The sequence below is a fragment of the Zhenhengia sp. genome (genome assembly GCF_046966505.1).
GTDB classification, from domain to species: domain Bacteria; phylum Bacillota; class Clostridia; order Lachnospirales; family Cellulosilyticaceae; genus Zhenhengia; species Zhenhengia yiwuensis.
In genome coordinates this window covers 57,672-115,342 of sequence record NZ_JBKVCH010000010.1, presented here as the reverse complement: position 1 = coordinate 115,342, position 57,671 = coordinate 57,672, and the positions used below count along the sequence as shown (strand labels likewise).

Annotated in this window: 47 protein-coding genes and 1 riboswitch (2 of these 48 cut by a window edge); of the genes, 3 read left to right on the top strand and 44 right to left on the bottom strand. The window is 33.5% G+C overall.

Annotated features, from left to right (window positions below; genetic code table 11):
- From ACLTBU_RS12030 to ACLTBU_RS11910, 25 genes are all read right to left on the bottom strand, one after another.
- Window positions 1–1,806: the 5' portion of an aryl-sulfate sulfotransferase gene (locus ACLTBU_RS12030; protein WP_412219083.1), read on the bottom strand. The gene continues 51 nt to the left of window position 1, outside the view; only the first 1,806 of its 1,857 coding nucleotides appear in the window; the start codon lies at window positions 1,804–1,806; the stop codon falls past the left edge of the window.
- A 67-nt stretch (window positions 1,807–1,873) separates the two neighbouring features.
- Window positions 1,874–3,343: an SLC13 family permease gene (locus ACLTBU_RS12025; RefSeq protein WP_412219082.1), complete on the bottom strand. Its 1,470-nt coding sequence runs from the start codon at window positions 3,341–3,343 to the stop codon at window positions 1,874–1,876.
- 156 nt (window positions 3,344–3,499) lie between these two features.
- Window positions 3,500–4,819 (bottom strand): helix-turn-helix domain-containing protein, encoded by a 1,320-nt coding sequence (locus ACLTBU_RS12020; protein ID WP_412219081.1) that lies wholly within the window; start codon window positions 4,817–4,819, stop codon window positions 3,500–3,502.
- Between the two features lie 453 nt (window positions 4,820–5,272).
- Window positions 5,273–6,541, bottom strand: coding sequence for an HD domain-containing phosphohydrolase (locus tag ACLTBU_RS12015; RefSeq protein WP_412219079.1), 1,269 nt, complete (start codon window positions 6,539–6,541; stop codon window positions 5,273–5,275).
- 749 nt (window positions 6,542–7,290) lie between these two features.
- Complete coding sequence (locus ACLTBU_RS12010; protein WP_412219078.1) at window positions 7,291–8,415, bottom strand: M20 family metallopeptidase; 1,125 nt, start codon at window positions 8,413–8,415, stop codon at window positions 7,291–7,293.
- Window positions 8,416–8,436: 21 nt separating this feature from the next.
- Window positions 8,437–9,864, bottom strand: a complete 1,428-nt coding sequence (locus ACLTBU_RS12005) for a YfcC family protein (protein WP_412219076.1) — start codon at window positions 9,862–9,864, stop codon at window positions 8,437–8,439.
- 135 nt (window positions 9,865–9,999) lie between these two features.
- Window positions 10,000–10,179, bottom strand: a riboswitch (Lysine riboswitch).
- 95 nt (window positions 10,180–10,274) lie between these two features.
- Window positions 10,275–10,691, bottom strand: coding sequence for an arsenate reductase ArsC (locus ACLTBU_RS12000; protein ID WP_337528916.1), 417 nt, complete (start codon window positions 10,689–10,691; stop codon window positions 10,275–10,277).
- Between the two features lie 86 nt (window positions 10,692–10,777).
- Window positions 10,778–12,133, bottom strand: coding sequence for an MATE family efflux transporter (locus ACLTBU_RS11995; RefSeq protein WP_412219075.1), 1,356 nt, complete (start codon window positions 12,131–12,133; stop codon window positions 10,778–10,780).
- A 213-nt stretch (window positions 12,134–12,346) separates the two neighbouring features.
- The gene (locus ACLTBU_RS11990; RefSeq protein ID WP_249332227.1) at window positions 12,347–12,628 is read right to left on the bottom strand and encodes an ArsR/SmtB family transcription factor; all 282 of its coding nucleotides are present in this window, start codon (window positions 12,626–12,628) and stop codon (window positions 12,347–12,349) included.
- Between the two features lie 32 nt (window positions 12,629–12,660).
- A complete protein-coding gene (locus tag ACLTBU_RS11985) occupies window positions 12,661–13,830 on the bottom strand; it encodes an MFS transporter (RefSeq protein ID WP_412219074.1) in 1,170 nt (389 codons plus the stop codon).
- 166 nt (window positions 13,831–13,996) lie between these two features.
- A complete protein-coding gene (locus ACLTBU_RS11980) occupies window positions 13,997–14,449 on the bottom strand; it encodes a helix-turn-helix domain-containing protein (RefSeq protein WP_412219072.1) in 453 nt (150 codons plus the stop codon).
- A 431-nt stretch (window positions 14,450–14,880) separates the two neighbouring features.
- Window positions 14,881–15,246 carry a DUF5412 domain-containing protein gene (locus ACLTBU_RS11975; protein WP_249332230.1) on the bottom strand — a complete coding sequence of 122 codons (366 nt, stop codon included), beginning with the start codon at window positions 15,244–15,246 and terminating at the stop codon, window positions 14,881–14,883.
- A 199-nt stretch (window positions 15,247–15,445) separates the two neighbouring features.
- Window positions 15,446–16,492 carry a hypothetical protein gene (locus ACLTBU_RS11970; protein ID WP_412219070.1) on the bottom strand — a complete coding sequence of 349 codons (1,047 nt, stop codon included), beginning with the start codon at window positions 16,490–16,492 and terminating at the stop codon, window positions 15,446–15,448.
- A gap of 12 nt (window positions 16,493–16,504) precedes the next feature.
- The gene (locus ACLTBU_RS11965; RefSeq protein WP_412219069.1) at window positions 16,505–17,560 is read right to left on the bottom strand and encodes a hypothetical protein; all 1,056 of its coding nucleotides are present in this window, start codon (window positions 17,558–17,560) and stop codon (window positions 16,505–16,507) included.
- Window positions 17,553–18,446, bottom strand: a complete 894-nt coding sequence (locus ACLTBU_RS11960; protein ID WP_249332233.1) for an ABC transporter ATP-binding protein — start codon at window positions 18,444–18,446, stop codon at window positions 17,553–17,555. The genes ACLTBU_RS11965 and ACLTBU_RS11960 overlap by 8 nt, the downstream gene beginning before the upstream one ends.
- The gene (locus ACLTBU_RS11955; RefSeq protein ID WP_249332234.1) at window positions 18,436–18,828 is read right to left on the bottom strand and encodes a GntR family transcriptional regulator; all 393 of its coding nucleotides are present in this window, start codon (window positions 18,826–18,828) and stop codon (window positions 18,436–18,438) included. The genes ACLTBU_RS11960 and ACLTBU_RS11955 overlap by 11 nt, the downstream gene beginning before the upstream one ends.
- 286 nt (window positions 18,829–19,114) lie before the next feature.
- Entirely contained in the window at window positions 19,115–19,984 is an 870-nt protein-coding gene (locus tag ACLTBU_RS11950; RefSeq protein ID WP_412219067.1) for a copper amine oxidase N-terminal domain-containing protein, read from the bottom strand.
- 119 nt (window positions 19,985–20,103) lie between these two features.
- Window positions 20,104–20,496 carry a hypothetical protein gene (locus tag ACLTBU_RS11945; RefSeq protein WP_249332236.1) on the bottom strand — a complete coding sequence of 131 codons (393 nt, stop codon included), beginning with the start codon at window positions 20,494–20,496 and terminating at the stop codon, window positions 20,104–20,106.
- A complete protein-coding gene (locus ACLTBU_RS11940; protein ID WP_249332237.1) occupies window positions 20,496–21,404 on the bottom strand; it encodes a ParA family protein in 909 nt (302 codons plus the stop codon). The genes ACLTBU_RS11945 and ACLTBU_RS11940 overlap by 1 nt, the downstream gene beginning before the upstream one ends.
- Window positions 21,405–21,479: 75 nt before the next feature.
- Window positions 21,480–21,770 (bottom strand): copper amine oxidase N-terminal domain-containing protein, encoded by a 291-nt coding sequence (locus ACLTBU_RS11935; protein WP_412219087.1) that lies wholly within the window; start codon window positions 21,768–21,770, stop codon window positions 21,480–21,482.
- A 57-nt stretch (window positions 21,771–21,827) separates the two neighbouring features.
- The gene (gene mcrC / locus ACLTBU_RS11930; protein ID WP_320649737.1) at window positions 21,828–22,877 is read right to left on the bottom strand and encodes a 5-methylcytosine-specific restriction endonuclease system specificity protein McrC; all 1,050 of its coding nucleotides are present in this window, start codon (window positions 22,875–22,877) and stop codon (window positions 21,828–21,830) included.
- Entirely contained in the window at window positions 22,870–25,008 is a 2,139-nt protein-coding gene (locus ACLTBU_RS11925; RefSeq protein ID WP_412219065.1) for an AAA family ATPase, read from the bottom strand. Before ACLTBU_RS11925 ends, mcrC begins: the two co-directional genes overlap by 8 nt.
- Before the next feature lie 123 nt (window positions 25,009–25,131).
- Window positions 25,132–26,004 carry a sugar phosphate isomerase/epimerase family protein gene (locus ACLTBU_RS11920; protein ID WP_249334337.1) on the bottom strand — a complete coding sequence of 291 codons (873 nt, stop codon included), beginning with the start codon at window positions 26,002–26,004 and terminating at the stop codon, window positions 25,132–25,134.
- A gap of 11 nt (window positions 26,005–26,015) precedes the next feature.
- Window positions 26,016–27,077: a Gfo/Idh/MocA family protein gene (locus ACLTBU_RS11915; RefSeq protein ID WP_249334335.1), complete on the bottom strand. Its 1,062-nt coding sequence runs from the start codon at window positions 27,075–27,077 to the stop codon at window positions 26,016–26,018.
- A 12-nt stretch (window positions 27,078–27,089) separates the two neighbouring features.
- The gene (locus tag ACLTBU_RS11910) at window positions 27,090–27,935 is read right to left on the bottom strand and encodes a sugar phosphate isomerase/epimerase family protein (protein ID WP_249334333.1); all 846 of its coding nucleotides are present in this window, start codon (window positions 27,933–27,935) and stop codon (window positions 27,090–27,092) included.
- A gap of 142 nt (window positions 27,936–28,077) precedes the next feature.
- On the opposite strand from ACLTBU_RS11910, the gene ACLTBU_RS11905 reads away from it, so the two are divergent.
- Window positions 28,078–28,896 (top strand): AraC family transcriptional regulator, encoded by an 819-nt coding sequence (locus tag ACLTBU_RS11905; protein WP_412219062.1) that lies wholly within the window; start codon window positions 28,078–28,080, stop codon window positions 28,894–28,896.
- A gap of 76 nt (window positions 28,897–28,972) precedes the next feature.
- A complete protein-coding gene (locus tag ACLTBU_RS11900) occupies window positions 28,973–30,226 on the top strand; it encodes a DUF4041 domain-containing protein (protein WP_249334329.1) in 1,254 nt (417 codons plus the stop codon).
- 107 nt (window positions 30,227–30,333) lie between these two features.
- Here ACLTBU_RS11900 and ACLTBU_RS11895 read toward each other — a convergent pair whose 3' ends face one another.
- The 18 genes from ACLTBU_RS11895 to ACLTBU_RS11810 form a co-directional block, all read right to left on the bottom strand.
- Window positions 30,334–30,807, bottom strand: coding sequence for a GNAT family N-acetyltransferase (locus ACLTBU_RS11895; RefSeq protein ID WP_412219061.1), 474 nt, complete (start codon window positions 30,805–30,807; stop codon window positions 30,334–30,336).
- A 719-nt stretch (window positions 30,808–31,526) separates the two neighbouring features.
- Window positions 31,527–32,210 (bottom strand): endonuclease/exonuclease/phosphatase family protein, encoded by a 684-nt coding sequence (locus ACLTBU_RS11890; protein WP_249334326.1) that lies wholly within the window; start codon window positions 32,208–32,210, stop codon window positions 31,527–31,529.
- A gap of 176 nt (window positions 32,211–32,386) precedes the next feature.
- Window positions 32,387–33,061, bottom strand: coding sequence for a response regulator transcription factor (locus ACLTBU_RS11885; protein WP_249334324.1), 675 nt, complete (start codon window positions 33,059–33,061; stop codon window positions 32,387–32,389).
- 12 nt (window positions 33,062–33,073) lie between these two features.
- On the bottom strand, window positions 33,074–34,573 hold the full coding sequence (locus tag ACLTBU_RS11880) for an ATP-binding protein (protein WP_412219060.1): 1,500 nt from the start codon (window positions 34,571–34,573) through the stop codon (window positions 33,074–33,076).
- 106 nt (window positions 34,574–34,679) lie between these two features.
- Window positions 34,680–35,708: an ABC transporter substrate-binding protein gene (locus ACLTBU_RS11875; RefSeq protein ID WP_412219059.1), complete on the bottom strand. Its 1,029-nt coding sequence runs from the start codon at window positions 35,706–35,708 to the stop codon at window positions 34,680–34,682.
- Window positions 35,709–35,729: 21 nt separating this feature from the next.
- Window positions 35,730–36,521, bottom strand: coding sequence for an ABC transporter ATP-binding protein (locus tag ACLTBU_RS11870; protein ID WP_249334316.1), 792 nt, complete (start codon window positions 36,519–36,521; stop codon window positions 35,730–35,732).
- Window positions 36,497–37,255, bottom strand: a complete 759-nt coding sequence (locus ACLTBU_RS11865; protein ID WP_249334314.1) for an ABC transporter permease — start codon at window positions 37,253–37,255, stop codon at window positions 36,497–36,499. Before ACLTBU_RS11865 ends, ACLTBU_RS11870 begins: the two co-directional genes overlap by 25 nt.
- Window positions 37,256–37,444: 189 nt before the next feature.
- A complete protein-coding gene (locus tag ACLTBU_RS11860; RefSeq protein WP_249334312.1) occupies window positions 37,445–38,749 on the bottom strand; it encodes a sialidase family protein in 1,305 nt (434 codons plus the stop codon).
- Between the two features lie 341 nt (window positions 38,750–39,090).
- On the bottom strand, window positions 39,091–39,921 hold the full coding sequence (locus ACLTBU_RS11855; protein WP_412219058.1) for an alpha/beta hydrolase: 831 nt from the start codon (window positions 39,919–39,921) through the stop codon (window positions 39,091–39,093).
- Between the two features lie 120 nt (window positions 39,922–40,041).
- Window positions 40,042–40,578 carry a helix-turn-helix domain-containing protein gene (locus ACLTBU_RS11850; protein ID WP_412219056.1) on the bottom strand — a complete coding sequence of 179 codons (537 nt, stop codon included), beginning with the start codon at window positions 40,576–40,578 and terminating at the stop codon, window positions 40,042–40,044.
- Window positions 40,579–41,346: 768 nt separating this feature from the next.
- Window positions 41,347–42,939, bottom strand: coding sequence for a hypothetical protein (locus ACLTBU_RS11845; protein ID WP_412219055.1), 1,593 nt, complete (start codon window positions 42,937–42,939; stop codon window positions 41,347–41,349).
- 118 nt (window positions 42,940–43,057) lie between these two features.
- Window positions 43,058–44,626, bottom strand: coding sequence for an extracellular solute-binding protein (locus ACLTBU_RS11840; RefSeq protein ID WP_412219054.1), 1,569 nt, complete (start codon window positions 44,624–44,626; stop codon window positions 43,058–43,060).
- A 31-nt stretch (window positions 44,627–44,657) separates the two neighbouring features.
- Entirely contained in the window at window positions 44,658–45,566 is a 909-nt protein-coding gene (locus ACLTBU_RS11835) for a carbohydrate ABC transporter permease (protein ID WP_249334528.1), read from the bottom strand.
- 11 nt (window positions 45,567–45,577) lie between these two features.
- Window positions 45,578–46,549 carry an ABC transporter permease gene (locus tag ACLTBU_RS11830; protein ID WP_249334530.1) on the bottom strand — a complete coding sequence of 324 codons (972 nt, stop codon included), beginning with the start codon at window positions 46,547–46,549 and terminating at the stop codon, window positions 45,578–45,580.
- A gap of 575 nt (window positions 46,550–47,124) precedes the next feature.
- Window positions 47,125–48,777 carry a hypothetical protein gene (locus ACLTBU_RS11825; RefSeq protein ID WP_412219053.1) on the bottom strand — a complete coding sequence of 551 codons (1,653 nt, stop codon included), beginning with the start codon at window positions 48,775–48,777 and terminating at the stop codon, window positions 47,125–47,127.
- 53 nt (window positions 48,778–48,830) lie between these two features.
- Entirely contained in the window at window positions 48,831–49,754 is a 924-nt protein-coding gene (locus ACLTBU_RS11820) for a carbohydrate ABC transporter permease (RefSeq protein WP_249334534.1), read from the bottom strand.
- Window positions 49,755–49,771: 17 nt separating this feature from the next.
- Window positions 49,772–50,728 (bottom strand): ABC transporter permease, encoded by a 957-nt coding sequence (locus tag ACLTBU_RS11815; protein WP_412219052.1) that lies wholly within the window; start codon window positions 50,726–50,728, stop codon window positions 49,772–49,774.
- A 447-nt stretch (window positions 50,729–51,175) separates the two neighbouring features.
- Window positions 51,176–51,928 (bottom strand): EAL domain-containing protein, encoded by a 753-nt coding sequence (locus ACLTBU_RS11810; RefSeq protein ID WP_412219051.1) that lies wholly within the window; start codon window positions 51,926–51,928, stop codon window positions 51,176–51,178.
- Window positions 51,929–52,432: 504 nt separating this feature from the next.
- Here ACLTBU_RS11810 and ACLTBU_RS11805 point away from each other — a divergent pair.
- A complete protein-coding gene (locus ACLTBU_RS11805; protein ID WP_412219049.1) occupies window positions 52,433–53,353 on the top strand; it encodes a LysR family transcriptional regulator in 921 nt (306 codons plus the stop codon).
- A gap of 46 nt (window positions 53,354–53,399) precedes the next feature.
- On the opposite strand, the gene ACLTBU_RS11800 is transcribed toward ACLTBU_RS11805, so the two are convergent.
- Window positions 53,400–57,671 carry the 3' portion of a hypothetical protein gene (locus tag ACLTBU_RS11800; protein WP_412219048.1) on the bottom strand. Its footprint extends 150 nt past the window's final position, so only the last 4,272 of its 4,422 coding nucleotides appear in the window; its start codon lies beyond the right edge, outside the window — the gene reads right to left on this strand; the stop codon is at window positions 53,400–53,402.

The following is a 57,671-nucleotide window of genomic DNA, read 5'->3' as shown; positions in this document are numbered from 1 at the left end:
ACGAATATCATAAGTACCTTTTAAACCTGTTTTGGTTACACAAGTTCTAGTATTTCTATCATCTGTATCTAAGAAAGAACCACAGCACATTGCTTTAGATGGAACAGCAGTTGTAGAAATGTAATATCGATGTACTTCATCTCCTTGTTCTAAGAGCATCATAGCAAGGTCCCCTTTCATAAAGCGGCAGAAGAATGTAAATTTGTCAAATTCCTCTTCAACTCTTGCATTACATGTTTCTGGTAAGAGCTGTCCACAAGCTTCTGCTGGAATGCCTGTCTCAAACTCTTTGGTTTCACTTAAATAACCTAGAATAGTACCTTCACCCATTTCTAAATTGTTGCCCTCACTGTATAATTTCATTTTTTCAGCACGATAGAAATTACCATGTACTTTCATTTCATACATCTTTGTATCATTAACGAGTTCAACTGTAACGGAAGATTGAGAGCCACCTGCCATTATAGCAAACGCGCCTAGTGCTTCTGACGGCTTACCATCTTTATCATAAGCAATTCCTCCAGAATGCACCATATAGTGTCCTTCATTATAATATTCCACATTACAGATATAAGGTGAGAAGAATTCTGCTCCTCTTTCTTTACCATATTGCCATACTTGCTCAATGGTCATATCTTCAGTATTAATTCTATATCTTACCCCTCTAGAGTAGTTATTATATGCAGGTACTTTTCTTTCTTCCACTTTAGTCGCATTATGATGATTATCAAAGCACATTACATCTCCATTTGGAGTAATAACACAAGCGTGCTGCTCATATTGCCATTCAAAGTTATTGCCAATTGGTTTAAAGAAATATTTTTGCATATGTTCTGGCCAAGTTTCTGGGTCACCTATAATCCAGTTAAGTTCACCACTCTCATAATCTATATTAATCATGGCATCAACATGACGGCCTGAAAATGTTAAAGAGTGAGTTTTTTCATCATACCAAACTGCATTGTTATGGAACCAGTCTTCATCTGTATAGGATAAACCTTTTCCTTCTCCAGGTGTTAAGCATTTGCTGTAATCCCAAGTTTTTAAGATTTCACCTGTTTGTCTATCTACTAACACACACATATCTTCTACTGTTTCACTTGTTAAATCTTCAGTTAAGCATAATAGGTTACCATCTGGCATTTCAAATTGATCATGGTGGTACGCTCCAGGAATACGGTACTCTTTATAAATTTTTCCTGTTGGAGACATTTCATATAAGCCAGACATATAGTATGGCATTTTAATAAGGCGATCTGTTCCAAATAATAAATTACCATTTTTTAAACGTTTTAAGTCAAAGACACAAAGAGTTGTTAAGTGCCAACGAATATCTCCAGCATAGTCAACACCTACTGTTTTGTCAGTACTTGCTGGGCAAAGAATCATGATATTATCTTGGAAATATTCTGGTGTAGTTTGTACGTATTCAATAATACTTTGATCAACAACATTTTCTACTTTAATGTGAATCGTTGTTGTCTTACCTCTATAAGGTGTGATTTCTACTGTATTATTATAATTGCTATAGAGCCCTAGTACTGGTAAAATATGTGTTTTTGCTTTTGGAAAAGTATGTACAATATCAGCTGCCTTTGTTTTTCCTTTAACACAAACTGTTACAGCTACTTCTTCTTCTGTACGGAATAATACTACTGCTGATAATGGGTTAATAAGATATGCATTATATTTTACAAGTGGGTTTTCTACTGTATAGTTCCCAGCTTCAAATTCTGCTAACATTTCTTTTTCTGCTTTTGTTTGAAGTGGAATCCAGTGTTCAATTTTTTTGTATTCTACTGCCATTACAATCGCTCCTCTACTATTAGAAATTATTTTTTTATCGCTTTAACTCTTATTGCATTTTTTATTATTAGAAGAATAGATTTGCAAAAGGTACACCTATTACCAAAATAACGATTATTTCTACAACAAGGATTACCCCTGTATACTTATACACATCTCCAGAAGTTAGATAGTCTTTATTTCCAAATAACATAGCTGCGAGTGGAGATGCTGATGGTGTACAAGCTGCTGTTGAGAGTACAGCAAAGATAAGTAACGTAATAATAGGCGCTGGACTAACACCCGAATTTGCACAATAAGTTAATATAACTGGCTGTAAAATCATTCCGATTACTAAAGAGTTACATACATTCGTTAATATAATTGCTAGCATTAATAAAACAATTGTAAACATAACACCTGACATTCCATTAAAGATTGGTGTTAAAACAGTATTTAAGAATGGTGTTACACCTGTTGCTTCATTCGTTAATACACCACCAATCAAGATTGCAGATGTACATAAGAAGTATGTAGGCCAAGCAAAATCTTTACCCATTACTTCATTAAAACGTAACACAGGTCCATCTTCAAATTGAATCAAACTTAAAATGCCTACTAACACGATAGGTACAACTAAAGAATTTTTATTAATAAATCCTAAAATAGGTGCATTTGGCAATAAACTTGGGATTAACATACAGAAAATGAAAACGCCTAGGAAAATACCATATACTTTTTGTGCTTTAGACATTGGAGGTAATGGATTTTTTCTTAACATCTCAATATTAATTTTCTTCATAGGCTCTACGTCTGGGTGGAAAATAAATTTCATAACAAAGACTACAGATATAATTAAAATTAATCCTAAACTAAAACAAACCATAAAATAAGTGGCATCAGAAATGAGAATTCCTTCAGTTATTGTTGGGAAGTTTGCTAATAAACCTTTGTAGTTTCCGAGTAAAGCAAGTGCATTTGACATATACGGTGGGACTGGGAAACCAATTAATGCTGCTATAACAATACCTATTACTAATAATTTTGGATAGGCATCTGTTTTCTTATATCCCACTTCTTCAAATATACCATATAAAATAGGCCAGAATAAAAATATAGGAGCAAATACCCCAATAAATACAGACATTAAATAGGCGCCTAACATCATCACGAAAGTAAATACCCAAGGTCTTCCTTCCATAAATTTCCTAGTCATAATCCAGCGCGCAATGTATACTGTAAATTTTCTATTGGTTAAACCACCCATAAAAATCATTAAGAATAACATTTGCACAACGGTTGGATTACCAAAACAATTAGCTAATACATCTCCTGCTGGAGCAAAATCACTCATTGCCAGCATAAAGATACTTACAAGACTTGCAACGGTAGGCTCAATAGTTGTCCATAGATAAAGCGTTCCTATAAATATACCTATAACTTGTAATCCTATTTCTGTTACATTTGGTAATACACCTAATGGAATAAAACGAAATAGAATCATAATTGCAAAACCAATGATAAAATGAACATATGATGCTTTAATTTGTTTTTCCATATTCCTACGACCTTTCATATCCAATCTAAAATATTTTGTTAAATTTTTATCACATAAACCTATTATATAATTCTTCTAACCAATTTATAATAGTAAAATTTTAGATTATTGTATGAAATAATTATAAAAAAAAGGTATATAAAGAAATTATTTTATCTATATTAACATATCCATTACGATGTTAATGTTCAAATTTCCTACACTTTGTTCAATTTTCTGTTTTAATCTATAGGCTTGTAAAAATTCTATTTCATCTTTTACTACAAGCGAAATTTTGAGTGTTTTTGTTTTACCTGTACCTAATTTTAAAACACTAAATCCAATCACGTTCATAAAAAGCTGCTCTCTCTCTTTATCCTCCAAATACTGATAAGGGTGAAGCATATGTAAAATAGCTTTGGATTTATACGCTTCATGAATCAAGTCATTAAGGTATTCATAGACATAATAACGAGAATTGAATTGCTCCTCCATATCCTTACAGAGATTGAGTATAATCTCAACGCCTTCTAAGCTAAGAGGGCTTCTTTGCTTAACTTGAAGTAAGTGTTTATATAATCTACTGGTAGTTGTTTCTTGGTAACAATTAATATGATGTCTTTCAATAAATTTCTCCAAAACATCTTTTTGAAATTCAATTCTATAAGAGTCCTCTCGCTGACAAGCCTCTTCTCTCCATGTCTTAGGGCGTTGATTAAAATACCTTTTAAAAGTATTATAAAAGGACTTCATATCATAAATGCCCACTCGGTTAGCTATTTCAGTCATAGGCACTTGCTGCTCTAATAAATACTGCTGAATGATAATTAATTTTCGATACTGTACAAAATCTTTAAACCCAATTCCACCGACTTTTTTCATAAACTGAGAAAAGTAAGTCGCATTCATATATAACTCTTTTAAAATATCTTCTACGACAATCTTTTGATGACTATGATTCATCACATATTCCACTACAGAATAATAGCGCATTTGTAATTTCTCTGTTGGATATTCTTCTTCTTGTTTTAAATGCGTAATCAACTGATAGGAAGTAAATAACATATTTACTAAACACTCTTCATTAAAGAGCTTGGCTTCTGGTCCAACCATTTCATATAAATTATTTTCAAAGCAATATTGATTAATAAGTAATTGAACGACGTTCTCATTCAAGCTGTTTTTTAATGGTCTATCTATTGGCAATAATTCATCATTATTGAGAAAATCTACATATTCTATCTTGCCAAATATATGTCTGAATCGAGACACACGAATTTTTGTTGAAATAATATAGGCCCCTTCACTCTCTATGCTATGCACAATATTACGATTAATAAAAGTAAACTCTCCTTCTCCTACTTGTATTGTTCGCTCTACTTTTTGAATAGTAATAGTTCCTTTAAGCACAAGAATAATCTCTACATCCTCTGCCTGAAAGTGCGGTTTTATAGTATTGACATACAACATATTTGTTCTAATTCGATTCTCTGTCATCTTGTTCACCATTTATATTAATTATATTATTTATATTTTGTTTATAATTTATCTATATTTTATTATTTATATTTTATTATACTATAATTTTTATAACTCTTACAGTTAAGAAGGTGCTAAACTTATTCTTTCAAAACCAGCCAGTTCTTTACAAGGGCATACCTACTTAATCCCTTATGTCAAAAATCTTGCCACAACTTAAAAGCCAACCTAAGCCTCGCCCATATTTCTAGAGGAAAGGCGTACTTAGGTTGGCTTTTATTGTGTAAAGTTGTATTTTCTTTAAAAGTTCCATATTTAAAGAAGCATAATCTACAAACGGATACTTCACATAAATGTGCTCTTTCATACTTACAACTTTCTTAAATCTTCTGACAGAAATAACCGAGTTTACAATAGCCATATAAAAGGATTCTATCTTTCTTTAGAGTAAACACAAATAAAAGTCTTATTCTACTTAAGAACAAAACTTATTTTATCAAAATATTTTAACATTGTTTCGTACTCATTCATTAAATTATTATATAAATCTATTGTATCTTTCGTATTGGCTTTAACTCTTTCTTTAATATAATCGTAATTTTCAATTACTAAATGACATATATCCTTATCTATCTCATAATTGGATACCATATTTGATAATATTGATAGAACTTGATCTTTTGAAAACTCATCCTTATAGCTTCTCTTTCCTATCAAAGCGCTTAATATATCTGCAACTGCTACGATTCTCACTTCCTTTGATATTTGATCATCTCTTAAGCCAAATGGATATCCTGTTCCATTTAACTTCTCATGATGTAAGGCTGCTATATCTCGTATATCATCTATTCCCATATTACTTAAAATCTTATATACAACGAGCGCATGACTTTTCATGACTTCAAATTCTTCCTTAGTAAGACTTCCCTTCTTCTCTAATATATTTATTGGAATTGATATTTTCCCTATATCATGAAGCATAGATGCTACCTTAATTATTGTTGACTTATAATCATCTAATCCCATCATTTTACATATTTGCCAACTTATTTCTTCCACGGTTATAGTATGTAATATGGTAGACTCACTTCTAAAATCTATTGCATAATTTAACATCCTTGCATATGAAATGATTTCTTCTCTTGATAATTCTCTTTTTTCAAGTATCTCATATAACTCACTTAAATAGGTATCACCTTCTATTTTTTCGAGTAAATCATATTCATCACATGCCTTTTTAAATAATTCTTTATGCTCTTCAAGTATATAATTACTATTTTTATTTAATATCCACATAGGGTCTATTTTATTAAAACGCAACTGTAAAACTGCAATACTATCCGCTAAATTTAATAGAAGTGCTTCTTTAGGAATCTTTATTTCTGCTGAATGACTAAAATCTTTAGGATACAAATGATGTCCTAATACGATCTTGGCTAAATCTGATAAAGGTGAAAAATACTTTATAAATAAATATCCATATACAGAATGGTTCATTGGAATCTCTAAGTCAATAGCAACAATATGATTCCTTTCCTCTACCTTATATACCCCTATATCATGGAACACAGTTAATGTAATTATCCTTAATATTTCTTCATCGCTATATCCACCATGGCATTTTAATAGCTTGTACATTATATATGCAACCTTTTCTCCATGCCCTTCCAATCTATCATCCATAGAATCTAATGTTCTCTGTATGATCATCACGATATCTTTTAAAGTTATTCTTTTCATACAAATATTACTCCACAATTAAACTTTCTTTTTTTCATCTCATACTTTACCATTTTTTTACTCATATTAAAAGGTTATTCTAATTTAGCATATTCACTTTCTTAATGTGGAAGATCTAAAACGAAAATTACTATGGGCTTTTTCTACTTAATTTTATTGTATGATTTAGTAACCCTACCGAAAATTAACTATTCTAAATATTTTACTTCCTTTTAAAACATGAATAGTGTATAAATAAAGTATAAGTTTTAAAACACGTACAGATCTCCCTACCATTCTAGATAAGTAAGTTCATCTGTACTACTAAGAAAAGTTTAGAACTTTTTAGCTCCCCCCCTAAAAATACTAAACTTTTTCTTAGGTCCTTCTACTTAGTGGTGGCAACTCCGTAGAAGAGAAACACGCTTGACAATTCTTGATTAAGCCACGTTCAATTGCATATAAGTCTTAACCTACTAACAAGCCAAAAGGTCATACCCAGCTTAGGTTAGCCATCTCAGGAACTTGCAGTGATACATGTAGTGGCATCCCTTTCACCTATAGGCCCTGACAACGCACACCAACGCTACGTACTACCTCCTCACTTCTTAGTATGTATAGCCGCCTTGCCTATTGAACACCTGCTTAATCCCTTATGTCAAAAATCTTGCCACAACTTAAAAGCCAACCTAAGTCTCGCCCGTATTTCCAGGGGGGAAGGCGTACTTAGGTTGGCTTTTATTGTATAAAGTTATATTTTATATACTTTATTATAAGTTTACCTTTTTCATTAAAACATCATATCCTGTATAGGCTAAGGCTAATGTTCCAACTAATAGCCTTTCATGACCAAGTGGTGTTATGGTAGCATCTGCTAATGCTCTACTATGTCCTGTTATATAACAATCTGAAATACCTATATAAGGATGAATTGTTGGTGTAATATGACTTACATTACCTATATCACTTGATCCAGCAGATTTTTTCTCTTTAATTTCTGTGATACCAAGCATTCTTAAGTTTTCGTTAAATGCCTCTGATAAATTTTCATTGGTTACTAAGTTATCATAAGGCAATTCATACCTTTCCATACTAAGGGTTGCTCCTGTCATAAGAGCTGCCCCTTCTGCTATTTTTTTAACCTTTTCTACTACATCTTCTAATGTTTCTTTTGTTGCTGCTCTAAAATAAAACTGAGCAACAGCTTCGTCTGGTACTATATTTGCTGCTACACCACCACTTGTTATGATCCCATGCATTCTAACATCAGGTGTAACGTGTTGACGGAGGGCATCTATCCCATTAAACAACTGAATCACACTATTTAAAGCATTTATTCCTTCATGAGGACTGGCTGCTGCATGAGCTGTTTTCCCTTTATATGTAAATTGTAAGGGATAAAGTGCTATGGTATCTCCGCTTCTAATGGTTTCACTTGCTGGATGAGCCATCATAGCTACATCTAATTCATCAAATACACCATTTTCAGCCAATATAACTTTGGCGCCATCCGTTTCTTCAGCTGGAGTACCATATACGATGATACGGCCTCCAACTTCATCTAATATTTTACTTAAAAGAACGCCTGCTCCCGCTGACATTGGACCTATCATATTATGACCACACCCATGGCCTATTTCTGGTAAAGCATCATATTCGCATAAGTACCCTATTGTTGGTCCTTCTTTTTTACTATCAAAAGTTGCTCTAAAGGCTGTTTTTATATTTAAAAATTCTCTTTCTACAGTAAAGTGATGCTCTTCTAAAAATGAAGTTAATATTTCTACTGCTTTAAACTCTTGATTTCCTAGTTCTGGATTATGATATATATATTCACTAAGCTCTGCTAATCTATCTTTTATTTTTTGTCCTTCGTTAAATAATATTTCTTTCATATAAATTTCTCCTTTGTGTCATTAGCTCCATCCAATAACCTGAGCTATTGTGATAAAGGCTATCCCTAATGCAAATAGTATACCTTGTAATGGAAGTATCCATTTGAGCCATTTCGCATAAGGAATACCTGCAACACCTATGCAAGCTATAAGTATTCCTGATGTTGGGAACATTGCATTTGAGAAGCCATCCCCTAACTGGAATATTAATACAGTTAACTGACGCGATATGCCTATTAAATCTCCTAATGGTGCAAGTATTGGCATTGTTAATGCTGCTTGTCCTGAACCTGAACTAATGAAGAAATTGATAAACATTTGTACTGGTAACATTAAATAAGATGCAAGCATTCCTGAGATACTTCCTAGAACTTGTGCTAAGTGGAATAAGATAGTATCTATGATCCCAGCATTTTCAGCGAGTATGACGATACTTCTTGCAAAACCTAGCATAATTGCAGCACCTATCATGTCTTTTGCACCTAGTATAAAAGCATCTGCCATTTCATCTAAACTTAACTTTCCTACTATCCCGGCTAATAATCCTGTTACTAAAAATACTGCTGCAATTTGTGGAATCCAGAACCCCTTAGCTAATACGCCCCATACAATGGTACCCATACATAGTGCAATTAATAAAAGGATGATTTTATGAGATAACAAGAACTGATCATCTTGACTTTCAAAATCTGTTAAGTTTTGACGCTTTTTCTGATCACTTTCATAAACAGGGCTTAATTTAGGATTTTTCTTGATTTTATTAGCATAAATCATAATAAATCCTATGGCTACTAGTGTTGATACAAGCCATATAAGCGTTCTATACTCTATTCCTGAATACATTGGTATTTCTGCTATGGACTGAGCAATACCTACATTAAACGGGTTAAGCATGGCTGCTGCAAATCCTGTATTACATGCTAAGTATGTAATAGCCACTGCTACTATACTATCGTACCCTAATACTAAAGTAAGGGGGATCATCATTGCAATAAAAGGTATAGCCTCTTCTGTCATACCAAATACTGCCCCGCCTAAAGAAAACATAAAAAATATAATTGGGATAATGAAAATTTCTTTCCCTTTAAATACATTTACGATACGCATTATACCAAAGTCTATTGCCTTTGTTTTTGTAATAATATTAAAAGCACCACCTACTATAAATAAAAATGCTATAATTTCAGCACCTTCTATAATCCCTTGAATAGGCGCTTGTAAAACATCAAATACACCTTGTGGCTTGCTCTCTACATACTTAAATGAACCATCTACAACTACTGTTTTGCCTGCTTCATTTACTATTTTTTCATAAGCACCACCTGGTACTAAGTATGTAGCCACTGCAACAAGTAATATGATTGCACTTATAATTACCAGCGTATGTGGTACTTTAAATCCTCCACCTCTTTTTTGGGCGACTTCTTTATTTGATTTTGTTCGATTCATTCTTCTCACTTCCTATCTTATATTAGTCCATAAAAAAAGTCTTGAGTGAAGCTCATCACTCAAGACTTTTTATCTAATAATATATTTTTAATCGAACTCTACTTATAACCCAATTTAAAAATAATAAAATATATCTATCGTGATAGCTCATCATAAATAACTTTATGACAGTGTTATGCATATTCTACATAACCCCAACTCTATAGCCTTAAAGCTTTCAGCTATAGGTTTCGGCGGTCTTTCCTTTAGGTTTGTTTCACTGTTTGCTCAAACTCCACAAACTTACTTTTAAATCCCGCAACCTCTATCTTTTTTATTCTATTTTTGTTGAACCCATTATATATTAAAATTTTATATTTGTAAACATATCTTTTAATAATAACTATCTTTAGCACTTTTTACCAATTTTTCTATAAACTATTGACACTAAACAGAGCAATACGCTCTCTAAGCTCCATTATCTTTTCTTCTATAAGCCTAGCTGTCTTGATAAACTCTTCATCAGCCTTTCCTGATGGGTCCTCAAGTCCCCAATCTTCTCTATGTTTACATGGTAGTGATGGGCAAGCTACATTACATCCCATTGTTATCACCACATCTACTTCTGGAATGTCTTTTAAGAGTTTACTCTTTTGCGTTTTATTCATATCAATCCCATATAAGTCCTTGATAATTCTTACAGCATCTTGATTAATTTCTGGTCTTAGCTCTGTTCCTGCTGAATAACTTTCAAATACATCCAAGGCGAAATGTTTTCCTAAAGCCTCCGCCATTTGAGATCTACAAGAATTATGTACACATATAAAAGCCACCTTTAATTTATTCATTCGTTTATACTCTCCTTTTTGCCAAACTAGTCTCCTGTTATTTGCCATTTTAATAAGGTCAAGACTCTTACATAACCTTATCCTTTCTAGGCATTATACCCCTTAAATACCTTTTCATCTCCTTCATCACATCTATATTGTTTCTGCACTTTTAGCTTATAGTATAAATAAGCCACTACACCTTTTAATAAACTAGAGAGTGTAATGCTCCACCATATACCATTTATCCCAAAAAGCTGTATAAATAAAAGGGCCATCGGAATACGTAATACAGTAAATAGAATGCTAATCTTAGCTGATACTTTAGGTATTCCTATCCCTGTAAACAGACCATTCGTAATCATTTCAAGAGCACTAAATATTTGTGAAAAAGCAATAATACGTAAATAATTGCTTGCTATTTCTATCGTTGTAAGTTCATGAATAAAAAGTTTTACAATGGGTCCTGGAATAATTAAAAAAATCATGGTCGTTGCTAGAGCGTACGCCCCTCCTATTTTAATGGCTGTGGCATAGCCCTCATGGATTCTCTCATACTTCTTAGCTCCAAAATTTTGACCTGTAAAGCTGGCTACAGCTCCATTTAGTCCACCTATTACCATATAAGTTACAGATTCAATTTGTAGACCAATTTTTTGAGCTGCTAGAGCATCCGATCCAAATATAGCTATCATTCGAGCTAGTATAATATTCACGAAAGTGAAAAGTATCCTTTGGAAGGACATAGGAAATCCTAGCTTCATAATCTCAACAACTTTTTCATACTCTATCCCGATTGTTTTATCAAAAAATAAAATGCTTCTCCCCTTGTACAAGAATAAGAAAAACATAGTAACATTTGCAATAAGCGTTGCAACAGCAGCCCCTAAAACTCCCATTTTAAATGTATATATCAAGATAGGATCTAAAATAATATTCATTATAATACCTATGGCACTAATCTTAAAAGCTTCTTTATTATTTCCAAAGCTCCCTAAAAGCCTTATAAATAGTAAATTAAAAAATGCAAAAAATAGCATGGGGGCACTATATGCTAAATAAAGATAAGCATTCTGTTCAACCTCTACATTCCCAAGTTGTAAAAAGCTAATAAAACTTTTTCCTGCATAAAGGAGTAGCACTGCATAAAGCAAACCTAATAGACCATTTAGTACGAGACTTGCATTCATATAGGCCTTAGTTTCATACTCATTTTTCTTGCCCACTGCATGGGCTACTTTTATTCCTCCGCCAATAACCACCATTGCATTAATAGAGTAGCCTAGTCCTATAAAGAAGCTTGAAGAACCAATACTAGCAACAGCATCTGTTCCTAATCTTCCTACCCACAACATATCTACTAAGTTATATGCAAATTGTAATAAGGATCCCCCCATAATAGGTAATGCAAGTGCTGTAAGCACCCTTAATACATTGCCCTTTGTTAAATCTGTCTTTTTCATTTTATCTCCCTATTTCTTTATGTTTTTATAGACTTAAATGCTAAAATACTAGGTCTATAGAGTCGTAAGCCTGAGCTTATATGGATAACGCTCTATAGCAAACTTATCACGCATATAGATAACTGTCAATATGTTCTCTATTGTATTTTATATGCTCGAGTTCGCATTTTAATTGTAAAAAAATAAAAATAGGTAGGATACCTACCTGATACCCTACCTATTTTTATTGACATCTTCATAAATATCTTTAACGATTTCTAACCTCTCATTGTTTATGGTATATTTCATCCATGAACCTTCCTTGACTCCTTTTACAAGCCCACACTCCGTTAAAATCTTCATATGGTATGACAATGTAGGTTGAGTAATATTGAATTCTTCTAAAATATTGCATGCACAAAGTTCTCCACTTGAAAGCATTTGAATAATCTTAAGCCTTGTTTCATCTGCTAGTGCTTTAAATACACTCACATATTCACGATATGGATACTTCATTCCTTCACCTCTATTACATTTTGCATATATTCTTATACCATTTTATCTTTACATACTTTGCTCACTCTTTCTGAAGTTACGAACATAATAAGCACTAAAACGACTAAAAAGTAAGGTAGTAAATTGAAAGTAGTAGCCTTTGCGATCATCCCAAATAATGGTGGCATCAAAGTACTGCCTACATAAGCTGTTGCCATTTGAATACCCATTATCCCCTGAGATATTTCCTTTCCAAATCTATTAGGTGTCTCATGGAGCATCGCCGGATAAATAGGCGCGCAACCTAGGCCAACCAATATCAGACCTGCTAATTGCAAGTAACTTGAGTAAGGTATAATCAATAATAGAGCTCCGCAGATACAGATTATTTGCCCTATTCTAATCATTTTCTTATTATTAAAATACATGGCTAAGAATCCTGCTACAAGTCTACCCACTGTAATACCTAAGTAAAAAAGCGCTGCCCATTTTGCAGCTTTTTCTGCCGGGATGCCTTTACTTATAACCAAATAAGAACTTGCCCATAACCCTGTCGTTAGCTCAACTGCGCAGTAACAAAAAAAGGCCACAAGTGCTGGTTTCGCTCCTTGTATTTTAAGTAAAGCACGAATATTTATATCACTCTTAGTAGCTTCCTCTTCATTTGTATGGGTTTCAAACTTCTTCCACAAAGGCAATGAAACAACTAGCCCTATCACTAAAACAGCCTGAATAATCCCAATTGTAGCATAACCTATTCTCCAGCCATTTTCTTTTAAGAGAAACAGGGACATAATGAATGGTCCTGCTGTAGCCCCTATTCCCCAAAAACAATGAAGCCAGTTCATATGCTTTGCTTCATAATGCAGCGCAACAAAGTTATTTAATGCAGAATCTACAGCACCTGCTCCTATTCCCATTGGAATGCCAAGTATACAAATCCAAAGAAAACTTGGTGAAAAGTATATACCAAGTAGCCCTGCTGCTGTTAAAAATACGCTGGCAGTTGTTACGATACCCGTTCCAAATCTTCTAATGAGCTTTGCACTAAAGAAGCTTGATATAATCGTTCCTCCCGAAACAATCATTGTAGATAAACCAGCTGCTGATACAGGTACATTAAAATCTTGATAAATCATTGGCCATGCCGATCCTAAAATAGCATCCGGGAGCCCCAGACTAATAAAGGCTATATAAATAATAATTAATAATGTAGTAAGCATACTTTCTCCTCTATATTGATTTCTTTCATTCATTAAGTATCTTTAATATATATATTTTTATTTAGCCAGTCAATCTAATTTTATTGTCTTAAGTATAAAAATAGCCTCTTCAACTGAAGGGGCTATTTTCATGGACAAAATTCCTATTGGGTTCATTAACTTTAATTTATTTGATTTTATTTTTCTTGTTCTCGGATTTAAACTTTTGATATAGCATATCTTTTAAAATTAAAACTGTATCCTCATCATTGAGATTGAACATGTTTTTAAAATGGTCATAAAAATTGCAGATTTGTTGGCAATAAGGCTGTATTCCTTCTATACCTTGATAAGTAGCTAAAATAGGATATTTTTTACTCCACGCACTTGTCCAGTCAATTTCATCAACTATCATTTCTATGCTTGTAATATCGCCGCTAAGATTACTTCCACTTATAAGGTAGTCATAACTTACATTATAGAGTTGACTTAACAATTTTACTTTAATTAATTCTGGAACTGTTTGGTCAGTTTCCCACTTGCTCACAGTTTGTCTAGATACCCCTAATCGATCTGCAACATCTTCTTGAGATAATCCAGCTTTTTTACGCAAATCTAGTAATTTATCACCTAATGACATTATAATCACCAGCCTTTCAATGAGTCTAAGTTCACTTGTGTGTAGTATACCTCACATATCAACTACTTTCTACCAAGTAAAGTTGGAATTTTGTCAACTAAACTTAACATCTCAATACTATTTGCTATGTATAATAAATGGCAGCAAGTAAATATCTATTTTACAATTATTTTAACACTCTAATAAGTTTATTTAAATATTTATCATTTTACTATTTAATCCTAATCACCAATAATCATTTCCCTATCTTGTACAGAAATGACCCAATCATTAATAAAGAGCTTGGTTATATTTTTAGTATCTATAAGCGGACTGTCACTCCTTTCATATCTCCATACTACCTCACCACCACTAGTAAATATAATCAAAAAAAGATAGCATCTACTAAAAGTGCTATCTCAATCCAAAGATTAACTATTTGGTTAGTTGTATTATTCACGTCTATAATCATAAGTATCTTTTTCTACATCTAACACTATGTCATTTATTTTAACAGTTCTATCATCCAACCACTCAACCGTTGCTGTTTGACAATGATATTGCCAATAAATATTTTTGCTTATTCTACTTTCTTGATTTGTCACAACCCCTAATACAGCATAATCAACGGTTGCACCACCATTATTTAAATAGGTTGTCACTTCATAGGTTTGCCCTGGAGATAAATAGCTTCCTAACAACTCTTGCCCTTTTATACGTTGCACATCAAAAAATGCCCAGTAAATACCGTAAGCAAGCACACAAATAAGAATCAAAATAACTAAACATACTTCCCTAAATCGGTTACTAAGACTCATATCTTCCCCCTGCCTTTCATTTCTATCACCAATAAGATATCTATTTGTTTACTATTAGTATAACATGTCTCCGAAGCTCCATGTACCCTAAAGGAATCTATTCTTATTTTGAACAAATTCTTTCCTTTCTTTATAAATGATTATTACTCTATTCCAAAATAAAAGGGAAGGTTTTAAATCCCTTCCCTTTTCTATAAGCCTATCTATTTGACTTAGGTTCTATCACAAATTCAATTGACATCTCTTTATATTCAGACTGATCTATTGCACTATACCTAAACCTATTATTCTGCTTGGCTTTATAGCTATACTCATAATTTCCAAAGCTTCCTTTTTTACTTCCCTTTTTGCCCTGTATAACCTGTTCAACTAAGGCATTAACCTCTTCTAATTCGCTTGCTTCCATATTCCATTCATTTTTACACCAGCTCAGTAGAGGTTCAAAATAGGACAAATCGATCTCCTCATCTTTAATCTTATTGAAAATGACCCTTACTTTTTGAATCTGATCATCTTCTATAAAGAGCTGATAACCCACTGCCTTCTCTTCATAATAAGTGGCATCCACTTTTCCCTGTTCATCGTATAACGTCATATAACTTCTATTATTAAGTGATGGTGTAGAAAAACGTAACAACTTTGTTTGTCCCATAACATAAGGCGTATATACAACAAACTTATCCTTTGGTACGACTTCTGCTAACTGTTTAAAGTACTCATCCACTAACGTCAGTGGTTCATTTTCAATGTCCATATAAGAACTATAATTATAGCTTCTTCCCTCAACATCCTTATATAAGTGAGCAGGTTTAATTCTTATGGCAGCATTATTAATCACTATGTGCTGAGGATTTCTATTGCTCTCTTCTGCTCCGACCTTTTTCATAAAGTCTTGAATCCCAGGAAATACTTCATCTAATTTCTCTGCCCATTCACTATCCTCTGGCTTTAAATTATTTTCCTGAAAGAATTCCCAATCTATCTGTAATGCACGCCCACTTGAATCGAACTCATAATAATAGTCATTATATTTTTTATTAAACTCATCAGCTACTCTTTTTGTCTGATTAAGAATAGTATCCTCAACTACATAATACGCCTGACTCCCTACATCCTCAGCTTCCTCTTTTCCATACATACTAGATGGCTCTTCCTCACTGTATGTAGTCATCATACTTACTTCTTGGTAAGTACTGCACCCTGTCAATAAAATACTCCCTAATAAAATCCATGCAAATTTCTTCATCTTAATCACCTCCTATTTCTCTTTACATCCAATCCTAGCAACTTGATACATTAGGATATAACCTACTATCCCTAGAATCACTATAGATCCTAAATGGATTCCTAAATTCACTTCAGAAAACATACCAAATCCTGAAACATAAAATTGAGGTAATAGTGCCATACTTATTGTACCTACTGCAATAAATATCTTGCGACATAAACGTTTAGGAATCAGTTTACTTTGGTCTTCTACCGTAAAATATTTACTACTCAGCCACCCTAATACAAGAGCAACGCCAATAGCTAGAAGTAGTAAACAAACCTTTATACCTGTATTTCCTATAAAATGAATGTTAACCCCCTCACCATTTCTTACTTGGTTACCTGTGACTGAATCCATCATGCCATATACTACTGGTAAAGTGAGATAAGTATCTACTTGGTACCTAAAATCTATCATAAGGTTAAAATATGTTGGTAGAATCATGGCAATCGCTGTAACAACGATAGCAAATATACGATTACTAATTAGGTACTGCATCAGTAATAACATGAGATAAACTAACGTCATAATCAAATAGTTCATCAGAAGCATTAATACGATATACTGTACGGACTCTATCTCTAAAAGGCTATCTTGCCATATACTTATGCTATACATATCATTGAGCCAACTACTATGAGAAAATCGAAGTACTACAATCCCTATGGCATAAAGTACAAATGGAAGGGTATAAGTTACTACGCCACATCCCATCCTAATCCAATAAATATGGCTACTTTGTATAGGTAAGGCCTTCAAAAATCTTCCAACCTCTATATTTTTTGCATCCCTAAGTTGTACATATACGAGAAGAATAAGTCCTACAATGCTTCCTATTAACAAGAAAGGTGCAATCCAATTCAATTCTTGGCTAAACTCATTAGATATATACCAAATGCCTGAATGTTCTAAGAAGCTCTTCCTTTTCTCCCCCATCGTTCCCATAAATAGTAGAAATACACCACTACATACCATTAGGAAATATAATATCATCCACTTTAATGATCTAAACTCATATTTGATCAATGCCTTATATTTATTCATGACTCGCCTCTCTCCTTCCTCCATCTGTATAAATAAAGATTTCTTCTAAATTCATACCTATAGGTTCTACAATTCGGGCTCCAACCTTTCTTAATCTATTCTCTAGCTCCTGTGTATAACGATCCGTAATAGCATAGTACACACTCCCTAGCTTTTCAATATTCACAAATTCACTCCACTTCATAAAGCCTTCTGGTGCTTCGTCTTCAAATACAATTTGAAGCTTCTTAATGCTTGACTTTAATTCATCTATAGTAGATTGATAAGAGACTCTACCTTGATGAATAAAGGTTACCTCATCACATATTTTCTCTAGCTCTGTTAAATGGTGTGAAGATATTAAGACAGTCATTTGCTTTTCTTCTACAGCTTCAATAAGTAAATCAAGTAATTGTTTTTTTGCAATCGCATCTAAGCCTGATGTAGGCTCGTCTAATATCATTACCTTAGGATTGGATGCCAGATGTAGCATAAAAGATACTCTCATCTGCATCCCTTTAGAAAGCTGAGTAACTTTTTGATTTACCTTAATTTTAAAAATCTCATTATAGCGTTCAAAATCTTTTCTACTGAAGTTTGGATACATGGCTTCAAAGAAGTCCACTAACTCTTTTACTTTATACCCCTTAAAAAATTGGTTACGATCTGCTACATAGCCTATCATTTGCTTAGCTTCATCATTTTCCCAAACTGACTTACCATCAATGAATACTTCACCCTGATCACTCTTATAAATCCCTACTATACATTGAATCAAGGTTGTTTTACCTGCACCATTTTCACCAATTAAGCCATGAATACATCCAGGCGCTACTTCAAGTGATGCATTATGGACCGCTTGGAACTTCCCAAAATTTTTTGATACACCGTTTACTTTAATGCTCATTCTTCTCCCCCCTCAGTTCTTTAAATACTTTATCTACCTGAGCAACAATTTCTTCTTCCTCTAATCCCATGTAGTGTAATTCAATACAGATATTTTTTAGTGTTTGATATAACTCGGCCATTTTCTCCTCATCCACCTTTTTCATTGGAAGAGCACAAACAAATGTCCCCCTCCCTCTAATTGTTTCAATCACTTTTTGTCTTTCTAACTCTTGATAAGCCTTACTCACTGTATTGGGATTGATTGTCAACATTCCAGCTAATTGTCTCACTGAAGGCAACTGATCACCACTCTTTAAAATACCTTTAAGTAATTGCTCCTTTACTTGATCCACAATTTGCTCATAAATCGGCTTAGCACTTCTACCATCAATAATAAACATAGTCCACCTCCTTTAAACTTTATCTATATATTTACTTTTAGTGTATGGCTACGTGTACCAAGTGTACTATTTCAACTAGTACACTCAAAATATAATATCTTACCTCCTAAAAGTCAACTCTTTTTTGTATTTTTCAGAGATGAATCCTCTTTGCTTTTAGAAATTTCTAAGCCTCTATTTTGCCACATAAAAAAGCTAGTATACAGCCATGCTTTTAAGGCAGAATGACTGTATGCTAGCTTTTTTCGTTTATTTTTATCTTTGTTAATCCCTATTAAGAGACCCCCTATAGTGAGCTATTTATTAGGGTCTTAATATAAGTTCTCTCTTGACTCCCATCAAATATTAAATCAAGGCTTGAATAATCTTCTTCTGCTAATATCCCTATCTGATACCCATCAGCTTCTATAATTGTTAAAGGGATAATCTCTTGTGTAGAAATCATATTATACAGTTCATTTGCCTTGGTAGGTACTAAGCTACTCAGAATAAGCTTTGCCATCTCTAGATTTTCTGAATTATTCTCATGCAAAGATAAGGTTACTAATTGTTTTTCTGGTACTACTTGTGCAAATGAAATTTGATAAGGCTTTCCATCCTCACCTATAGCGTGCCTGTTGTAACTTATATTATCTATGCCAAATCTCTTATAGCCATTACCTAGTAGTAAACTCGGTACTTCTTCTAGTGGTACTTGTTTATTTACAGTAGGTACTTTGATTGGTTCACCTGATGTAGAGAGATAAGCTGTTCTATTGGCGTAGCTTATTTGTAAACCTAATGTATCCGTTACAACTCTTATAGGAAGATATACTGTATTATTTTTCATCTCAGGATTACTTAATAATTGAATATATCCATCATTGGATTTGGCATTATGATAATCTACTGTAAATTCAATGAATTTATCCCCTTTTGTTATCGTAGCAGTCTGTTCTTTATTATCCCAGCTTACATCATAGTTAAGTTTTTCTGATAATAGTCTTAATGGTATCATAGCGTTCCCATTATCACTTATATATCCTTCACCAATAATGACCTGATCAAGAGATATAGATATAGGCTTTGCTAAAGTTCTAGCTTGAGCTTGTACTGGCGTAAGTACTAATAGAGCAGCTAAAGTTAGGTTCATTATCTTTTGTATTAATCTTTTCATTTTGCTAAACTCCTTCATCTTTTTTCTAGCTTATTATACACTTTTTAACACCTCATTTTCTACTTCCCTAACGCAAAATATGAATTTAAGTAAAAAATTCGGATTTTCTCACCTTCTGGCTAGCTTCCTACTTTACTCCCTAATACTGCCATTTTTAACCTATTCCCTACCGTTGCCTGTATGATTTTCTCTATAATTTGATCTTTATTATCTCTGCTTTTAATGCAGGCACTTAAACTTTTTGCCAGTTCTACTAGCTTAGGCTTACTTAATTTTAGTCCTTGTAAGTAGATTTGTGCCTCTTCATAGGTTTGACATTGTTTCAATGCTTCTTCATAAACCACTAATTGCTTATCTACTTCTTTGACAACCTTTTTACTTTTATGTACTTCTTGTAATCCTAAAGTAAACTCTCCCTCTAGCCATTTTGAGAATTGCTTTTCATCAAGTCCTTCTATAAATTTTAAGGCGAGTTTATAGCCTTTAATCACTTCTTGTGCACCTATTGCCATCACTTATCCCCCATTCTCTGTAGTACTTCTTGTAAGAGCGCTTCAAACTCTTCAGCAAGCTTCTTTTCCATTGGACCTGATTTGCTTCTTAAAATAGTAGGGATTTTATTGTTCTGCCCCATTACACTTTGATTAAACCTGATACGTGTATTAAAATACTTTAATGCCTGGTCCTTAATTTCTTTTTCATACTGCTTATTAATAGCAATGAGATCATCCCCACTGGTTTGCACCATAGTTGCTACAGTCCCCATAAGTTGTGGATGCAAATTATGATAAGGTAAACTAAAGTAAGCGATACTTTGGTTAGTATCTCTCACTAATTCCTCTACATGTCCTTTCAGCGTTAATCCACCTAAACTAGATAAGTGGTCAAGTCTTGTTGGGACTAAATAGTAATCACTTGCCACTACAGCACTTTGTGTAATGATGCCAAAGCTCGGCTGGCAATCTATCAAAATCATATCAAACTGTTCTTTTAACTTCTCTATTTCCTTATCTAATAAATAAAGTATAGCCATTTTATTTCTTATTTGCTTACGCCTTGTTACACCTAGACACCTTTGTGCAAGTTCTATCTCTACTTTAAATAAATCTGTATGAGAAGAAATAATCGTAATGGGTCTTGTTAAATGCTGATTGACTTCTAAGTTCTCTGTAAATAAGGTTTCAAAAGGTATCTTATTGCCATTCAAACAGCTATCATACCATTTTTTAATGGTATGATTTTCTCTATACCGCGTCCCCCATTGCTCTACAGGTATAAATGAAAAAGTCAGACTAGCTTGTGGGTCTAAATCTACGACTAATACCCTATGACCTTTGGTAGCAAGGCCTACTGCTAGATTAGCCACTATACTTGTTTTACCTACTCCTCCTTTGTAGTTAACTACTGAAATAACCGCCACTTATCTTCCTCCTGCTCTCACTATGCTTATCCTTATAATATATGGTGTGAGAGGTGCTGTTATGAGTAGGTTTGTCTACATACTCATAGAATCTTGATACTTAAAGCTTATTATGCTTATATAATAGAAAAAAGATAATACCCTTATATAGGCATTATCTCTTCTTTTATTATTTACTAATTTAGGTGCTCTCTCTAATGCTATAGGGCTACCATTAAGTTGAGCACTCTTAGAACCTACAGTTAAAAAAAATGTTGTATCACCTTTTGAACAATATGCTGTAGATAATGTACTGTCCCACTCAATTTGAATTCCTAATGCATCGCATAAAGGCCTGATTTCTACTAAAGCCATTTCATTATCAATAATACCTTTATATACTGCTCTATCGTTATGAGTAGATTTTTCTACAAAAAAGCTAGCCTATTCGGCTAGCTCCTTCACTAAATCATTAAGCTGTTGTTTGATTATTTCAAAATCTCCACTTAAATCTAATGTCTTAACATTAATCTTATTACCAGCCATCCTATATTCATGGTCTGGCATAATTGCTTCATCTGTTTGAGCATATAGAAGTGCACCACTTACCTTACCAGATTGCATGACATCATAGTTTTTAACATAGGTGAATATCTGATACATATTACCTGAGTGTAAAGCCTTACTATGAAACTGCCCATGTTGTTGCAGTATTGAGCTATAATATTTTGTATCAATAATCATTGTCTTATCTTTATATTCCAACGTAATATCTGTCTTCATAGTCGGTAGTAATTCTACATATCCATCATCTACATTCCAGTTAATATGCTTAGCTGACACCTTAAATTGTGGGTAATGCTTTTTATAAAAAGCAAATATAAATTTTTCGTATAATCTATGCATATGTTGCTCATCTATATAGTGTCCTATTTTTTTAGAACCCTCTTCCTCCGTCATCAGTAAGCCCTTTATGACTAAATAGCAAATATTCAGCAGCATCTTATATGTAGCATTATGCCTGTGATACTTAATAGCTTTCCATTGAATTGTATAAGGATTTACTTCCTTGACATTTTGAAAATATATAAGTACTTTTTTCATTTTTTTCTTCTGAGCTAATGCCACATCTGGACATCTTAGGAGTAAGTTCGCTGTTGTCTTTAATATTTGATTCATGTACATATTCTCTGAATACTCATCATAGACGCAGATAAGTTGTCTTCTAAACAAAGTTTGAGCTTTAATAGAATTTGTGACATCTATTTTTCCTCTTGGAGAACTTAAAGATTGCATTTGCCTACAGTATTCTCGCCCTAATCCTCTTCTTATTTGATTAGCAATCCCCTGGGCAAGAATAGCCGCTAACAAATCACTTGTATACTGAAATGTTTCAGTCTCTATATGCTTATACGATTCCTCCTTTAAAGATTGAAAAGCATAGGCAAGCATGTAATAAATGTTTTTAATATAGATACTTTTATTCTTAGTCATTTAAAATATCACTCAACCTTATTTGCCATTTTTCCACTTGAGTACTATCATCAAACCAATATTCATGGATAAGAGGCAATAGTTCATATTTAATAACAGCTTCAATCCATTCATCTGTAATAGGATCATCTGTACACAAATAACTATGTCCTATTCTAAAGCCTGTTCCTAATGCCTCATCCTTACCAATATCCTGATTTAATGCTTTAATCGTATCTACAAGTACGCCAAACTTAGGATGACCTACTTCTTCTCTTACCTTATTAAAACCTTCTGAATCAAAAGCAGGCTCTAGTTCATAAAAAGCAAATCTCCTTCTAAGCGCATAATCAATCATAGCCAGACTTCGGTCTGCTGTGTTCATCATCCCAATGATATGTACATTACTCGGCACTGAAAACAACTCATTCGCATAAAGTAAACGAAGCTTATCTCCTCTTTTATCTTTCTCAATAAGCATAAGGAGTTCCCCAAAAATTTTACTCAAGTTACCTCTATTAATTTCATCAATGATAAAGAAATAATCCCTTTCACTATCATCTTGTGCACGTTTACAAAACTGATAAAAAGGCCCTTGCATCAGTTCAAACCCATCTTGAGTCGGGCGATACCCCATAATAAAATCTTCATAGCTATAACTTTGATGGAACTGAACCATCATTACTCTACTTGTGTCCTTAGTACCCATTATAGAATAAGCTAACCTCTTAGCTGCAAAAGTTTTGCCTACTCCAGGTGCTCCTTGAAGAATAAGATTTTTCTTATACTTAAGCAAGCCTACTAATGTCTCATACTGCTGTGCATTCATATAGACTTTGCTCAAGAAATCTTCTTCTAAATAGCTATCATACTCAATCTCTTGCTCTTCTATCTCTTCAAATCCTTCTTCTGTTTGTGTCATCATCACTTCTATTTTTTCACGGTAATCCACATAAGAAGATATATCCGTTAAAGTCTTCATCACTGCCCGACCTGGATGCTCCCAATTTCCTTTATGCGTCCATTTCACTCTTCGAATATATTTGTAATCTTGTCTTGCCTCATCAAAAATATAATCACTTTCAACAACCCCTCTTCCAATAAGAGCTGATACACCTTTTTTTACATATATAATATCTCCGATTTGCATGTCATGCATAAACTGCCAAGTCGCTAAAGAAGCATTCGTATAACTTTTATTACTGTCCCATAGTGCTTTCATCTTCATGCGCATAGATTCTCGCGTAGTATATTGTCTTAAATCACCGAGTTCCTCCCAGCCTATTCCCATAATGCCCTCATCGTAGAACTCCTCCCATTTACAAGAGTTCTCTCCTGGTGCATAAATCCAATACCTTGTTTCTGACTCCCTTAAGTTTTCTCCATATTCATCACAGCTCTCTTTAATTTCATTGATATTATTTCTTTTCCATGCCTCATGTGAAAGATGTGAAAAATCATGATATGGGATTCTATTTTGGCTAAATGCTCTTTTTAGGCAATCAACTATATTAAGATATACCAAAGCATTTGGGACAGTTTTAAATTCATTTTTCAAATCATATTGCCAGAACATTAAATCTTTATTGTTTTTAATAAGAAATTCTCTATTGCATCCATCAAGATTAAGATATGTTTCAGGCCTAATCCAATATAATCCTATAGATAGCTTCCATTTAACATAAGGTTGTTGTATAACCTTATCATAGTATGTAATAAAATCCTTTTTTGTATTTTCTTTAGGATTATCTGCATAAGCAATAGCTACTTCAAACATTTCCCATAGATTTGGTATGTCTTCTGTTCTTTTCTTTATATCTCCAAAAAACCAAGCATTTCTAGGGTCAAGTATAGGTACTCCTTCAAATGAAGTCGGTACCTCTTCTGATATCTCTAATTCTTGTGCTAACAAAGAAAGAATCCGAATACGTTTTTCATCTGTAATGTGCTTATTAAAACAACCAAAAATTGAAAAAGGACAAATATCTTCTAGTCGTTCTTCTTCAATCCTAAAAGGAAATCTCATATCTATTTTTTTAAATACTTCTTCTAATAAAATAAGTAAACCTTGTCTATTATTTTTATATCTTAATAATTTATTTGCAAGCTCTGGATAAAATTTAGTCCATTGAAATACTTCTTTTTCACTCACTTAAAATACCTCCTTTAAATAATTCATCTATATCATAACAAATAATTTAAATATTTTATACAAAAATAGCCTAAATCCCCCTTTTGGGTGAAACTTAGGCTATTTCCATCATTCTCTTATACTTTAAGCATTACTTATATAACGTCTTAAATTTTCCAGTCCAATTTGAATACCTTTTATGGGATCTTCCATCCCTTCAAACTCAATAGCCATATACCCATCATATCCTACTGATTTTAGAATACTTATACACTGCTGCACTGGTACATGTCCATGCCCAATAATCATCCCTCTTAAGTAGTTTCCACCTCTTGTTTTAAAGAAACCAGCTCCAGGATTTATACCGCTACCACTTTTTACAAGAAAATCTTTAGCATGAGCATAGAAAGCATAAGGTGCTACCCTACTTACGGCCTGCACAGGGTCTTCATCTACACATAGAAAATTCCCCATATCTACTAATAAACCAAAGTTTGGATGAGCAACCGCATTAACGAGCTTTTCTACACGCTCACTATCTTGGCAGAAAAAGCCATGATTTTCTACAGTGGTCCTGATTCCTTTACTTTCTGCATAAATTGTCACCTCCCTGCATCCTTCTACTAGTCTAGGTAGAGCCTCATTAAAGCCTCTATAACCTCTATCCCCCTGATTGTAGCCTCTTGTGGCATCGTGCCTAACAATTTTGGCACCTAATACCTGGGCAAAGTTTATCATCTCTTTTACACGCTTAATCTCTGCTTTTAGATCTCCCCCACTTCCATAAAGGAAATCTGCTCCAAAAGTAAAGCTTGATATAGGCATCTTAACGCGGTTAGCTTCCTTAGCCAGCTGGTGTACATATTCTTCTTTCGTATTCCCATCATGGGGGATTATCTCTACGAGTTCAATAGCATCAAAGCCCATTTCCTTAGCCTTACCTATGCAATCGAGTTGTGTTAATGTTCCATTTCCTATTAGTCTTGAAAAACTATAGCTACTTACAGATACTTTCATTGAGGTTCTCCTTATTCAATAATCACTTCATGCCCTGTTCTGGCAGATTCATAAATGGCATCGAGTATAGTCATAATCTCAATACCATGCTCTGCTGGAGAAATACACTGAGTCTCACCTTTAACACAATCTACAAAGTGATTGATTTCATTATCAAATAAGCCATCAAAATCTAACGCTGTCTTAGCAGCAAGCTGAACGTCTACCATGTAGTCATTGATTTCTGTGTACATTTCAAGTTCTGGACTTAATTTTGCTCCACCTTTTGTACCAAACAGTTCAATAATTCCTTCATCCTTCTTAATATTTAAACTAAAACTTGCTTCTATAGACACCACTGCACCATTATCATATCGAATCATGGCTGTAGCTAAATCTTCTACATCACAAACATCATGATTTGTTTTCTCCATTGAACAGTATCCTGTACCGCCTTTGATGTTTTTTCTATCAAAAAGTTTTTGGAAGGTAGCGCCATAAACTGAGACAGGCTTAGGATTATCCATAAGGAATCTTGTAAGGTCAATAACGTGTACACCTAAGTCAATTAATGGACCACCACCAGAGCGTGATTTATCTCCAAACCACCCTCCTGGATTGCCCTTTCTTCTTAAGTAAGTAGCCTTGGCATAATAAATATCTCCTAAGAAATCTGTGCTCTGATAATCCTTAATAATGTTAGCATCATTTCCAAAGCGTCTCACAAAGCCAATCATTAAGAGTTTGCCCGCCTCATCAGCAGCCTTTTTCATAGCTCTTGCTTCTTCCGCATTCATAGCCATTGGTTTCTCACAAATAACATGCTTACCTGCTTTAAGGGCTGCAATAGAACAAGGTGCATGGGCACTATTCCATGTACATACACTGACTGCATCTAGTTCTTCAAGTTTTAGCATTTCATTCATATCTGTATAAATACGTGAAACCTTATATTTTTCTCCTACTGCTTTTACACGTTCCTCATTAATATCACAAAGTGCATAAAGCTCTACATCTGGATTTTTCAAATACCCCTGTATATGTAAATGACTAATACTTCCTGTTCCAATAATACCTACTTTAATTTTACTCATTTTGCTTTCCCCCTATCCTCTTAACATATGATTTAAGAAATCAACAGCCAATTTAATATCTGCTTCAGGATTGTCTCCAACTTCTCTTTCAATGGTTAAGAATCCCTTGTAGCCAATATCCGTAAGGGCCTGTAAATACTTTTTAAAGTCTACATCCCCTTGCCCAAGTGGCAGTTCTATAAAGGCTTTACCTTCTTGAATGGTTTCTTCTACCAAACCATAAATAACCTCAGGGTCTTTAATCAGTAGGCGTCTACCATCTTTAGCATGTGTATGAACAATATAATCTTTTAGTGTATAAACAGCTTGAACAGGATCATCCCCTGTTACCATGACTAAGTTGGCTGGGTCTAGATTAACCGCTACCCCTTTTGAACCTAATGTATCTAGGAAGTTTCTTAGTGTAAGAGCAGTCTCAGGACCTGTTTCAATAGCAAAATGTGCTTTAAGTTCATCCGCATACTGGCTTAACTCAAAACAAGCTTCCTGCATAATTTTATAGCGATCGTGATTAGGATCTTGTGGGATTACGCCAATATGTGTCGTCACTATAGAAGTCTCTAAGTCTTTAGCTAAGTCTAAAATCCTCTTAGATTTTTCAATATTAACTTTATTTTTAAGAGGATCTCCAAAGCCTTGCCCTAAGTCTCCACACAGTGCAGAGATTTCAAGCCCATGATCCTTTACACGATTTAGAAACTCTTTTCTTTTTGAAGGCGTTAAATTTTCTGGAGACATGTCTCCATGTGTTGAATAAACTTGTATACCCTTTACTCCCATGTTTTCAGCTTTTTTTAAGGCGGTTTGCATATCTGTTCTAAATGAGTCAATAATGACACCTATTGGAAATCTATTCATACGAGCCTCCTATTTTTTAAAATTGACTTTATAGTCAAATAATTTATACTTTAATTATACTTTTACCTCAAAAAAAGTACATATATCAGATTGATACATCTTTATCTTATATTGCTCTTTTACATTAAACAGGAGGTATATCATGATTCATTCTTTTTACGAAAATCATAATCATCTTGACCCTGATTTCTCTATTATCTTTCACCCTAACTTTCTTAGTAACAGCACCCCATTTAATGACATGATGCACTGGCATGAAAGCCTTGAAATGATCTATCTTATAGAAGGGAAATGCCATGTAGTATGTGGACCTAACAAAGTACTTGCTACACCTGGTGACCTCGTTCTCATTAATGCCAACGATCTACATAAATTCGAGGCCATGAGTGAACATACCCATTACTACTGCCTTATTATCCATTCCTCCCTTTATGAAAGCTTAGGGCTAGATACCTTAAATCTCTCATTTGAAAATAAGATTACCAATTCTAAGTGCATTGAAATTTTTAATCAGATTATTTATGAGATGACACATCAAGATACAGCCTATAAAGTAGCTGTTAAAGGGCTTATCGCTAACCTATTAGTAGAACTCATACGGCACCATATCTTACAAGATACTAACCTCCTTGTCCTAGGTCAGAGTAACAAAAAAATAAACTTAGTTAAAAATGCTATCCAGTACATACAAAAGCATTATCGAAACAATATAACGATAGATGATATTTGTTCAAGTATCGGATTTAGCAAATATTACTTCTGCCGTACCTTTAAGGAGATTACCAACAAAACAGCTACTGATTATATCAATTATCTACGCTGCCAGTATGCTCAGAAATTGCTTCGTTCAGGTAATTATAATGTGAGTGAAAGTTGTGAACTAGCAGGGTTTAGTAGCTTACCCTACTTCTCTAGAATTTATAAAAAGTATATGGGCTATCCCCCTTCAATTGAAAAATAAATCCCCTTCTATTCTTGATTTCCAAATCTTTCATTTTATGTTAAGATGAAAACATATTACTAAAGGAGTTGTGTGAATGGGAATATTAGATTTTCTTACTGCAAAAAAATATAAAGATGACAAAAACTCACCAACGGAAGAAATCCAATACCTCCACTTAAAAGATGAGTTAAAACGACTAAATGATAAAAGAGATGCCCTCTCACGTACTTGCTTGGAGCTCGATACGAGATTAAATCAATTAAAGTACACTGTATCTGAACTTGAGGATACCCTAAGTATCCAGTCCTATGGTTTTCATGAAACCAAATATGGCTTTGAAAATTCAACGCTTTATAAAAATAAATTAGCTGAAGTTAGGGATCAGCAAAAACAATTAATCAAAAATAAGACGGCTACTCATCACAATCCGGAAAAAGAATTTATTCTGGATACTATAAAACTTACATTACGTACATTTAACAGTGAATGTGAAAATATTATTACAAAAGCCAAACACAGCAATTTAGAAGCCTCTGAAAAACGTATTCATAAAGTTTTTGATGAGATTAATAACCTAACACATATGCAGGAAGTCTCCCTAAGCAAGGAGTACTTAAACTTAAAAATTGCTGAACTTTATCTTAAACATGAATATGAATTTAAAAAGCACCAAGAAAAAGAAGAACAAGCAGTCATTAAAGATCGCCTAAAAGAAGAAGCTAAAACATTAAAAGAACTTGAAAGTACCAGAAAAAAACTTGAGAAGGATGAACTCCGTTTTCAAAATACGATCAATGAAGTGCATACTAAATTAGAAAGTGCTACTGAAAGTGAGCAAGCTAAACTCCTTAAGAAGTTAACGGATACAGAAGCTAAACTAAAAGCGCTCACACAGACTAAACAAGATATCCTAAGTAGAGAACAAAATGTAACTACTGGCTACGTATACATCATTTCCAATATGGGTTCATTTGGTGAGGATGTGTATAAAATCGGTATGACAAGAAAGCTAGACCCAGAAGAAAGTATCAAAGAACTTAATGGTCTATCTGTTCCATTTAACTTTGATATTCATGCTATGATTTTTTCAGAAGATGCCATAGCCCTTGAAAAGAAACTACATAAAAGATTTAGCAAAAACCAGCTTAATAAAGTTAATGCCACAAAAAACTTTTTTAAAGTGCCTCTTAGTGAAATAGAAGATTTCCTTCAAACAGAATGTCATATCTCTGTAGAACTTATACCATCAGCTGATGCTGAAGAATATAGAAAATCTTGTTCACCCCAAAAAACTGCTATGATTAACTCACTCATTGTAGGTCATGTTATACCAACAGAAGAGCTCTAACCTTAAATCGAGGTTAGAGCTCTTTTTTTAATATAAGCTTTTCATCAATATATACCTTCTTAGGCCGCCATACTTGAGCTTATCTTTTTTCACTTCATAGCCTAATTTCAAAAAGTATTAACACTAAAAGTATTATAAGGTGAAGCTGTGGCGCATAGAATAGGTGTCTGTTTTTCTTTTGCAATCTCTTCTAGAAGGCTACACATCCTATACTGTAGGTTATTCCCTCTATAATCCGCTTTAACAAGTACAGTATCTACTTGCCCCACTTTTAGCAATTCTTCTCCTTCTAGCCCTACATCATAACCGTAATTAGATGGACTATAACCTCTTTTTAAATAAATAGCTAAGGCTGCTAATTCATTCTCTTCTGTAACATATCCTAAAAGGACTCCTTCTGTGCTAAAATGACTTTGTATTTCTTCTCTGCCTGATGGCACATAGAGCTGCTTATCTTCTAAACCCTCTACAATCTCATCTTGTAACGCCATAATCTGATCTATATCTTCAAAAGTGAGTCTTTTTAAAGTGAGTTTTACAAGCTCACCATCTTTTCTTTTTGCTTGTATACTTTGATTCATATCATAATACTCCTACTTCTTTTTAGCTCTATTATAAATAGAACTTAGGCATAATAGCAATTCCTGTACAAACTTTAATATTTAGGATTTATTTAAATTTTCTTTGAAAAAGTTGAAGAATTTTCACTACATCGGACTATATAGTATATGTAAGATGCAAAACACATCCTAGGTAGTAGAAGCATCCTACATTTCGTAAGCTAATAGCTCACTTACTATTTCCCCCTTCTAGTAAGAAAGCTTTCTAGCCTACACCCCTATAGGCTTATGTCGTGGCAGCAAGGTCTATAAGGTTCAATTTTTATAGCACTTACCCTTCATAAAGATCTCCGGCAAAAGGATCTGGATGCGTACGCCTATCTAACGGCAGCCCATATGTCCCTCGGTGCTACCTCCCATCTAGCCTTTATATATGCACTGGCATCCCTGTAAACGGCAGTTGCGGATCATACCCACCTCGGTACCCATGGCGCACTTTAAGAAAAGCTACCTCTTCCAAACCTTAGTCCTATTTACTTATGAAGACTAAGTTGCTTAAATCTTTGCCACACCTAAAAAGCCGAGCCTATACAGTATTTTAAAGGGGGACTGCATGGTGCTTGGCTTTTGGTGTTCTTTATTAAAACTTTCCAAGCATATAAAAAAGCTGACCTTATTGGTCAGCTTTTTTATATGCTTGTTCTAACAATCCTTCTATACTTATTATCAACTAACATGATTTAGTAGCTTACATCTACCCATAGCATACAGTGATCAGAGTAATTATTCTTCACCATACCCACTTCATTAATATGTAAATTTTTACTCAAAATAATATTATCAAGCTGATGTGTTACGCAGTCTTCCCCTGGGAAGGTATCATGCCACACTCCATTATGCCCATTAGCAATTTGGTAATCCTCTAAAAATAGCTCAAACTCACCTCTATCTTCTATATTAAAATCACCTGTTACGATTTTAAATTCAGCCTTATCCTCATCTAACAGACGTTTTAAATAAGCCATTTGATCTTTTCTTGTCTTGGTATCTTCAAAACTAAGATGTGTATTATAGAAAGAACCTGTGTGTTCTCCTATTTTAATACTGATTTTTTGATAAATCCTCTGCTCAAAACCATTACTTTCTAAAAGCTCAAATGTAACATCTAGAGTAGGCATATTCACTAAGCATCCTAGCCCATAGGCTCCCCCATCAAAGTCTATCGCCTTATGAAAAGCCGAAAAAGTTGTCTCCTTACTTTTAAGAGCCTCAATCTGATTAACTTGTTGGCTTCTCCCTGTCTTATTATCTACTTCCTGTACCCCTAATACATCAATTTCTTGTTCATCAATCACCTTTGAAAGTAATCCTAAATCCTGATGGCAGTATTGTCCTGCTGCAATATTATAAGTTGCAATTTTCATGCTATCCCTTTCCTTCCTCAATATCTATTTTCTTCTTTATTATACTACTGTATACTATAAAAAATAGAGCTAATCAATAAAACCCTTTTCATTCCCCCAATTTTTTATTTCCCATAACTATTTTATTCTCACTCTAAGCTCATTAATCATACCGCTTAAGTACTTGTTTAAGCCTATTAAAATAAATGTGAAATTCTTAGATTATGAATCATCTCCACAATCTCTTTAGTTCGCGTACAACCAAATTTCTTCAGCAAGCTTTTAATCTGTGTTTTCACCGTCACGACCTCTACGTATCTAAGCTGAGCAATCTGTGCTACTTTATGTCCTTGAAGTAAAAGTTTTACAAGTTCTCTTTCTGTGGGTGTCAGTTTGGAAATGGTCTGAATAAAGTACAGTAAACTCCTCTCAGAGGTGTGTAGGCGTGTAAATTCCTGCATAATCTTCTTTTGAAATCTCATCTCTAATATAGGCTCATCCTCATAAGCACATCTTATATGATGAAGAAGTTTCTCCTCCTCACAGCCTTTAACTACATAATCTACAGCCCCTGTTGCCATAGCTGTAATCACCATATCATCTGTTTCATGTGCTGTTAGAAAAATAATTTTAATCTCTGGATAATCAAAATGGATATGTTCTGCTGCCACAATGCCTGAGTTGATTTTCTCCATTTCAATATCCATTAAAATAAGGTCTGGTTGCACCTCATGAGCCAACTTTTCTATCTCTTTTCCAGAACATGCCTCCCCTATTAAGCACATATCTTGTTGCTTTCTAATAAGTTCTGCCAAGTCTTCGCGAATCAGGTCAAAGTCTTCTGCCACCATTACCTTTATACATTCCCCCATAGTCTACCTCCCTTAAGTGTTCTCACTAAACTTAGGTAATAAAATAAACATGTGCGTTCCTTCATTTTCTATGCTTTCTACACGCAAGCTGCCTAAATGCCCCTTTATAATTTTCTTTACATAGTACAGCCCCATTCCCCAGTTATAATTCGTATTTTTACTTGTAAAAAAGGGATCAAAGATTTTCCCTAGCTTTTCTTTAGACAGACCCTTGCCATTATCCCGTACTTCAATTACGGTATATAGTCGTTCACTATAAGTAATCAGTTCTACTTTTGCCTCATCTTCATGTGCCTCTACTGCTGCCTCATACCCATTGGTAAGAAGATTATAAATCGCTTCACTCAAATGGACTTCATCTGCAAGCACCATCTCTTGGGTTTTAAGGTTAACCTGAACCTCATATTCTGGATACTTCTCATGAAACTTGATAAGAGCTAACTGTACAGGCTGCGTAATTGAAATAGGCATAAGATACATGGCGTTGTTCTTAATGGATTTATAAAGCTCCTCCATATGCCTAAGCATGCCTTCATTCAGTTCATTGAGCCGCCTTGTATAGCCTTTGAGTTTCTCCAAATCTGGCTCAGGTTCTTCTAAAAGTTCTATGATTTTTTTATTGACCACTCTATTGGCTAGAAGCTGATTCTTCATGCTATGTACAAAAACTGTAGCCCCCATATTACTTGTATCAAACTTATGTTGTAAAAGGACTTCATTTTTCTCATCTAGCCTTTTCACCTGAGTATAATGGGCTATGCTAAAACTCCCTAATAAAATAAAGAAAATGCCACAGCAAGTTAGTCCAATCCACCCAAAGGTAGACATGGCTGAAGTGGTATAGCTTATCCCTCTAATCCACATATAATCTACACCATAGGTCTGATAAATTTGAGCTGGGTCTTGAATACAATAAAGACTATATAACAAGGTAATACTTAAATAAGATAAAATCACCCATCTGAAGTGACGTTTACAAAAAGGAATGGTAATACTTCTATATTCAATAAGTAGTACGGTAATAGCACTAACAATACATAAACTAATCCATGCAAAGGCTAGTTTAATCATAAAAGCTTGCAAAAAGTATCGTCCGCGTACCACTTCTCTAAAAACTTTGGGATAATAGTAAATGAGCCAAAAAACTGTTGGCAGTATAAGCCACTTCATATATGGGAGTCTCTTCCTGATAGCTGGCACCATGGAATAATGCATGGCCGTGCTCAGAAGGATGATAGGAAAGGTAAAGCGCCCTATTGCAACCATATATCCTAATCGATCTAGGCTAATAGGTAAATATTGCAGTTTCACTTGAATACTTGGAATTAAAAAGAGAAAAAAGCGTTGAGATTGGGAAAAGCCTCCCGATTTTGCAATATAAATGATAATACCAATAAACATAATAATAAAACTTAAACATAATCCAAACAGTAAAAAAGAAATACTATCTTTTTTTACACAAATTACATAAAGACAGACAATAGCCATTAAAATCATAATAAGGATAAGCATACTTCCTCCTATGTTGCTTATGTTCTCTTAATTTTATCACAAAATTCTAAATAATAAAAGAGTATGACTCTTAAGTCATACTCTCTTCTTATAAACTTTATAATCTTTATTTATAGCTACTTGTTGCCTCTTCCATAATATCAAACATCACATAATCTTCAACAGGTACTGGTTCTGGAATTCTACCTGCATTAATGAAGACTTGTTGCTGACTTTCATAATACTTCTTAATGGTACCATCTTCTAAGCTAGCTTTAATTTCTTCCCCTGTTAGCCATTTCGCTCCATTCTTTGTATCTAGGATAGTAGCTTCATCAGCTTCTATGAGCTTCGCTACTGCCTTGCAAATCTCTTCAATATGAGGATTTCTATAATCCTGTGCTTTTAAGAGTGCTTTTGCAAAGCGTACTAAAATATCTTTATTTTCTTTAGCATATTTATCTGTGGTAATATAACCACTTGCAAAAGTAGCTTGTTCTAAGAAGTCTTCATTGCCTGCTAAAGTAATACAGCTATCACCCATTTGATTCATAATGGTTGTAGAACTTGGTTCCCATGTTGCACAAGCATCTATACTGCCTCCAACCATAGCAGATACCATACCGGAAGCTTCCATTTGAATAATCTCTAGGTCTTTTTGCGTCATCCCTGCTTTTTCAAGGGCTAAATTTAAAATAATTTCTGAAGAAGTTCCTGCTTGAACAGCCACTTTCTTTCCTTTTAAATCTTCTATACTGCTAACCCCTTTATCTTTATTGGCTAATACAACATCCGATAAACTTAAGGCATCAATAGCAAAAACTTTAGCTTCCCCTTCAATACAAAGTGCATGTGCACCATGCCCAATCTGAGCAATTTGAATATCCCCAGAAGCAAGGGCAGCAATTTCTGCAGGACCTCCTGCAAATTGTACAAGCTCTATATCTAGACCATATTCTTCAAAATAACCTTGCTCAATACCTGATACAACTGCTGAAGCACTTCCCATATTAGGCATATAAGCTACGCGTACCTTATCAGGTGTTTTATTCCCTGCCTCACCTGCCTGTGCCCCTGTACTTTGACTTGGTGTACATCCTACAGCCATACTCATTGTTAATAAACCCATTAAGGCTAATTTAAAGATTTTCCTCATACTTTTTCCCCCTCTATCCTTCTACTTTCTCACTGCTAGATACTCCTCATAAACCTGACCCCAGATGTAATTTTTAAGTTCTAAAAATTCTTGTGACATTTTGGTTTCTTGTGTTCTTGGATAAGGAATATTCACCTCAACAATTTCCTTAATACGCCCTGGTCTTGCACTCATAATGACTACACGTTGTGCCAAGATAATGGCTTCCTCTACATCATGTGTAATAAAGAAACAAGTCTTTTGCTCTCTCTCCCAAGTCTGTAAAAGCTCACTTTGAAGCTGTGTTCTTGTCTGTGCATCTAAAGCACCAAAAGGTTCATCCATTAAAAGAACTTCTGGATTTACTGCATAAGCTCTGGCTATAGCTACCCTTTGTTTCATCCCTCCAGATAGCTCTTTAGGATAACTTTTTGCAAAGCTACTTAGTCCTACTATGTCTAAGTATTTTGCTGTTTCTTTTTGAACATCTTCTCGCTTCATGCCTCTTAGTTTAAGCCCAAAGGCAATATTCTTCTCTACCGTTAGCCAAGGGAAAAGGGCATATTGTTGAAAGACTACACCACGCTCTGTTCCTGGTCCATCTATAGGATTTCCATCTAAAAGAACATTACCTGAACTAGGTACATCTAAGCCTGCAATAATATTAAGTAAGGTTGACTTACCACAGCCCGAAGGTCCTACTACACATACAAATTCATTCTCTTTAATCTCTAGGTCTACACCGTTAAGCGCTACCACTTCATTTCCTCTTACATTGAAAACTTTTTTGACATGGTCAATCTTAACCTTTACTGTACATGAGTCTCCTGCCATCCTGTGAGCCTCCTTTCAAGAAATCTAACGAATTTCTCCATAGCCATTCCTATAATGCCTATAATAATAATACCAAGCAGTACCGTTCCCATATCATAATTTCCACTTGCTGTTTGAATCATCATGCCAAGCCCCTTTGATGCACCTGTCAGTTCTGCAGCTACTAATGTGGTTAAGGCTGCGGATAAACCTAGTCTTGTACCCACTAAAATAAAGGGGGTAGAAGCTGGCATAACGACTTTAAAGAAAATATCTCTATCCGATGCTCCAAGTATTTTAGCTGCTTTAATCAGTGTAGCATCTACACTGCGTACACCTTGATAAATAGTTACCACTAATACTAAAAAAGAAGCAATAAAAATCACGGTTACCTTTGACCTTTCATCTACCCCTACCCCAACAATAATAAGGGGTATGTAAGCAAGTGGCGGTATATTTCTTACAAATTGTATCCAAGGCTCGATTAAACCTCTAACCGGTCTATACCATCCCATTAAAAAAGCTACTGGAATAGAGGCAATAAAAGCAAGAGAAAAACCTGCAATTACACGAAATAAGCTGTAGGAAATATGTAGCCATAAAGTTCCATCTGCTATTTTCTTAATACACTTTTCTATGACCTCTACAGGTGAAGCAAAAACAACCCCTGCCTCAGACATAGAAATAAGTTGCCACAAAACAATAGCTGTTACAAAAGAAATAAGAATCCATACCTTATCCGAAATCTTATTCATACCATCCCCCCCTAATGTATTCCCTAAAAACTTATCAAATAAATCTTTTATACTATTTATTATATATAAGTTTATTTTTTAAAAAAGTATGATTTTTTTTCATACCCCAAACTCTAATCTATTCTATTTTTATAAAATGTGCATTAAAAAAGGCACTTCTATAAGTGCCTTTTCTCTAAATCACCTTGATTATTCCTTAATCCAATCTAAGGTGAATTTTATAAATTCCATTTCCTTCATATCATCTCTGCCTTCGTAAAGCATACCTATTGTTCCATCCTGTAAAACAGCCATACTATTATAAACAAAATCATCTTCTTTAATGACTTTTGCATAAGGGAAAGTTTGGCCACCATCTTCACTTAATCTCACTGTACCTTTTTTACGTTCTTTCTCATTACCTGGATTAGCAAATAAAATGCGCTCTTTTCCATCTCCTAAGTCTGGATACTTAATGAGTGAAGACTGACAAGTCGGATCTTCAAACTCATCTACCCATTCTACCTGGCTCCAAGTCATACCCCCATCTTCACTATAAGCTCTAGCTGTACGTTTTTGCCTATCATGGTTCCTCATCATATACAGTAATCTACCATCATTTAATTCTACAACTTGAGATTCAGTTAAACATGCTTCATAGTCTAAAAGTGTACGAGCTTCTACAGCTTCTCCTTTATAAAGGCGCCCATCATTTGGTGAATTGCCTCTTGTCCAAGTTTGACCATGGTCATCACTTATGATTAAACAGCAAGACATCGTCCATCCCACAGCATTGGTATGATTAGAAAAGTAAATCGGTACAACTAATCTTCCTTTATACTTTTCTGTCGTCATTTGAATACCTACGCCAGGTCCAGGCCCTATAAATTTCATCCACTCTTCTTTAACTTGTCCATTTAAATTAATGGGTTTAGACCAAGTTAATCCATCATCTTTACTATATACAACTTCTAAAAAGGATGTACGCTCTTCTAGTAATGGGCCTGTCCCTTTAAAAATATTACCGATTAACTCATCCTCTTTATAAACGTAGCCTGCTTCATCTACACGTAATGAGGTAGCTTCTCCCGATTCACTAGAGATCACGCCATCTCTTAGCACAAATCTGTTATTATGTACATCATAAAGGTAGCGATTGCCTTCCTTGTCTACCCCCTTGCCTGGCCTTGAATTCCATAAACCAACCCCTCCTGGTGTATGGCAATAAAATAACCATATAGTATCTGTATCAGCATCATATACCATAGAAGGGTCAATATCTCCTGCACCTTCACTTCTTCCTTCTCCTACACTTTCTACTGCTAGAATAGGTTCCTGCCAGGTTACACCATGATCTTCGCTTCTTCTTATCACTTTATCAATACGGTTAGGATTATCTGCAGGATCCGTATAACGAGCATCTGCACATGCTATAACTGTTCCTTTTTTTGTTACAATTAAGGATGGAATTCTATAATACTCTGCATCAAAAATTTGTTTGGAAAAAATTTTCATTTTTATCTCCTTTTTAACAGTATGTTTTAAATTATTATACTTATTTATACCTTAATTTTTACATACTTATATAATATTTTCAAGTTATTTATTTAATTTTATATACAAATTATACATTTAATTATCTACTACATACTGAAAATTTCTTTCATATTTCTAACTAACTAAAAAGACTGCCGTAAGCTTTTCCGACAGTCTTTTTAGCTATAAATTTATAAATCACTTAAGTTTTATCTCTACTATACAATGACCGTATTCTGATTCTACGCATTTTGTACATTCAAAGTTATTTGGTCTGTTGTATTTGACTTAGATGGATTTAGACTTTTTCTTCTCTATTTCTATAATTGATTCATCCATTCTATAGCTAATCTAAACCATGTTCCCACATGAGTATTAACGAGATAATCCGCATCTGGCTTAGCTGTTCTTTGATCACAAAGACTTAATCCATGTCCACCTTTTGGATAAATATGAAGTTCAAAAGGAATATTATATTTTTTAAGTGCCTGTGCAAAGAGCATGCTATTTTCTACAGGTACAGCTTGATCTTCAAAAGTATGCCAGATAAAAGCCGGTGGTGTAAGTTCACTTACTAAAACCTCTAGTGAAACCTTCTCTTTATCCATTTCATAAGACTCACCTAATAAGTTTCTAAAAGACCCTTCATGTGCAAAGGTCTCGCTTGTAATAACAGGATAGCCAAGTATCATAGCATTAGGCTTATTCTCTGCCTCCTTAAGCTCTAATGCATCTTGAATAAACTGCTCCTGCCAAGATACACCTAGGTGCCCTGCTAAGTGTCCTCCAGCTGAAAAACCACATACAATGATTTTATCTGTATCTACATGCCATATCTTTGCCATACGTCTTACATAAGCTACAGCCGCTGAAACTTCTAAAAGTTGCTGTGGATAATGACTAGGACTTACACTGTATCTTAATACAAAAGCATTATATCCTTCTGCTGCAAAAGCTAAAGCTACCGGCTCAGCTTCTCGATCTGATGTAAAGCCGTATCCACCTCCTGGGCATATAATAATACTTGGTCTTACTCTATCCATATCTACTTCAGGGCTATTATCTATCACATAAGTATGCAGTGTAGCACCTTGTTCATGGCTCCCTAGCCCTTTAAAAACTTGATTAAGTTCTATGCTTGTATGTAGCATATTATTTCCTCCTTAGAATGATCCAAAATCTTTAGCACTAATCCAAGCATTATTTTAACATAAAAGAATTTCAAATTCTTATTTTATCTAATATTTAAAATTAATTTATTAAATTCAACTTTATCTTTTTAGTTCCTTTCTAAATTCTCCAGGTGTTTTACCTGTTACTTGTTTAAAACGCCTAATAAAGCTAGATACATTTATATAGCCTACTTGTTCAGAAATATACTGTATACTTTCACCAGAATTTTCTATTAGCTTTTTCGCCTTCTCTATTCGCAATAATGTAATGTAATCTAAAATAGTCATTTGCATATGCTCCTTACAATACTGACTTAAATATGAAATCGACGTATTAAATTCATCTGCTACTAACTGTACAGAAAACTCAGTTCTATCATAGGTCATCTCAATAAATTGTTTAATCTTTTCTATATCTAACTTAATAGATGTTTTCTTGTTTGTCTGTTCAATTTGCCTAATAATTTCTTTAAAAACTTCGAGAAAAATCTCTGTTAAAGTTTCTTTTTCTTCAATATCATAAAAAATCATTAAATCAACAGGATCACATTTAACATTATAAGTGCCATTTACTAAATACTTATTAAGCACAATCATTACTTCACAGTAAGTATCTCTCACTATCTCTAAAGGCATCTTTGTTTCCTTTATATTGTCAATTATTTCTTTTACAACTAATTTCAAATATACAATCTGTCTATTCTTTGCATAAACTTTTAAATGATTTAGCATGGTTTTATTTGTTTATAGCAATAGGTAAAACTTCATCTATGTTCCGCTTTTTCCCCTGCTCCACACCGTACGTGCGACTTTCACCGCATACGGCGTTCCATCATGTTCACCATGACTTGGGACTATCCCTCCATAGTTTATTATCACTACTTCTCCGGTACTGTATCCCTACTCTCACTAAGATAAAGTATGTTACCATACACTGCTTCTTCGGTGATAAACCCTCCACATCCTTAGCTTTCCACGTTCCAATAATCCTATCTTTACATCTATCCTTAGGTATTTCCTATAAGCCTGCTAGCTTGATAGTGCCTGTAACACTATAAGGTATTTCATAACATCACTCTTACTTTACCTCACTAGCCTCATTAATATGAGCTATGTATTTCTACATAGGCGAGTTATAGACTTTTTCATTCAGAAATTCGTCAGTATACTTTGATACATTCTTACCATAGATAGTTTATAGACCACCGGCCTATCATCCACTCAATGACCATTTTCATTAGGGTTTCTTTCAGCCGTCTTCACCGAGCTTATGACCCAATCTTCTTTATCTAAGATTACGCCATTCGGAGTATTATGGGCAGTATTTCAAGACGTTACTCTATCATTCTACTTCTCAGATTATTAGTTCTCTAATTTTATTAAATTAAAGGTTAATCTTTTCAATTAACAACGTGTCGCACCAATGTACTCTTCTATTTGATCCCATGCTACGAAATTTTGTTGCTCTGTCTCACTTAATTCAAAAATAGATCTTGCCCGAATATAGGCATTAGGCATATAGTATATATCGGATTCTATTGTACCAATAGCTATCTTCAAGCGTTGTTTTTTTAGTAAACACTGCTTTAAATCTTGCTGCTCACTTATTCCTATCAATAAAGTAAAAATATTATTTTTTAAAATCTGTATTACATAAGCATAATTTATCTGTACTATATCTTTCATACATTTTTGAATGCGTGATAAAACTTCTAATTCTGAACCTATCTCTTTATCTTCTTTTACAAGTAATATACTGTGATAAGGTGCTGTTAATGTTATCCCTACATTCATACATTCTTGATAAAATACTTCCTTATCACCTATCGTTCCATTAATAAGTTGATTAAGTAAAAAGTTTTGTTTAATTGGAATATTTTTTTCAAACTCATATTCTAATCTTTCATTTTGCTTACTTAAATACCCAATAGTTTCTTTTATTAAATCTATTTCATCTTTATAATCTTTCTGATTAATCTTTATGCGATAAGGTTTCGTTAAATATTTAAGCTGCTGAATAGGTCTATAATTATTTCTAGCTATCCAAATTACAAAACCCATTCCCACAACTAATATAATTCCAATAATACTAAACATGGTTATTTTAAGTATGCTTAAACTTTTTAGTATCTCATCGTTTGATGTAACAGACATATAGGCAATATTAAATTCTGGCATATAACTTATAAATAAACTTTTTCCTTGAATAGATTTGATAATATATGTCTTATCCTCTATTAAATTATCGCTCTTTAATAACTGCTTAATATCATTTTTTATTTCTTCCGTTTCCATATCCAGTTGAAACTGTTTATTAATTTCTTGATAGCAGCTCTCTAATTCTTGTTTTGTAACTAAGTAGTCCTTACGTTTTATGTCTTTAGACTCTGCACCTAATATGGCATTTAAATGAGTATTCTTCATTTTAAAAATAACATTACCAACTAATTCACCACGATAAAAATAAGGAAATGTATAAAGTGTATAATCTTCACCTTGATCTGTAATATCTCGAATTAAGGTAGGCTGTTTAATGTTTTGCAGCATGATTTTATAAGCTTCACTCTTTAAATCATTGGGACTATACTTATTATAAAAATCTGTTGTTTTAATACTACTTGTACTGCTATACGAATATTCTGCCTCATGAAAAATCACAAAAATATCTTCGTAAATATCATTGATAATATTATATTTTTCTAATGCCTGAATTAATTCCATAGCAGATGTAATGTCTAAATTGAGCTCAAATGGTTTATATGTATATGTAACTTGCATTGTAATACTTCTACATGTATCCAATACTCTCTCCAAATTATAAGTAGCAGCTTTAAGCGTTGTTATATCTTTTTTTAAAACTTCTCTCTCTAGTGCCTTAAACCCCATATACCTAAAACTAAATACTAAGATTATAACAGGCACAATTAATATGGACATATACGAGATAATATATCGATATAGTACTACTCTATCTTTATATTTAGGCCGCTCCCCCACATGATCTCCCTCCTAAATTTATAATATAAATTTAATTATATCATAATATTCTTTATTTTTAATTTTATATTTTTAAAAGGCATAAGTCTTATCCAGACCTATGCCTTTTCTACACTTCTTATTTATATCTTTCATAGCCCTCTTGATAAATTTGTACATATCGTTCAACATTCATTTCTTTAAGTCGTGATTTGTAATCTTCCCAATCTTTTTCTATATCACTTGTACCTGTAATCCATTTTGCTTTCATTTCTTCAACATAATTATTAAGATCTGTTGATATAGTTGATAATTCATTAAGTTCCTCATCTGTAAATCTTATAACTGGCATAACTTCTTTATTAGCATATGGATCATATAAATTATATCTTTCAATCTTCTTTTTCTTATCTACTGCAAAGTCTATTTTTTCATACATTTCACTAGTCATAATCCCTGGTGCATTAGCTGCAGGTACAGTCTTAAAACGATATTCATCAATAGACATTCCCTCTGGAGCTTCTACTATCTTATACATTTCGCCTTCTTTTTGTAGACTTTTACCTACTTCACCCCAATGTACTTGTATAGAAATATCTTCTTCATAAAATTTATCTATCCATTTCATAGTAGCTATTGGATCAGGATTTACATTTGTAATAGCAAATTTATCTAAAGCCATGCCGAATTTATATCTATTCCATTTTTGATCTCCATTAGGCCCTATTAAAGGTTCCATAGCTACATAATCATTATAGGCACGCTCTACTCCTGCAAAATTCTCATCTGCATAAATAATAAATGCACCTACAATCATTTCTTCACTCTTACCTTTAGAAATATATTGACTTTGGTCTTGAGTAAAAATTTCCTGATCTATTAATCCTTCTTTATAAAGCTTTTCAAACCACTTGATTGCTTCTTTATACCCATCTTCCATAGCAGAGAATTTAACCTGACCATTCTCTAAAATAATATGCCCTGGTACATCCAATGTTCCAAATGCTCCTGAAAGTGAATAATCCCCTGTATAAACCTGATTTGCACGATATGTGAAAGGAATTTCATCATTTTTTCCATTTCCATTTGGATCTTGAGTCTTAAATGCCTTTAACACTTCATAAAATTCATCTGTTGTTTTAGGTACATCCAAGCCTAATTGATCTAACCAAGTTTTATTAATAAATAAATTATCTGGTATATTTTCTGGTAAAAATTCATCATAAAATGGTAAAGTGTAAATTTTACCATCAGGAGATGTTAAAGCCTTCTTTAACTCTGGATATTTTTCTAACATTGCACTTACATTAGGCGCATACTGAATTAAATCATCTAATGGTAAGAGCATCCCCGCTTTACCATATTTATTAATATCTGAATCCGACAATCCCCCTCCAATAAATAAATCCGGCAAATCATTTGATGCTAACATTAAATTCTTTTTCTCATTCCATACATTACCTGGAATACATTCATATTCTACATTAACACCAGTCTCACTAGAAATGCGCTTTAAAATATCCATCTGATTAAAGTCCCCACTTAAAGCACCTACCGCAGCTACCGCCTGTAATGTCAGTGGTCCTTCTTGTTTTATGGATTCTTTTCCTTGATCCCCTACTGAACTACAACCTACTCCGCTACCTGCTATTATTACTGTAGCCATACCTAAATAAAATACTTGTTTTAAAAAACGTTGCTTCCTCATTTTAAATTCCCCCTTATATATTTGACTTTTATCAACCTTTGACTGAACCAATCATCATACCTTTTACAAAATACTTTTGTATAAATGGATATACACATAAAATTGGTAATGTAGATACAATAATAACCCCATACTTAAGCATATCTGCTATTCTTTGCTGCTCCATTACACTTGCTGCACTACCTCCCATACTCATAGATGCTTCTTGTTGAATAAGAATTTCTCTTAATATAACTTGTAAAGGATAAAGCTGACGATCCCTTAAATAAATCAAGGCATTAAAGTATGAATTCCAATGTCCTACAGCATACATAAGCACTATAACACCTAGTATAGGCTTAGCAAGCGGCAGTACCACACTAAAGAAAAACTTAAAGTAACTACATCCATCCATTTGCCCTGCTTCAAATAATTCTTCAGGTATATTACTTACAAAGTAACTCCGACTAATAATCAAATTATAAACACTTATAGCGCCCGGTATTATTAGCGCCCACATCGTGTTATTTAAATGTAATCCACTAACCAACAAATAAGTTGGAATTAATCCACCACCAAAAAACATGGTAAAGGTAATCATTCCCATTAATAGATTTCGACCTACTAATTCCTTACGTGATAACGCATACGCAGCTGGAATTGTTAAACATACATTCAGTAAAGTTCCTGTAACTGTATATTTAATCGTATTTGCATAACCTTGCCATATATCTGTATTTTTTAGTACTTCTTTATATCCATCTATATTAAGTCCTACTGGAAGTAACCACACTTCTCCTCTAGCAACTGCATCTGGTTCGCTAACAGATGCTACTACAATAAAAATTAAAGGATATAACACAACAAGTAAAATAACTGATAAAATAATATAATTCATTATGTCGAATAATTTATCCCCTTTGCTCTGCCTTCTGAAATCTGAACTTATTAAAGCTCTCATCATTTCACCCCCTACCATAGTCCTATATCACTAATTTTTTTCGATACTTTATTAACTATTATTAATAATGTACAGTTAATAACTGAATTAAATAAGCCTACCGCTGTAGAAAAACCATACTGCGCATTCAAGAGACCCATTTTATAGACATAGGTAGCTATAATTTCAGAACTACTGATATTCTGGGAATTCTGCATTAAATAAGCTTTTTCAAAACCTAAACTCATAACACTTCCAAAGTTCATCACTAAAATAATCATAACTGTCGGTAAAATAGCTGGTAAATCTACATGTAAAATACGTTTAATTTTACTTGCTCCATCCATAATAGCTGCTTCATGTAATTCAGGGCTTACTCCAGATAATGCTGCTAAGTAAATAATGGCATTCCATCCCATATTTTGCCATACACCCGATAATACATAAATATGCCTAAAGTATTCTTCTTTTCCTAAAAATAAAATAGGTTCCTGTCCAAATAGTTGTATAATTTGATTTACTACACCACCTCTAGGTGATAAGAAAATATTAAGCATACCTACTAATACAACAATAGATATAAAGTGTGGGGCATAAGTTACTGTCTGAACTAATTTTTTAAATTTACTACCTCTTAGCTGATTTAATAAAATAGCTAAGATAATAGGAATTGGAAAGCCTGCTATAAGTTGATATAAGCTTAAAATTAACGTATTTTCTAAAAGCTGTTTAAACTGATAAGATTTAAAAAAACGTACAAAGTTATCAAAACCAATCCATTCACTTCCCATAATTCCAGCAACAGGATTATAGTCCTTGAAAGCAAGTTGAACACCATACATAGGTCCATAGCAAAAGATAATGAAATAAATGACTGCTGGTAATATAAAAACATAGAGTTGCCATGTTTTAAGTAGCCTTTTGACTATACTTTCTTTTTGATGTATAACTACTTCGCCATTTATTCCTTCAATTGTTAAAGACTCTTTTACTTCCCCCTTCATTTTTAACCTCCTCTTAAAAATTTAATTAGCATGCTATCTTTGTTACTTATTAACAATTCTATATTAAAGTAAATCCATTTTTAATATACATTTTTTTATTTTAACCTTCTAGCTATGTAAAATATTAAAAAATATACTATTTTATAAAAAATTGAATACTTTTCATAGTATTATTTCATAATTTCCTTTCATCTTCTTAAAGTCTGCAATAATCCTAGTTTTTTTTAATGATGAACTAATATGGCCTATCCTTATTCATCCTAACAAAGCAGAAGTTTTATCCTAAGCAATTTAATTTTAATGAAATAACCCAATATGAATTAAATATAATAGTGGCTAAAATCAATAATAGAACTCCTAAATATTTAGGATATAGAATACCTAATGAGATTTTTTTAAGAGCACTTAATAAATGGTGCACTTAACTTGACAAACTATTAAATAAAAAAGAGACCCTGTGAAGGCTTTATATGTGCATTCTAAAGCCCCAGAGTCTCTTTTTTATTCAATTATTTACTTAGTACTATATCAAGAAATCTACTAATAAACATCAGTCCTTTTCAAGACTTATCCTATTATTTTGTTGAATACTCTGCAATAATATCCTCAAGTGGCTCAAGCTTATCAAGCTCCGCCATCATCTCATTGTAACCTAAACGATCAAGTTCAGCCAGATAAGCATCCCAGGTAGCATCAACATCTTTTTTGCCAAGTATACATTCTGTGCGATATGTAGAGATATAGGCACTGATTTCACCTGAATACTCAGCATTTAACTCTGCATAATTTGTTTCTCTTCTGATGTCTTCTTTGTAGTTTGGATGCTGGAATTTCATCCATGACCCATTAGCTTCTTTTGCCCAATATTTTAGTCCAGCTTCAAACATTGGCTCATAAGAAGTCCATTTTGTCACTTCTGCATCTTGACCGAATTGTGAGAAAGACCAAGTTCCTTTTTCACCAGAAGGAAGTTGATTAATTTTCACAGGCATATCTCCTTCCCATTTCCAGTCAACTCCCTCTTCACCAAAGAAGTGAGATGCTCTTGTTTCACCAAATAAGCAGTAATCTACAAATTGTAAAATCTTAGCTAACTTCTCATCATCTACATTAGCATTAACATAGAAATTCCCATATCCTGGAGAAGATGCTACACTTGCTTGAACTTCTCCACCTTCTGGCTTAATTCCTGGAGTCATTAAGATTTTAACATCAGGATTATTTCTAATTAAACTTAGTGGAGGACGCTCAACAGCCCATGAGTTAAGAGAGTTTGTTGATGTAATCCAGTACCCTGCCTCGTTTTTATTGACACGTTCCCAAGAAATGTTACGGTTTTCAGTAATAATTTCCGGATCCACTAAACCTTCTGCATACATCTGTGCAAAGAATTTAAGGTATTCTTTATAACCTGGTGTTGCATACCATTGTACTGCCTTACCATCAACATTGTTAACGCCACCTCTAAACCCAAAAGCTGAGAAGAATGGCCCTTGTGTTAAACTAGGTGCATTAACCCCTACTGTATCTGCCTTACCATTTCCATCTGGGTCGTTATGTACAAACTTCTCCATAATTTCTTTGAACTTATCTACTGTAATACCATCATCTGCAACATAAATATTGTCACTAATCTGTTCAACATTTACGCCTAAATCTATGCCCAAATCTAAAATCCAATCGTAACGATAATAATCATTAGGTAGATAGTAGTCAACAAACTGTAATGTAATACCTGTTAAATAATCAAATTGAGTATTGTCTTCTGCATTTAATGTTGCTGCATAAAGTACTGGATTTTCTTCATAAATTTTAATGAAGTTCGGTGCATACTTTTTAACCATTTCTACAGGAATGGTACGGGTCAATTCTTGATCTTGCATATACTCTGGACTTTTACCAAACCAGCCACAATCTGGCATATCGCCAGAAGCAAGTGCAAGGTTAATTGCTTCATCATTTCCTAGCTTAGGCACTTCAATATTTATATTTAATGCATCTGAAATAACTTGTTCTACATAGCACCCTGGTTCATATTCATCACACCACATACCATAGTATGAAATGTCATATCTTTTATTAGGGTCTGGTTCCACATCACTTCCTGACGAGGAAGTTTGCCCTGCGCTTTTACTATCTCCTCCACTTTCTGGTGCCTTGCTACAACCAACTGTACTTATCATCATCATACCTACTAACAATCCTGCTACTAAACGAGATGCTTTCATACCTTTTCTTCGCCCCCTATTGATTTATACTAAACGTATTTTATAAAAATCGCTTATCCTTTTACGCCTCCAAGCATAATCCCTTTAACAAAATACTTTTGTAAGAAAGGATAAACCATTATTATCGGTAATATAACTAAAATTGTTGTTGCTGCCTTAACTGTATCTGGATTCATATTTGTAGCATCTACCATGGCCTGAACCTCATAAGGTGTATCGGGTGTTCTTTGTAAAGTCTCCATCATACGTCTTAAGAGATACTGTAAGGTTAAGAGATTATCATTTTTACGACAATAAATCATATTATCAAACCAAGAGTTCCACTGCCCAACCATTTGCCATAAAGCAACTGTTGCCAAAACTGGCTTTGATAAAGGCATAATAATTCGGGCAAAAATTTGAAACTGACTTGCCCCATCAATACTTGCTGCTTCTTCCATAGCACTATCAATAGAAAAGAAATAGTTTCTAATGATAATAGTGTTAAAAATACTAAATCCACTTGGAAGAATGTATACTAAAAAGTTATCTAAAAGGCCTAAATTTTTGATATTAAGATATGATGGAATCATACCACCAGAAAAAAACATAGGAATTAAAAAGATTGTTGTGATTAATTTACGAAATGGCATATCTGTTCGAGTAAGTGTATAAGCTGTTAAACAACATATTATTACATGAAGTGCTGTTCCTGTAACAGCTCTACTTACAGAAACAAAAAAAGCTTTTATAAATTCACTGTCTTGAAAACAGAATTTATAAGCATCTAATGTCCATACTTTAGGTAGCCAATTGACGCTCATATATGAAATATCTGTTGGTCTTGAGAAAGAACGAACAATCATATCCCAAAATGGAATTAAAATTGTAATACAAAATAGGATCATAAAGAGTATATTGCAAAAATCAAATATAGTTCCACTTATTGATTTTTTAATATGTAGCATTTGCCCTTGTTGGCCTTCTTTTTTTAACATCTTTTATCTCTCCCTTACTATATAATACGGTAATCAGGATTAGCTTTTCTTGCTAACCAATTACTAAATAAGATCAAAATAACTCCAACAACATTTTGGAATAATCCTATAGCAGTTGTTAAATCATATTGAGCCTCTACCATACCTTTACGATAAACATATGTAGCAATAACATCTGCCGTTGGATAAGTCGCTGGATTGTATAGGTTAAAGATAGGGTCAAAACCAACACTCATAAGTGAACTAATATTTAAAATAAGTAAAGTACAAATAGTAGGCGCTAATGCTGGTAAAGTAACATATAGAACCCTCTGAAAACGATTGGCACCGTCTATAATCGCTGCTTCATACAGCCCCTGATCTATACCAGCAATAGCCGCTAAATAAATAACAATACTATATCCTGTTGATTTCCAAAGATTTGTAATCAAGAAAATAGGTGTAAACATATCTTGTTCAACCATAAAATAAATAGACTTATCAATAACACCTAATGATACTAAAATTGAATTTATAAGACCATTTGATGGAGATAATAATTGATACACAAATCCACCAACTACAACCCAAGATAAAAAATGTGGGAGATAAGTAATTGTTTGAACAACTCGTTTAAATTTCATATTCATAAGTTCATTAACAAGCAATGCAAATATAATTGTTACAGGAAATGAAGTAACTAAGGAAAGTACACTTAATTTTATTGTATTGAATAAAACCCTATAAAAATTGGGGTCTGAAAAAATCTTTTGAAAATGTGCAAGTCCAACCCACTCACTTCCTAAAATACCTCTAGCCATTTTAAAATCCTTAAATGCTATAATAATGCCATACATAGGAACATAGCTAAATAAAACCACTATAATAAGTGCAGGAATTAAAAATAAGTAAAATGGATAATACTTTTTCATTTGACTTATAAGTGTTTTATTATTTTTTGCATTAATCTCTTTCGTTATTTCTATTTCTTTCATTATTTTACGTCCTTTCTACTCATAATAGATGATACGTTTGCTTTATTCTCTTTTATTATCCTTTCTATAAAATGTGCACTACTTGTACTTTTTAAAATATTCATAAATATATTATCAATAAATTATAAACAATTTTCAATAATTAAATTAAATAAAAAAAAATTATTTTCATGTGCACTATTACTAAATTTAATTCTATTTTTATTCAGTATTTAGTTGTTTATTTTCCAAAGAATAGTCTTTATAGACTTATAATAATTAATATTTTATTCAATTATTTTGATTTTCTTTGCTATTTATATATCTCAAACTTAATTTGGTGAAATTTTTTTTTATTTTTAAAGTAATATTAATAAAAATAGCCTCCAAGAGATTCCTCTCTTGAAGGCTATTTTGTATATCGTCCTTATTTAAGGTTTATTTTATTCATTACAAGTCTTTTATCTCTTATGAAATAAGCTGTTTAAAATCTTCCAAGCTCATTGCTTCATTAAATAAAAATCCTTGTGCAAATTTACATTTAGTAGATTTGATAAATTCTAATTGTTGCTTAGTTTCTATTCCCTCTATAACTACTTCCTTTTTAATAATTTCAACTAAATCAATGATTGTTTTTAAAATAGCTTGTGCTTTTTCGCTTTTTTCTATATCTATTAAAAAATCTCTATCTATCTTTATCACATCTATAGGTAACTCTTTTAAACTTGCAAGTGAAGAATAACCTTTCCCAAAGTCATCCATCAAAATTTTAAAGCCTTCTTCTCTTAATTTATTTATGGCTTCAGTATTCATACACATGAAAGTTTCTGTTAGTTCTAATTCTATTAATTCTATAGGTACTTCATGTCTATGTAATAGGTCCTTTAAGTGCATAGTATTCTTTATATCTTTTAAAGTCATTTGTGAAAGGTTAACTGATATAGGAATTCTTTTTAGCCCTTGCTTTTCCCAAGAAGTAAGACTTTTACACACTTCCTCAAATATAAATAAATCTAACTTCTCTATTAATCCTAGTTTTTCTAATACTTGTATGCATAAGCCTGAACTTAACATTCCTTTTTTCCTATGAAACCATCTTACTAATGCCTCTCCTCCTATTACTTCTTTTGTATATATATTATATCTAGGCTGAATATAAACTTTAAACTCATTATTCTCAAATGCTTTAATGATATCTTCTCTTGTTACATAATTTTGCATAGACCCTCCCATTTTTTATTAACTCATTTTTTGTACTCGTACATATTTTTTAAGTGTTTTCTATCCTTTATTCCCATCTTTAAATCTACAAGATGCCCTTATACCTAGTTTTTCACAAATAAAATAGCAAATTAGCCTTATTACTAATTTGCTATTTTACTCTGTGCTTATCTATTCATATTCTATAACTCTACTTAATTAACTTAATAAGTGTCTCTATCCTAAAAATTTTAGAAAACATAAAGGTTAAAATCAACATAGCTTTAATTCATATATCTTTACTTTTTTATATTATATTTCTATATTATATCTTTATATCTTCTTAAGGTAGTAATATATTTTTCCTATCGAGTATCCATAACTTTTTTATATATATTGTCTATAGTACTTTATCTTGACAGGTTCATTTAAATACTATTATACTTATTACTCTTAATATTCTTCTATAAACCTACTACCACTTTTATATAAAACATAGCCTATTAAGCATATGGAGGAAAGTTCATGCAACTAAATCATCTGAAATATATTTTAAAGGTGGCAGAATTAGGTTCTATTACTAAAGCTGCTCATGAGCTTTATATTAGTCAACCTAGCTTAACTAAAACTATTTCAAATCTAGAAAAACAATATAACATTAAAATATTCGAACGCACTGCTACAGGTGTTTCTGTAACATCAGAAGGTAAACATTTTTTGTATTATGCCAAAAATGTTGTTCATAGTGCAAACTCATTAGAAAGAAGCTTTCAAGATTCTTTTTACATTAATCAAATTCAACTATTCGTTGCTACCCAAACATTAGATTTTATTCCCGAGGTTGTTCTAAATACATATAAAAAATATAGTAATCATAATCTAAAATTTGAAGTCTATGAAAGTCATCGTTCTAATGTAATAAAGGCTATTCAAAAAAGGGATTGTAATATAGGATTAATTGTACAAACCAATAAAGAAACGAAAGCTTTTGATTGGCAACTAACCTCTACAAATCTCGAAACAGAATACCTGGCTTCAGATACTGTCTATATTTTATTAGGTCCAAAATCAAGTTTATATCATGCAGCCTCTATAACTTTTCAAGATTTAGAAAGACTCTCACATATTTGTTTAAGTATAGATGAGCTCACAAGATCTGAGTGGCAAACGCATAAGCAACACTTATATATTAACCTTAATCATGTTATATACTGTAACTCTATTCATCTATGTATAGAGCTTTTAGAAAATACAGATGCGGTATTATATGCTTCGAAATGGATTTTAAAATACTTTAAAAATACAAACATTAAAGCCCTTCCAATCAGCAACAATGATATTTATGAATCGAACCTTATTTGTATCAAACGAAAAAACGAACCTCTTACCCCTATTGAACTGCACTTCATCGATGAAGTAAAAAACAGCATTAATCCTTCTCTCTAAAGAATTAATGCTGTTTTTTACTTTGCTATCTATCTAATCTTAAAAACTAAAACAAACTAACTTGATTCGTCTCACCCAATACGCTAAGAGCTACTGGGTCGTTATCCATAAAGTAGGCTTTCTTAATTTCCTGTTCTTTTGTAAAAATAGCTGTTTGTAAGTCTGCTGTAGATCTTAGTTTGCAGCTATAGACGATAGGGAAGTATTTTCTAATGAAGTCCCCTTCCGTATGTGCCGTTAAGGCAATGATTTGGAATCCAAGTTGTTTGGCAATAAAGAAGACAGGTTCTAAAACGTGTCCACTTGAAGCTTTACCAAATGGGTTATCTAGAATGACCACTCGGCTTACTTTATTGTTATCACTATGAATGTTTTGTTTCTTCTCTGCCAGGTAGTTTAAGATACCTAGGTAAAGCGCCATGTTTTTACTCCATTTCTCCCCACCAGACCATTTATTAGATGTTTCCCAGGAAAAGAGTTGGGTACTAATATCACTAATATTGCTTACTTTTCTACAACGTATACGAATACTTGTGCTACCCATAACCACTTTTAGAAGCTGTTTGAGTTTAAACTGCTCTTTAATATATTTCTTAACCTTTTGTAGTGCCTCCTCATTATCCTCATCTAAGAAGCTCTCATGGTCAATGTCATCTAGCATTTTGTAAATATGATTTCGAATCTTTTCTTTACCTTCATCTTCCTGCCATCCTGGAATATCAAATTCATAGATGGTTTTCCAGCCTTCTTCTGTCTTTACCCTTGTTTTCTTTGGAATCTCTTTAAGTTCTGCTACCACTGTTCTAAGGTAAGTATAAAGATGGGTAATGAACTGAGAAAGCTGCTTGTCTTGGTCAATCATATCTCTTTCTAAAATAGAAAGGGTATGATTAATACGTTCTACCATATGGTCTTGCCATTTAATAAGGTCTTCATAATTTTCTTTTTGAGTAATCCCCTGGATTGCCATATTTCTAAGCTTACTATCTCTGATCTCTCTTTGGCAGAAGTGTTTAAAACTTTCTCTTTGCACAGTAATATGCGTATGGCTAGAATCCATACTACTTTTGAGCGTTTCTAAAGTACGAATCATCTCTGTTGTAATACGTTTAAGCTGAGTCTTAACTTCTTCCTTTATCTTTTCATCTAATAATCCCACTTTGACTTCTGGTGCGCAGTAGCCATAAAGCTGGTCCTTCTTATCCATTTGCAGTTTGCTTTCTACAATAAGAGCAAGCTGTTTTTCTAAAGTTTGACTTTGGCCTTTGATATACTGCTCTTTGTCTTTTAACTGAGTTTGAAGCTTCTCTTCCTCTTCCCTTGCCTTACAGCAATCAGGTATAAAGGTACTGATTGGCTCATAAGCCTTCTCAAAGTTCTCTTTTTTACTATGATAATCTTGCTCCATCTTATCAAATTGAGTCTTAGCTCCTTTTACCTTTTGCTCTAAATCTTCTAAGTCTTTCTTAAGTCCATTAAGCTCTTTTGTAAGCTTATTAATTTCTTCTTCATACTCCACTCTAAAGTTTGGAATTTCTGTAAGCTTTTCTTCTAGTTCTGCTTCTTCTAAATGGAAGTTCTTCTCGTTATCTGCATAAGCCTTCTTACTTTGCTCTAAGAGATGCTCAATTTCACTACGTCCTTTTTGTTTACTGTTTAGGCTTTCTTTTAACTGGATTTGTTTATCTCGTAAGTAAGCCAAATCCCCATTGCTATAGTCTGCCTGATAGTTTTTCACTTCTTTATAAAGCTCATCATCCTCTATACGTGTTTGACTTCTTCTAAGGCCCTCTAACCTTTCCTTAATGTCGTCAAGAACTTCTTTAAGTTGTTCAAGAGATACACGAACTTTAGTAATAAGATTTTCTTGGTCTTTAATTTGACCTTGTAAGATATGAATAGCTTGTTCCTGAAGGTCATTATCTTGTTTAAGCTTTAAGTATTCGGCCGCCTTTTCTACAGCGCTTTGCAAGGTATTCCTTTCATGGCTTTCTTGCTGTAAGAGGGTTTGTATCCCTTTGCTTTCTTTCTTAATCTCCTCTATACGGTCTTTATCTTGCTGAATTGCTCTACTTAAAGTAGCTTCCTCGGCTTTAAGGTTAGTTTGCTGTTCTCTTAAGGCCACATATTTTTCATGAGGGTAAACACTTAGGAAGTTTCTGATTTTATCGAGTAACTGATCAAGCTCTCTTAATTTACTTTCTTTCTGTTTACGATAAGCAATTGCTTCATCCAGTGCCTTCATGGCTTCATTTTTATGAGCCTTAAAAGCTTCCGTTTGCATATCTTCCTGCCAAGCTTTTGGATAAATCATCTGATCTATCTCTACATGCTCTTCTAAAAGCCCTTTCGCCTCTGTTAAAGTGAGAACACCTACTGGTGTAGTTATTTTTTGCCTTTGTTCTTCTAGCTTAATACGAAGAGCTTCCTTTTGCCCATCTGCTACAATCATAATCTGTGTCCATCTTGGCTGATTTTGCATCCTTTCTTTAACTGCCTCATCTTCTAGACTTTGGATAAAATCTGTCCCAGATTGTAGGAAGGAGAACTGACTGTACCATTTTGCCACAAAGCTCTCAATGAGAGGTTCTGCTGTAAAATACTCATGATCCTCATAGTTTTCAAGGAAACGAGAATGTTGTCTTTCCATTAATAGTGCATCTTCTTTTTCCCTTGTGAACCTTTCAACCTGTTCTTCTAGTGTATCGAGCATTTGCTGTGGTTTGGCATAAATAGAAGTCACGCTATAGAAAATGGGTAGCATAACCTTAACATCTTGTAGCACTTTTTCTCCAGCTTCCTCTAACTGGCAAAGCTCGGCAGTAATACGGCTGATTTCTCCCATGAAGGCAGTTCTCTTACTATTTTTTTCTTCAATGGCTACATTCAGAGTGTCTTGCTCTTCCTCTAAAGTTTTTAACTCCTGTCTTAAAGTGAGTTCATGGACTTCAATTTCACTTATACGTGATTGCCAAAGTTTGAAATGTTCTTCTACATCTTCCCCTATCCCTTGGCTTAAAATAGTCTTTTTGATGGCCTCCATACGGCTCTTTTGACTCTCTATAATCCCTTCTAACTTGCTACACTTTTCTCTCAGTACTTTCATCTCTTCTTCTAAAGTGAGCTTTTCCTTAGTCGCTACTTCTCTGTCTTCCTCATAGCGTTCTTTTTCTATTAAGCCTCGTTCATATTCTTTCTTATAGCCAGCCAACTGATCTTCAAAGCACCCTTTAAGCTGGCAGCTATTTTCTTCTAAGGCTTCTTTTAATGCTTCTACTTCTTGGTCTTCATTTAATAAAGCCAGCTGTTCTTCGTAAACTCTTATTTTAGCCTGTGCCTCACCCATATTATGCTTAAACCATGAAAGCTTCAGCATATGGCGTCTTGTTTCCTTCTCCTCACGCTTATGACGCATAGCCTGATACAGATGATCTTCGGCTTCATAAGTTTTCTGACTCTGCTCGAAAATTTCTTTGGCTTCGGTTACTTCTATAAGTTTACTTTGCTTTTCAAGCAGCTCTTTCTCTTCTTTTAATTGATACTGCTCCTGTTCTAAGGCTTTAAGCTCTTTTTGTGCTTCCTGCTCCTTCATTTCAATCAGTTCCCAAAGTGCTTTAGCCTCTTCTTTTTTAGCCGTATAGTCTTCTATCTTTTTGGCATAAACACTATAGCTTTTTACATATTTAGCCATTTCTTCTTTAATCTTTTTACTCTCTTCAATACTTCTTGTAAGCTGTTTATGCTTTTTGAAGTGCTCTCTTTGGCTCTCAAAAGTACTTGTAAAGTCATCACTGCCACTACCTACTAAGCCTTGCTCTACAGTTGGCAAAAGAAGTTTTTCTACTAAATCTTGTGTGGTTTTGCAACCATCAAAGAAGGCCTCTACGCTACCTTCTCCACTATTAATAACAGCAATACTACGCCACTCTTCAGCAATAATTTTAAAATGCTCTTCGATGTAATCATGAAATAGTCTTGTTGTCTGGAAGGACTGAGCTGTCATATAATCTTTGCTCATTCTTTGGTAGTACTCATTCATCTCACCTTTACTTGAAGCACGTAGACCTCCTGAAAGTTCTGGCTGAGTAAAAGGTAAGTTTTCAATGCTATGTTTATCATCTACGCCGTATTCGTAAGCATATTTATAAGATTTTAACTCATTATTTTGTAAGTAAAGGGTAACAGCTGTTAAACCATAACGTCTTGGCTTATCTTGAATAATCCATTCAATAGCAATATGTGCCGCTTCTCCTTCTAACGAAAAAGTCTCTTTAACTTTACGTTCACCTAAATCCATATGAGGGAGTACAGCTTGAAG

Excerpts from the sequence above, each read along its gene's own strand:
- ACLTBU_RS12025 (WP_412219082.1), bottom strand. The coding sequence starts at position 3,343 with ATGGAAAAACAAATTAAAGCATCATATGTTCATTTTATCATTGGTTTT.
- ACLTBU_RS12020 (WP_412219081.1), bottom strand. The coding sequence starts at position 4,819 with ATGACAGAGAATCGAATTAGAACAAATATGTTGTATGTCAATACTATA.
- ACLTBU_RS12015 (WP_412219079.1), bottom strand. The coding sequence starts at position 6,541 with ATGAAAAGAATAACTTTAAAAGATATCGTGATGATCATACAGAGAACA.
- ACLTBU_RS12010 (WP_412219078.1), bottom strand. The coding sequence starts at position 8,415 with ATGAAAGAAATATTATTTAACGAAGGACAAAAAATAAAAGATAGATTA.
- ACLTBU_RS12005 (WP_412219076.1), bottom strand. The coding sequence starts at position 9,864 with ATGAATCGAACAAAATCAAATAAAGAAGTCGCCCAAAAAAGAGGTGGA.
- ACLTBU_RS12000 (WP_337528916.1), bottom strand. The coding sequence starts at position 10,691 with ATGAATAAATTAAAGGTGGCTTTTATATGTGTACATAATTCTTGTAGA.
- ACLTBU_RS11995 (WP_412219075.1), bottom strand. The coding sequence starts at position 12,133 with ATGAAAAAGACAGATTTAACAAAGGGCAATGTATTAAGGGTGCTTACA.
- ACLTBU_RS11990 (WP_249332227.1), bottom strand. The coding sequence starts at position 12,628 with ATGAAGTATCCATATCGTGAATATGTGAGTGTATTTAAAGCACTAGCA.
- ACLTBU_RS11985 (WP_412219074.1), bottom strand. The coding sequence starts at position 13,830 with ATGCTTACTACATTATTAATTATTATTTATATAGCCTTTATTAGTCTG.
- ACLTBU_RS11980 (WP_412219072.1), bottom strand. The coding sequence starts at position 14,449 with ATGTCATTAGGTGATAAATTACTAGATTTGCGTAAAAAAGCTGGATTA.
- ACLTBU_RS11975 (WP_249332230.1), bottom strand. The coding sequence starts at position 15,246 with ATGAGTCTTAGTAACCGATTTAGGGAAGTATGTTTAGTTATTTTGATT.
- ACLTBU_RS11970 (WP_412219070.1), bottom strand. The coding sequence starts at position 16,492 with ATGAAGAAATTTGCATGGATTTTATTAGGGAGTATTTTATTGACAGGG.
- ACLTBU_RS11965 (WP_412219069.1), bottom strand. The coding sequence starts at position 17,560 with ATGAATAAATATAAGGCATTGATCAAATATGAGTTTAGATCATTAAAG.
- ACLTBU_RS11960 (WP_249332233.1), bottom strand. The coding sequence starts at position 18,446 with ATGAGCATTAAAGTAAACGGTGTATCAAAAAATTTTGGGAAGTTCCAA.
- ACLTBU_RS11955 (WP_249332234.1), bottom strand. The coding sequence starts at position 18,828 with ATGTTTATTATTGATGGTAGAAGTGCTAAGCCGATTTATGAGCAAATT.
- ACLTBU_RS11950 (WP_412219067.1), bottom strand. The coding sequence starts at position 19,984 with ATGAAAAGATTAATACAAAAGATAATGAACCTAACTTTAGCTGCTCTA.
- ACLTBU_RS11945 (WP_249332236.1), bottom strand. The coding sequence starts at position 20,496 with ATGGCAATAGGTGCACAAGAAGTGATTAAAGGCTATAAACTCGCCTTA.
- mcrC (WP_320649737.1), bottom strand. The coding sequence starts at position 22,877 with ATGACTAAGAATAAAAGTATCTATATTAAAAACATTTATTACATGCTT.
- ACLTBU_RS11920 (WP_249334337.1), bottom strand. The coding sequence starts at position 26,004 with ATGAAAGTATCTGTAAGTAGCTATAGTTTTTCAAGACTAATAGGAAAT.
- ACLTBU_RS11915 (WP_249334335.1), bottom strand. The coding sequence starts at position 27,077 with ATGAGTAAAATTAAAGTAGGTATTATTGGAACAGGAAGTATTAGTCAT.
- ACLTBU_RS11910 (WP_249334333.1), bottom strand. The coding sequence starts at position 27,935 with ATGAATAGATTTCCAATAGGTGTCATTATTGACTCATTTAGAACAGAT.
- ACLTBU_RS11905 (WP_412219062.1), top strand. The coding sequence starts at position 28,078 with ATGATTCATTCTTTTTACGAAAATCATAATCATCTTGACCCTGATTTC.
- ACLTBU_RS11900 (WP_249334329.1), top strand. The coding sequence starts at position 28,973 with ATGGGAATATTAGATTTTCTTACTGCAAAAAAATATAAAGATGACAAA.
- ACLTBU_RS11895 (WP_412219061.1), bottom strand. The coding sequence starts at position 30,807 with ATGAATCAAAGTATACAAGCAAAAAGAAAAGATGGTGAGCTTGTAAAA.
- ACLTBU_RS11890 (WP_249334326.1), bottom strand. The coding sequence starts at position 32,210 with ATGAAAATTGCAACTTATAATATTGCAGCAGGACAATACTGCCATCAG.
- ACLTBU_RS11885 (WP_249334324.1), bottom strand. The coding sequence starts at position 33,061 with ATGGGGGAATGTATAAAGGTAATGGTGGCAGAAGACTTTGACCTGATT.
- ACLTBU_RS11880 (WP_412219060.1), bottom strand. The coding sequence starts at position 34,573 with ATGCTTATCCTTATTATGATTTTAATGGCTATTGTCTGTCTTTATGTA.
- ACLTBU_RS11875 (WP_412219059.1), bottom strand. The coding sequence starts at position 35,708 with ATGAGGAAAATCTTTAAATTAGCCTTAATGGGTTTATTAACAATGAGT.
- ACLTBU_RS11870 (WP_249334316.1), bottom strand. The coding sequence starts at position 36,521 with ATGGCAGGAGACTCATGTACAGTAAAGGTTAAGATTGACCATGTCAAA.
- ACLTBU_RS11865 (WP_249334314.1), bottom strand. The coding sequence starts at position 37,255 with ATGAATAAGATTTCGGATAAGGTATGGATTCTTATTTCTTTTGTAACA.
- ACLTBU_RS11860 (WP_249334312.1), bottom strand. The coding sequence starts at position 38,749 with ATGAAAATTTTTTCCAAACAAATTTTTGATGCAGAGTATTATAGAATT.
- ACLTBU_RS11855 (WP_412219058.1), bottom strand. The coding sequence starts at position 39,921 with ATGCTACATACAAGCATAGAACTTAATCAAGTTTTTAAAGGGCTAGGG.
- ACLTBU_RS11850 (WP_412219056.1), bottom strand. The coding sequence starts at position 40,578 with ATGCCTTTAGAGATAGTGAGAGATACTTACTGTGAAGTAATGATTGTG.
- ACLTBU_RS11840 (WP_412219054.1), bottom strand. The coding sequence starts at position 44,626 with ATGAGGAAGCAACGTTTTTTAAAACAAGTATTTTATTTAGGTATGGCT.
- ACLTBU_RS11835 (WP_249334528.1), bottom strand. The coding sequence starts at position 45,566 with ATGAGAGCTTTAATAAGTTCAGATTTCAGAAGGCAGAGCAAAGGGGAT.
- ACLTBU_RS11830 (WP_249334530.1), bottom strand. The coding sequence starts at position 46,549 with ATGAAGGGGGAAGTAAAAGAGTCTTTAACAATTGAAGGAATAAATGGC.
- ACLTBU_RS11825 (WP_412219053.1), bottom strand. The coding sequence starts at position 48,777 with ATGAAAGCATCTCGTTTAGTAGCAGGATTGTTAGTAGGTATGATGATG.
- ACLTBU_RS11820 (WP_249334534.1), bottom strand. The coding sequence starts at position 49,754 with ATGTTAAAAAAAGAAGGCCAACAAGGGCAAATGCTACATATTAAAAAA.
- ACLTBU_RS11815 (WP_412219052.1), bottom strand. The coding sequence starts at position 50,728 with ATGAAAGAAATAGAAATAACGAAAGAGATTAATGCAAAAAATAATAAA.
- ACLTBU_RS11810 (WP_412219051.1), bottom strand. The coding sequence starts at position 51,928 with ATGCAAAATTATGTAACAAGAGAAGATATCATTAAAGCATTTGAGAAT.
- ACLTBU_RS11805 (WP_412219049.1), top strand. The coding sequence starts at position 52,433 with ATGCAACTAAATCATCTGAAATATATTTTAAAGGTGGCAGAATTAGGT.